This is a genomic window from Dactylosporangium sp. CA-233914, from assembly GCF_050942935.1.
In the GTDB taxonomy this organism is placed as follows: Bacteria; Actinomycetota; Actinomycetes; order Mycobacteriales; family Micromonosporaceae; genus Dactylosporangium.
Genome location: NZ_CP192030.1, coordinates 9571299 through 9628969, shown reverse-complemented (window position 1 = coordinate 9628969; position 57671 = coordinate 9571299). Strand labels below are relative to the sequence as shown.

The following is a 57671-nucleotide window of genomic DNA, read 5'->3' as shown; positions in this document are numbered from 1 at the left end:
TGCCATTGGCCGACGGGGGCGAGGGGACGCTCGACGTGGTGCTGGCAGCCTGGGGCGCACAACGCCGCACCACGTCGGTCCGTCACCCTCTACATGGCCAGGTGGAAGCGAACTGGGCCTTCCTCCCGGCAAGACGGCTCGCGCTGATCGAGTCGGCCCAGGCATGCGGCCTTCATCTCACCAGGCGAACACCGAGCGAAGCGATCGATGCCTCAACGCACGGCGTCGGTGACTTGATACTCGCGGCAGTGGACGTCGGCGCCGAACGGATCATCGTCACCAGTGGCGGGTCAGCGACCACGGACGGGGGCGCCGGAGCGTTAGCCGCGATCGGACCGATCGAGCGACTCCGCGGAGCGCAGATTGAGGTGCTGACAGATACGACTGTCCCATTCGCGGACGCCGCCCGCGTGTTCGGTCCCCAGAAGGGAGCGGACCAGCGCACCGTGGCACATTTGTCCGACCGGCTCGATCGCCTGGCGGAGGAGTACCGCCGGCGGTTCGGGCGCGACCCGCGGGGCGTCGCCCGAACCGGCGCCGCCGGCGGACTGTCAGGTGCACTCTGGGCGGCATACCACGCGCCGTTGCGTTCGGGAGCCGACGCCATGCTCGACCTCGTGTCGTTCGACCAGCTGGTGGCCGAGGCGGATGCGATCGTGGTCGGGGAGGGCGCGTTGGACATTCAGTCGATCGACGGCAAACTCGTTGGCGTGGTCGCGGCCCGCAGCGCGGGCAAACCAGTGATCGCGATCGTGGGCCGGTGTGATCTCAGGAGCACGCTGGCACGACAGCTCGGCATCGATAGCGTCCTTGTCGCAGGCGACGAGAAGGCGCTGCGCGCGGCCGGTGTGCGGGTGGCAGCGGACCTCGCGGCGGGCCGTGGCGAGGATGCTCATCGTAGGTCTGGTGGCGGGCCATCAGCGGGCGATCCAACCGGTGGCGACGACGACGGCGGCGGCCGTCCACAGCAGCAGGGAGGCGACGGTTGTGATCCACCGTAGCCGGGGGCGTGGGGCGCGGGCGGTGGGAAGGTGCGGCCAGCGAAGCACACCGATGATTGCCCCGCCGGCGAACAGCGCCGCGGCGAGCACCCACAGCGGTGACCAGAGGATCTTCCAGGAGCCGACGGTCCAGGCGACACTCAGCAACACGACCGCGCGCCAGGTCATCGAGGCGACCTTCAGCCGGTCGGGCTCGGGCAGCAGCCGCCGCGCCCGGCCGCGGGCGACCACCTCGAGGGTGCGGGCCGCGGCCAGCAGGCACAGCACGGTCAGGGCCGCCATCGGCAGTTGGGCGGTCAGCGATTCGGATCGGGTTGGTCCGTTCCTGCCGAGCAGTTGCAGCCCGATGTACTCGACCGGGGCGGAGGTGTTTGCGAGGACGACGGCGCCGCGCTTGAGTTCCGGGTCGAAACCGACGAAGCTGGAGAACCCTGCGGTGCTGCCGTCATGCCAGGTGATGCCGTCCGTCGTCCGCCACGCGTAACCGATTTGGCTGCCGTCGGGCATGCGCCACCGGGGACGGGTGGCATCCGCTCCCGGGGCGGTTCCGTCGATCGTGGCGGAGAGGAAGCGGGCGAGGTCCGCACTGGTGCTCCAGCCGCCGGCTCCGGTCGGGGCGTACCCTTCGCTGGACCACGTCTTGGTCTCGTGTCCCGAGGTGATGTAGCCGCGGGCGTAGTCGGCCGGCACCTTGGCGGGATCGGTGATCACGACGGTGTCGCGCATGCCCAGTGGGTCGAGGATCCGGCGTTGCAGCAGATCCGGGTAGCTGATCCCGGCCCGGGTGGCAAGCGCCTGCCCGAGAAACGCGAACCCGAGGTTGGAGTAGACGATCTCGCCCTTGCGGGCGGCCGTCGAACCCGCCGCATCGTCCACGACGTCCCGCACGGTCTGGCCGGCGTACGGGTTGCCGCCGAGCACGCTGCCGAGGACGTTTGCGGGGTCGTTGATCGATGGCGGGATGCCGGGGATGCCGGAGCGATGACTGGCGAGTTCTTCCAGCGAGGTCTCCGCGACCGCCGGGTCACGGAAGGTCTGGTCCGGGAAGATCTCACTGACCGTCGTTTGCGGGCTGACCTCGTTCCTGGCGGCCATGTCGGCGAGGATCATGGCGGTCATCGTCTTGGTGACCGAGCCGAACTCGAAATGGGTCCGGTCGTCGACCGGCCTGCCCCCCGAGATGCGGGTCGTGCCGAGCCCAGCCGTCCGGATGGTGCCGTTCTCGATCAACGCGACGGACAGTCCCAGATGCCCGGCGGACGGCCAGGCAGCCGCTCGGACGGCCTGGGCGAGCGCCGCGTCGCCGGTGCTCTCGTCGCCGAGCCGAATGCCGCGCGGCATCACCGGGGTGGCGAGCAGCAGCGCCACCGCGACCGCCGAGACGATCAGGATTCCCCGGGTCCGGCGGTTCGGTGCCGGCTGTCGGGCGTTTGTGGTCCTCATCAGGGTTCCACCTCCGTCCGTCGAAGGTAGGAGTGCCGAGGCCGGGATCGAACCAGACAGACCACCGCGGATCACCCGGCGGGCAACCGGAGCGGACCTGTGGATAACCACAGGATGCGTGGCCTCTCGTACCGGCATGCTTGGGCCTCGTGAACGCCACATCGCGACAGCGTCATGCCACCACGACGCCGGCGGCTGGCATCATGCACGCCGTGGACCGCAAGCGCCTTCTCGCCGCGGTGATCGCCCTGACGGCCGCAGCCGGCACGGTGACCGGCAGCGTGCTCGAAACCGGCGTACCCGTTCCGGTGTCCCAGTGGGTCTTCGCCGCGATCGGGATGCCGCTACCGGCGCTCGGCTGGCTCATCGCGAGTCGCCGGCCGGCCAACCCGTACGGCTGGCTCATGCTCGCGTCGGCTTTCTGTTTCGGTGTCGGCGGACTGGCGGTGGGCTATCTCCTGCAGGTCACCAGGAGCGGAACGCACGCGCCCGGCCTTGGCGTCGCGGTTGCGGGTGCGGCGCTGTACAGCGCGCACTACGGGCTTGTCTGGATCTTCATTCCGCTGCTCTTCCCGGACGGCCGGCTGCCGTCCCCGCGGTGGAGGCCGCTGGCCTGGGCGGGTGGCGCCTGCATTGCCGTCCACGCGCTCGGCGTCGCATTCGTCCCGGGCGTCATTGACGAAGACGTACCGCTGGCGAATCCGCTCGCGCTGCCCGGCGTAGCCGGCGCGGTGGCGGTGGTCGCGGTAACGGTGAGTACGGTGTTGACGCCCGTGATCGCGGTCGGCGCGCTCTGCGGACTGTTCGTCCGCTGGCGCGGGGCGGCACCGGCGGAGCGGCGCCAGATACTCTGGATGACTGCCGGAATCCTCGTCAACCTGTCCGGCTTCATCGTCATCCTGGGCATCGACGGCGCTTACGTGCCGGCCCATCTCGGTTGGCTCGCCGTGCTGTCCGTCCTCGGCGCGGTACCAGCCGCCGTGGGTGTCGCGGTTGTGCGATATCACCTGCTCGACATCCGCGTCGTCGTCCGCAAGTCGCTGGCCTACGGCCTGCTGTGGTCCGCGATAGCGCTGATCTACGTCGCGGTGGCCACCGCGCTCGGAGTCGCCGCCGGCGAGCGGTTGCCGGTCGCGGTGGCGGTGACCCTTGCCGTTGCCGTCACGCTGGTGTTCCAGCCCGTGCGCACGTGGCTGGAGACGCTCGCGGACCGGCTCGTCTTCGGGGTTCGCCCCACGGCGGCCGAACTGCTCGCGGAGACCAGCACGACGCTGAACTCGTTGACCGAGTCGGGCAGCCAGCTGCAGCACCTCGTCCACGTCGCGCAGTCCGCGCTCGGGACGACCTGGGTCGCGGTCGAACTGCAGGACGGCACGCGGGCCGAGGCGGGCGCGGTGGCGGGCCTGCCGGCCCTCACGGTGCCGATCAGTAGTGACGGGAAGGCCGTGGGTCACCTGTCGACCGGCCCCAAGATCGAGGGCAGGATCGCGGATCGGGACCGGAACCTGATCGCGGCCCTGGCGGCCCAGGCCGGCCTTGCCCTACGCAGTTCCCGCCTGGCTGCCCGGCTGGTCAACGCCCAGGAGACCGAGCGCCGGCGAATCGAGCGCAACATCCACGACGGTGTCCAGCAACAGCTGGTCGCGCTGATCGCCGGCCTGGAACTGGCCCGCGCCGCCGGCCCACGCCCCGAGACCCTGATACGGCTTCGAGAGCAGGCGCGGGCGACGCTCGAGGATCTCCGGGAACTGGCTGCGGGAATCCACCCGACCGCGCTGGCCCAGGGCGGTCTGGTCGAGGCGGTGGAAGAGCGGTGCGCCCGGCTGCCCATCGACGTCACGGTCACCGTCGACGGTGCGCTGCGCCAGCGGCGCTTTCCCGACGACATCGAAGGCGCGGCGTACTTTACGATCGGCGAGTCGCTGGCCAATGTGCTCAAGCACGCCGAGGCGACCCGTGCCGAGGTACGGCTGGCGCACCGGGACAGCCGGCTCCTACTCGACGTTTGCGACGATGGGGCAGGATTCGATCCTCGCGCGGCAACTCGGCGCGGCCTCGGCCCGCTCACGGACAGGCTCATCGCGCTCGGCGGGGATCTACGGGTGCGGAGCACGCCAGGAAAGGGGACCCACGTGCATGCCTGGATACCGGTAGATGGCTGATCGCGCCCGCGCCGTGGTCGCCGACGACCACTACCTCGTCCGGGAAGGACTCCGGCAGTTGCTGGAAACCTCCGGCGAGGTCAGCGTCGCCGCCGCGGTCGGCACCGCCGATGAGCTGCTGGACGCGGTGCGCCGGTTCCAGCCGGACGTGATCGTCACCGACATCCGCATGCCCGGTTCGGGATTCCGGGCCGGGCTTGAGGGCATCGACGCGGCACACCGCGTCCGTGCCGAGCACCCGAACACCGGGGTCGTGGTGCTGTCGCAGTACCAGGACGCGCTGTTCGCCTTCGAGCTGTTCCGGCACGGCAGCGAGGGACTCGCCTACGTGCTGAAGGACCGGATCGGAAACCTCGACGACCTGGTCGGCGCGATCCGGGCGGTCGTACAGGGTCGCTCGGTGGTCGACCCCAAGGTCGTCGACGGACTGATTGCCCGCCGTGTCGCCCGTCACCGTAACCCAACTGGCGGGCTCACCTCGCGCGAGCGGGAGGTCCTCGGTGAGATGGCCCTGGGCAAGTCCAACGTCGGTATCGCCCGCTCGCTGCATTTGTCGGTATCGGCCGTCGAGAAGAACGCTCGGCTTTCGCGGTCTATGCAGCTGCGAGTGCCCATGCTCGCTGGACCTGCCGGATTTCTGCGTTGGTGGGTTGAGCTGGGCGGGAGCCCATAAATCGAGCGGCAATGAGGGTGCGTCGTAGCGCGGTGAGCATGTCGGTGAACGACGGGTCGGTTTTCGACAGGTACCAGGGTGCGTGGATGCGGCGGTCGGCGACGATCCCGGATCGGTGACCGTACAGCGCATACCAGAGCACGACGAGGGTGTAGACGTACATCCCGAACGCCCAGGTGCGGTTCACGGCTTCCGCGGTGCGGTTACGGGCCTGTCCGACGCCGAGGGTCTGGCGGGTGTCGAAGAACGTGACCTCGATCGCCCACCGGGCGGCGTAGCGGGCCACCAGATCGGCGGCGGTGACGCTCAGGTCAGTGGTGATCAGGGCCAGCATCGGCCCGGTTTCTCGGTCACGCACGAGGGTCATCCGTACCGGGTGGGGCCCGAACACCCCGTACCAGAGGCAGTCGAGGACCGCGATACGCACGGTGTCGACCCGCCCGTAACGCGTCACGGACACCGTCTGCCACACCGCGGTGGCGGCGGCCTCGCTGGGGGTACCGATCCGGGCGCCTTTCAATCGTGGCCGGCCCCGTTTACCGCTGCGGGCCGGTGCGCGGTGATACACCACCGCGTTGCGGGGCAGCCGGGTCGTCCATGTCACGGTGGCGGGCAGGTCCCGCAGGCCATGGCCGTGGTACGCGGCGTCGGCGACCACGTGGACCCGCCGGCCCGGCGTCCGGGCGGCGATGACGGTGATCATGTAGGCGGCCAACTCCACGGTAGAGGCGGTGCCCTTGCCCTGCCAGCGCCGGCACAACACCGGCAGGCACAACGGCCGGGACAGGAACGAGGGCCGCACGATCACCCCGACGACCACCCAGCGGTGACCGAACGCCAGCTTGTTCCGGGCGGGCGCCGAGCCGTCGTGGATCCATCCGACGCCGTGGACCTTCTTACCCCGACGGCGATGCGCGGTGTCATCGACCGCCAGGTGCAGATCGGCGCCGTCGGCGACGAGGTGGGTCAGGACCAGATCGAACACCGTCAGGCCGATCTGGTCGATGGCCCAACGCGTGGTCGAGAAGAACCGGTGCGCCCGATCATGCGACCAGGACGTGGCCATCCCGGCCCCGGTGAGCATCCCGCAGACCGTACGTTGCCCGGTCTGCGCGACCAACCCGACGACCATCGCGGAGAAGACCCCGAACGTCGGCGCCGTGAAACACCCACCGAAGGCGTCCAACAACCGACGCAACGAGATCGGTAGGCTGACTCCTGGAAGCATCGACGGATCACTTTCGGCAACGACAGTGGTACAAGGACCGTCGATGCTTCCGTCATCTCACCCCAAGATCACGCACTCCCAGGCCACCCGGCGTGTCACACCCACCGCCGACCCCTCATCAAAAACTGCGAAAGTCCAGTGATTCGAATCAATTCCTCGACGCAAAACTCGCTTTCGACCGAAGGGATTCGCATACCCATGTGGAGCATGATCGCCCGCCGCCCGCGGGCCGGCGTCATCGCCGCGCTCGTCGCGGTCGCGGCGTCGCTGCTGTTGGCACAGAACCCGGCCGCGGCCGCCACCGGCTACGGCGGGGACGTCAAGCGGAGCATCGTCATCGGCCGCGCGCAGGACTGGTACGACCGCAACGTGCCGTACAGCCAGAACCTCGACGAGAGCACCTGGGTGTGGGACGAGAACCACGGCCGCAAGTACCGCCCGGACTGCTCAGGCTTCATCTCGATGACCTGGAAGCTGACGAGCAGCCGGAACACCCAGACACTCACGGACGTCTCGCACACCATCAACTGGAACGACCTGCTGCCCGGCGACGCGCTGCTCAAGACCACCGGCAACCTGGCCACGGAGCACGTGCGCCTGTTCGACAAGTGGGTGGACGCGAGCACGCACGCTGACTTCTGGTACTACGAGGAGGGCAGCACGGCCACGGACATGAACCACGTCCGCGTAAACGTCCGAGACATCCGCAACGACGGCTACCACCCGATCCGCTACGACCACATCGTCAAGGGCTGAACCCGGCCGGGCCCGCCACGAACCGGTGGCGGGCCCGGCGCGGCGTCAGGCGTCTTATGACCGAGCCCACTTCTGGTTGTCGCCGCCGTTGCAGGTCCAGATCTCCAGCAGGGTGCCGTTGGCGGTGCCGTGCGCGGTCGCGTCCAGGCACTTGCCGGACCCTACCCCGACCACGGTGCCGTCGGCGTTGACGTTCCACTGCTGGTTCGTCCCGCCGTTGCAGTCGTAAATCTGCACCTTGGCCCCGTCGGCGGTGCTCGCGCCGTCGACGTCGAGACACTTCGTGCCGTACACCTGGAGTTGTTTGGCGGCGGTGAGGACGAACGTCTGGTTGGCGCCGCCGTTGCAGTCCCACAGCGTCAGCTGCGTGCCGTTGGTCTGCGACAGGGCGGGCACGTCGGCGCAGCGACCCGACTCGGCGCCGCGCAGGACGCTGAGCACGGGGCCGGAGTTCGCGGTGATGGCCAGGTTGTCGAATTGGTCGGTCTGGTAGCCCATGACCCCGACGCCGGCCTGACCGCTGCCGTACGAGAAGTCGCTGGCGGTGCCCAGAGTGGTGCCGTCGAGGGCAGCGGTGATCTGGCCGCCGGAGAAGTCGAGCCGCAGGTTGTGCCAGGTGCCGAGCCCGAGCGCCGGCCGGCTGCCCGAGGCGAGCGTCGTGTCCGTGTTCGCGGTGGTGTGCTTGACGATCGACCAGGCGCCAGTGTTCGCGACGCGCAGCTGGTAGGCGGCCTGCCGGTTCTGCGGCCGCAGCTGGGTGCCGGCCCGGCCGAGCAGGGTGACGGTGCCGGCCTGCTGCATGTTCACGTCCAGGCTGACGGTGTAGTTGGTCCAGGCCGGGTCGCCGATCAGGGTATAGGCGTCACTGTCGTCCTGCCAGTTGATCGGCCTCTGCGGGGCGACCTGCTGCAGGCACGTACCGGACCGGCCGGCGGCGCAGGCGCGGGTCTCGAACGAGCCCTGCATGTCCTCGGTGTAGCGGGGCTGCTTGCGCAGTGCGTAGTCGTCGAAGGTGTCGGTGTACGGCAGCGCCAGGCCGTGGCTCGCCGGGCTCGCCGCGGTGCCCTTGCCCTGCCCGGTTGTGGTGGTGACGGTGTAGATGCGGTTCGGCTGCAGGGTCAGGCCGTACGCGCCGCCGGACGGGGTGACGTCCGACTGCCTGTCAAGACCTAGCATGTTCTTCGATGTCTTGGGCGGGCCGGGTACTGGCCCTCCGGGTATCGACGGTGCTAGCCTGAAGCGGCTATCGATTGAAATGTTTCAATCGCTCGCCTCGTGAGGGACACCGCCATGTTCGTTCGCACGCGAGCCAAGCTGTGCCTGGCTGCCGCGATCCTCGCGCTCCCGGCTGCCGTCGTCCTGGCCGCGCCCGCCGCCGCGGCAGCCGCGGCGGTCGCCGTCGCCGACCTTCGCGTGAACAACGCGACCGACCCGCTCGGCATCGACAACGCGCGGCCCAGTCTCAGCTGGCGGCTGTCTTCGTCGGTGAACGGCGAGCGGCAGAGCGCGTACCGGGTGCTCGTCGCCAGCAGCCCGAGCCGGCTCAGCCCCGGCAGCGCGGACGTCTGGGACAGCGGCAAGGTGACCACGGCCGACTCGATCGCCGTGCCGTACGGCGGGCCCGCGCTCCAGCCGGCGCGGGTCTACTACTGGGTCACGCAGGCTTGGGACGCCAACGACCAGCCGTCGGCGTGGAGCGCGGCCGCGCGCTGGGAGACCGGGCTGTTCACGGCCCAGGACTGGAAGGGCGCGCAGTGGATCAGCCCCGACGCCTCCACCACGGCGGCGCCGATGCTGCGGACCTCGTTCACACTGCCGGCGAAGGCGATCGCCTCGGCCCGCGCGTACGTCGACGGGCTCGGCTTCTACGAGCTGCGACTCAACGGTGCCAAGGTCGGCGACCAGGTCCTCGCGCCCGCCAACACGCCCTACGACCAGCGCAACCTGTACAGCACGTACGACGTCACGTCTGCCCTGCGCGCCGGCGGCAACGCGGTCGGGCTATGGCTCGGCGACGGCTACGGCCCGCGGTTCAGCCCGTACGGCTTGCGCTGGTCCGGCCCGAAACAGGCGATCCTGCTCATCGACGTCACGTTCGCCGACGGCACGCACCAGGCGGTCACCACCGACCCGTCGTGGAAGTGGCAGACCGGCCCGATCACGGCCAACGACATCTACGCCGGCGAGTCGTACGACGCGCGGCTCGAGCGGAACGGCTGGGACCAGCCCGGCTTCTCCGACGCCGGATGGCGGGCCGTGCGTACCGTCGCCGCCCCATCGGGTTCCTTGAACGCGGCCGCGCTGCCGCCGATCCGGGTCGTGGCCACGCGGCCGGCCGTGCGCCTCACCCAGCCGCAGCCCGGCGTCTGGGTGTACGACTTCGGCCAGAACATCGCCGGCTGGGCACGCCTGCGTGTGCAGGGGCCGGCCGGGACCACGGTGCGGCTGCGGACCGCCGAGGAGGTGCAGGCCGACGGCATGCTCGACCCGGCGACGAACCGCAGCGCCGCCTCCACCGACACGTACACGCTCGCGGGGACGGGGTCGCTGGAGACGTACGAACCACGGTTCACCTACCACGGCTTCCGATACGTCGAGGTCACCGGCTTCCCGGGCACGCCGGCGGCGGGCAGCCTCGACGCCCGCGTCGTGCATGCCGACGTGCGGTCCACGGGCACGTTCACGTCCTCGGACGCGTTGCTGAACCAGATCTGGCAGAACAACCGCTGGGCGATCCTGAACAACACGATGAGCATCCCGACCGACAACCCGGTCCGCGACGAGCGGACACCGCCGGGGATGGACGTCCAGGCGTACCACGACGCGTCGATCCGCGAGTTCGGGATGGACGGCTTCTACGCCAACTTCCTGGCCGACATGCCGCCGGGCACGGCGCTGCCGAACGACGCCGGCAACGCGCAGCAGCCGGACATGGGCGGCGATCAGGTCGTGCTCGCCTGGGCGCTGTTCGAGCAGTACGGCGACCGCGACACCCTCGCCGCCACGTACCCGGCGATGAAGCGCTTCGTCGACACCAACGCCACCAACGTGCCCGGCTACATCTGGACGACCGGGTTCGGCGACTGGTGCCCGCCGGACCTGGGCCCGAACGCCAACGGCGGCCAGGGCAACCCGAGCGCGGGCGCCTGCCAGAGCGAAGTGTCCATTGTGAACACCGCGCTGTCGTACCGCCAGGCGCAGGCCGTCGCGAAAGCTGCCTCGGCGCTCGGCCAGACCGCCGACGCGACCCGCTACACCCAGCTCGCCGAGAACATCAAGGCGGCGTTCAACGCCCGGTTCCTCAACGCCGACGGCGCGAGCTACGGCAGCGGCCGCCAGACGACGAGCGTGCTGCCGCTCGCGTTCGGGATGGTCCCGGACGCCAACGTGACCGCGGTCGGCGCCCGGCTCGTCGACACGATCCTCAACCGCAACGGCGGGCACCTCGACACCGGCATCTTCGGCACGCGCTTCCTGGTGGACGCCCTCGCCCGGATCGGCCGCGTCGACGTGGCGACGACCGTGCTGGGGCAGACGTCGTACCCCGGGTTCGGCTACGAGATCAGCCGCGGCGCGACGACGCCGTGGGAGCAGTGGACGTACGCCTCCAACATGGAGACGCACGACCACGCCATGTTCGCCGGGATCAACGCCTCGCTCTACACCGAGGTCGCCGGCATCCGGCCGACCGGGCCCGGGTACGCCACGCTCGTCGTCGACCCGAAGGTACCGGCCGGGCTGCAGCGCGCCGCCGCATCGATCGACACCGTTCGGGGCACCGTCGCCAGCTCCTGGACGGTCTCCGGAAAGCAACTCGCGCTCGACGTCACCGTCCCGGTCGGGGCGACGGCGACGGTGCACGTGCCGAACTTCGGGCGCGGCGACGCTACGGTGAGCCCGTCGGCCGGCGCGACCCAGGTGTCGGCCGGCGGGACGGAGACCGTGTACGCGATCGGCTCCGGCAGCTGGCACTTCACCGGTTCCGTGGCCCCGCCGGGGACCTCGGCGTTGCCGGGCGCGTGGCCGCGGTGCGCCGCGGAGACTGGCACGTGCGCGTTCGCCGGTTCGCAGGCGGTGGCGTACGGCGCCGCCGGCCGGTTCGGCTACGCGACGCTCTCGAACGGCACCGCGTGCGGCAACGGCGTGTTCGGCGACCCGGCACCGAACGTCCCCAAGACCTGCTATGTCACCGCTGCGCCGCCGGCCACGGACACGTGGACGCAGTGTGCGACCGAGACCGGCACGTGCGCGTTCGCCGGTGCCGCCACGGTGGCGTACGGCGCGGCGGGCCAGTTCCGCTACGCGACGCTGACCGGCGGGACGGCGTGCACCAACGCGGTGTTCGGCGATCCGGTCTCCGGCACGGCGAAGGCCTGCTACCTCACCGCCCCGCCGCCGGGGACGACGACGTGGACGCCATGCGCCGACGAGACGAAGACGTGCGTGTTCACCGGCACCCGCCAGGTCGCGTTCGGCGCGGCCGGCCGGTACGCGTACCGCCGCGTCACCGACGGCACGCCGTGCACGAACACGGTCTTCGGCGACCCGGCTCCCGGCACCGCGAAGGCCTGCTACGTCCAGTGATCGCGGCGGCCCGAGCGCACCCGGGACCCGCACGGGTCACCGGTGACGTGCGCTCGGGCCGTCGCGACGGTCGATCATCTGGTAGCTCCTGCCGACGCACTGATTCGGCCGATGAGCGGATGCGGGCGGAAGGCCCGAATCGTTCAGAGGGGTTGCGTGGAAGGCTACAGAAGTCTGTGGCCGGCCTCGGTGATGTGAGCCGCTAGCACGGTGTGCGCCCCGTCGGCGGACCAAACCTCAGCGCGTGTGCTTTCTCGCGCGAGGTCCTCCCCGGTCAACGGGACACCTTGGTCCCACTGTGCCGGCCAGCTATGGAAACGGCGCACTTCGACCAACCCTCGCGCTGCCAGCGAGATCAGACCTGGCGCGAGGATGTCTGCGAGTTCCTGCAGTGTTGTCGCCTCGTGCCAGCGAAGCTCCCAGAGTGGCAGCGGCGAGTCCTCCAAGGGGTCCAGGACCAACACCTCGGAGTGGTCCAGCCATTCGTCGGCCAATTCTCCCCCTTCAGATGGATCGCTGCGGGAAGCATCCCACCTCGATGGCTCCCCGGCTCATGCGGCAGGACTGAACGCGGCCAAGCCGAAACAGGCGGCACGTCAGCGAGAGCACCAGTCCAGGATCGGCGGAACGCTGCGGGCGGTGCCGGATTCCGCCAGGTTTCGTACGGCATCGAACGAGTGGAGCGGGGTGAATCGGTACGGTTCCTGATCGTGACGTGGCGCAGGCCATGGTGACGGGGCCGCATGGATTGGTTAGGGTGGCCTGGCCGTGGTGTTCGGGAAGCCGGTGTGAGACCGGTGCGGCCCTCGCCACTGTGATCGGGATGCTGGAGGCCACCGCAAGGTCACTGGGCGTATGCCTGGGAAGGCCGGCCGCCGGCGCACCACCCGTCAGCCAGGAGACCGGCCACGGCACCTGCCCGACCCGTCCACGAGGTGCTGGAAGGTGGTCCCGCTGTGCGGTTCCCCGTGTCCTGGCGCGTTGCCGCGCCGCTGTCCGTTCTGCTCGCCCTGCTCGGCGGCTGTGCCGCGTCCGGTGACGACAAACCGGCCACCACGCCGTCCGTCACGGACGGGCCGGTCACGCTCACCAACTGTGGCACACCGGTCACGATCGCGAAGCCCCCGGCGCGGGCGGTGACGATGAACCAGCCCGCCACCGAGATCATGCTGGCGCTCGGCCTGCAGGACCGGATGATCGGCACCGCCTACCTCGACGACCGGGTCCTGCCCGAGTACGCCGCCGCATACGCGAAGGTGCCGGTGCTGGCCGAGGAGTACCCGTCGAAGGAGAAGCTGCTCGAGACGGAGCCGGACTTCGTCTACGCCTCCTTCGCCGGCGCGTTCGGCGACGAGGGGGTCGGCGACCGCGCCGAGTGGCAGAAGCTGGGCGTGGGCACGTATGTCTCCACCGCCGGCTGTCCGAAAGGCGTGCGACCGGCGAAGCTGACGATGGATGACGTGTTCGCCGAGATCCGTGACATCGCCGCGGTCTTCGGCGTGCGGGAGCGGGCCGAGGCGCTGATCGCCGACCAGCGGGCGCGTATCGCGAAGGCAGCGAGCGCCAAAGGCGGGAAGGTGCTGTGGTGGGACGACGGCAGCGACGCGCCCAGCGTCGGCGCCTGCTGCGGCAGCCCCGCCATGATCATGTCCGCGGCCGGGGTCACCAACGTCTTCGCCGATCTTGACGGCAGCTGGGCCGACACCAGCTGGGAGACCGTCGTCGAGCGCAACCCGGACGTCATCGTGCTCATCGACGCGAGCTGGAACAGGGCCGCTGACAAGCGAGCGTTCCTCGAGAAGAACCCAACGCTCAAAGACCTGCCCGCCGTCAAGGACAAGCGGTACGTCATCCTGGACTTCTCCTCCACCTCGGCGGGCGTGCGGAACGTTCTCGCCGTTGAGGCGTTGGCCCGGGGTCTCGGCGGGGTGAGCAGCTGACCGCCGACACCGCCCGGCCGGCGCAGGCCCCCGCGCGACCGGTCCGGGTGGTGCGCATGGTCGCCGCGGTGGTCACGCTCGTGGCCGGCCTGCTGCTGTCGGTGGGCGCTGCCGTGACGGTCGGGCCGGCGGACCTGTCGCTGGGCACGGTGTGGCTGGTCATCGCCGACCATCTCGGCCTGACGAGCGCCGACGTGCCGCTGCTGCGTGACCACATCGTGTGGCAGCTGCGGCTGCCGAGGGTGCTGGGCGCCGCCGTGGTCGGTGCCGGGCTCGCCGCCTGCGGGGCGGTCATGCAGACCGTCACCCGGAACCCGCTCGCCGACCCGTACCTGTTGGGCGTCTCCTCCGGGGCGTCGCTGGGCGCCGTCACCGTCCTGATCCTTGGCCTCGGCGCAGGTGTCGCGACGCTCACCGGGGGCGCGTTCGCGGGGGCCCTCGCCGCGTTCGCCGTCGTGGTCGCCGCCGCCGGTCGGCGGGCGGTCCTGCGACCGACGCGGGTGGTGCTGGCCGGCGTCGCCGTCGCACAGCTGTGCGCCGCGTTGACCTCGTTCGTGATCATCTGGGCGGCCGATCCGCACGCGACCCAGAGTATTACCTTCTGGCTGTCCGGCTCGCTCGCCCGCGCCGACTGGACCGCGCTCGGTTGGGCGACACCGGTGCTCGCAGCGGTGTTCGCCGTGATCCTGTGGCATGCCCGGGCGCTCAACGCATTCGCGTTCGGCGAGGAGGCCGCCGCCGCCCTCGGCATCGACGTCGGCCGGGTCCGGTGGCTGCTGCTGGTCACCACCGCGCTGCTGACCGCCGTGCTGGTCGCGATCAGCGGCGCGATCGGCTTCGTCGGGCTGATGCTGCCGCACGCCGCGCGATGGTTCACCGGCCCCGACCATCGGCGGCTGCTGCCGGTCGTCGTCCTCGCCGGAGCGATCTTCCTGATCTGGGTGGACACCGCTGCCCGGACCCTGTTCGAACCCCGCGAACTCCCGGTGGGCGTGCTGACCGCCCTGCTCGGGGTGCCCGCGTTCGTGGTACTGGTGCGCCGGCGGGACGGCGACGCCTAATGCTCGAGATCCGCGACGTCTCGTGGTCGGTGCCGGTCGCCCGGCTCCTCGACGGCGTGACCTGCGCGGCGCCGCGCGGCAGCCTGGTCGGCCTGCTCGGCCCCAACGGGTCCGGCAAGACCACCCTGCTACGCGTCGTCGCCGGCCTGATCGCGCCCCGGTCCGGGACCGTGACCGTCGCGGGCGACGACGTCGCCGGGCTGCCGCGGGCCGCCGCGGCAAGACGGATGGCCCTGCTCGCCCAGTACGCCGAGACCGACCTCGACCTGACCGCACTCGACGTCGTGCTACTCGGCCGCACCCCGCACCGTCGCTCCCGCTGGTCCGACAGCGACACCGACCGGGCGGTCGCGGCCGAGGCCCTCAAGCGCGTCGATATGAGCGGATACGCCCACCGCAGGTGGCAGACACTGTCCGGCGGCGAACGCCAACGGGTGCAGCTCGCCCGCGCCCTGGCCCAGGAGCCGGAACTCCTGCTGCTCGACGAGCCCACCAACCACCTCGACATCGGCCACCAGTTGCAGCTGCTGCACCTGGTCCGCCGCAGCGGCATCACCACCCTCGCCGCACTGCACGACCTCAACCTGGCCGCGATGTTCTGCGACCACGTGGTGGTGCTGCACCACGGCCGGGTGGTCGCCTCCGGACCACCCGCCGGAGTGCTGACGCCCGAACTGCTCGCCGACGTCTACGCCGTGGACGCCGACGTCACCATGGACGACGGACGTCCGGTCATCACCTACCGGCCACCAGCATTCTGAACGTCCTGCGTGTGAGGGCACGTCACCGGAGGATCCGCCACCGAATCTGCACACTTCGCACACCCGACGCCCCGGCCGGACTCTCTACGGTCGGGGCATGCGGGTCCTGATGATATTGCCGGCGCTGACCGAGGCGACCAGTCCGCTGTTCCGGCCGATCAAGTACTCCCTGTTCCCGCCGCTGGGCCTGGCCACGCTGGCCGCGTATCTGCCCGGCGGCGACGACGTGCGCGTCGTCGACGAGCACGTCGAGCGCTTCGACCCCGCCGAGGCCGCGCTGCCGGACCTCGTGGTGATCCAGGTGTACATCACCTCGGCGCGCCGCTCCTACGAGCTCGCCGACTGGTACCGTGCCCGCGGCGTGTTCGTGGCCCTCGGCGGCCTGCACGTGACGTCGCTGCCGGACGAGGCGGCCGGCCACGCCGACGCGATCTTTCTCGGTCCCGGGGAGGACACCTGGCCCGCGTTCCTGGCGGACCTGAGGCGTCGGGCGCCGCTCAGGCGGTACACCTCGAAGGAACGGACCCTGGCGAGGCTGCCCCGAATCCGCCGGGACCTGATCCAGCGGCACCGGTACCTCGTGCCCAACTCGATCGTCGTGACGCGCGGCTGCCCGCACCACTGCGACTTCTGCTACAAGGACGCGTTCTTCGAGGGCGGGAAGTCGTTCTACACACAGGCCGTCGACGACGCGCTCGCCGAGATCGAGCGGCTGCCCGGCCGGCACCTGTACTTCCTCGACGACCATCTGTTCGGCAACCGCCGCTTCGCCGCCGAGCTGTTCGAGGGCATGCGGGGGATGGGCCGGGTGTTCCAGGCGGCGTCCACGGTGGACGCCGTGCTGGCGCCGGACCTGCTGGAGGCGGCCGTGGAGGCCGGGCTGCGCAGCCTGTTCGTCGGCTTCGAGTCGGTCAACGCGGCCAACCTCGCCGCGCAACGCAAGCGGCAGAACATCGGGCGGGACTACGCCGCCGTCGCGCGGCGCATCCACGACGCGGGCGCGATGGTGAACGCGAGCTTCGTGTTCGGCATGGACGAGGACGGGCCGGACGTGTTCGACCGGACCGTGGAGTGGGCGGTGTCGCAGGGGATCGAGACCGCGACGTTCCACATCATGACGCCCTACCCCGGGACCGGGCTCTTCCGCCGCATCGAGGCCGAGGGGCGCATCGTCCACCGCGATTGGGACCTGTACGACACCCGGCACGTGGTCTACGAGCCGCGCGGGATGACGGCCCGCCAGCTCGAGGACGGCTACTGGCGCGCCTACCAGGACTTCTACCGGTGGGGCGCGCTGTGGCGGGGCGCGGCCGCCCACGAGCGCCCCGGCGACCGGCTGCGTCACCTGGCGTACGCCGGGGGCTGGAAGAAGTTCGAGCGGGTCTGGGACGCCCTGATCCGCACGCGGCAGGTGCTGCACGCGTTGCCGCTGCTGGAGACGGCGTTGAGCAGCTTCGGCGCCCGTCGCCCGATGCGTTCGCGGCCACGCGAGCGTGCGACGATCGCCGCATGACGACGGCTGTGCCAGGCGCCGGGATCATGGGCGCGGCGGTCGTCCGTAACTGGCTCAAAGTGCGCGCGGCGAAACTCCAGGTCAACGACGGCTCCACCATCACCGTTAGGTGGAAAAATGATGATAAGTCCGAAAAATCCGGTTCCACAGCGCCGGGTTTCGGGGAGTTGCCGGCCCAGCCGCCGATTGCCCGCCGCCGGCTGCTGATCGTGGGCGGGGCCGCCGCGGCGGCGCTCGCCGGCTGCGGCGGCCCGACCCGGCGGTTGCCGCTCCCGGGCGCGGCGTCGCCGTCGGCCGGATCGACGGCCTGGTCGATCCCGGTGTCGCTGCCGGAGCCGTGGGCCACGCCGCCGGTCACCCGGTACGACGCCGGGCTGCGCGCCGCGGTGTCCCGCTACCTGCGGCCGACCCCCGAGCATCCGGCGCATCCGCTGTATCCCGGCGCGGTCGCCTTCGCCGCCGTCGACGGGCGGGTCGCCGCCCACTTCGCCGTCGGCGACGCGGTCCGCTACGCCGCGGACAGGACGGAGCTGCCGGCGGCCGAGCGCGTGCAGGCCCGTCCGGACACCGTCTACGACCTGGCGTCGCTGACCAAGGTGTTCACCGCGGTGCTCGCCCTGCGTCTGGTCGAGCGCGGCCGGCTGGACCTGGACGCCCCCGCCTCGCGATACCTGCCGTCCTTTGCCGGCAAGCGGGGAATCACGGTGCAGATGCTGTTCACCCACACGTCCGGCCTGTCCAAGGACACACCGCTGGCCGGCGGCTCCCCGGCCGACCGGCTGGAGCACGTGCTGCGCGAGCCGCCGGTCGCCGCGCCCGGGTCCGGATTCCTCTACGCCGACCAGAATTTCATCGCCCTCGGGGCGATCGTCGCCGAGCTGACCGGCGAGCGCCTCGACACCCTGGTCCGCACCGAGATCGCCGCACCGCTGGGCATGGCCGACACCGGCTACCTCCCGCCGCGGGAGATGCTGCCCCGCATCGCCGCCACCGAGGGCCCGCTGCGCGGTGCCGTCCACGACCCGGCCGCGGCCGCGTTCGGCGGCGTGTCCGGGCACGCCGGGCTGTTCGGCACGGCCGCCGACCTGGGCCTGTTCGGCCGGGCGCTGTTGTCCGGCGGCGGCCCGCTGCTGCGCCCGGAGACGGTGGAGCGGATGCGCGCCAACGCCAACGCCCGGTTCGGGCCGTCGGCGCAGCACGGGCTGGGCGTCGACGTCGACCAGCCGTGGTACATGGGCCGCCTGGCCGGCCACGGCGCCTTCGGCCACACCGGCTTCACCGGCACGTCGATCGTGCTGGAGCCGCGCCGGAAGGTGGTGCTCGTGCTGCTGACCAACCGGGTGCATCCGGACGCGGCCTGGGGCGGCAACAACGCCGCCCGCAAGGCCGCCGCCGACGTGCTCGCCGGCTGACTCGGCCGAGTACGCATTGCGGATCTCCTGATCGGCGTCGAAGGGAATGGTTGCCTTTCGGTTGCGGTACTCCGGGCGGCGCTCGGCGCGACGATGAAGAGGCCATGGGGGTACTGCGGCGTCTTGCGCGGCTGCTGCCGAGCGGGCATCCGCTGCCGGAGCGTGAGTGGAGCCTGCGCCACCGGGCGATCCTGTGGATCCTCGCGGCGCAGGTCGCCGGGCTGTTCGGCTTCGCCCTGCTGCGGCACCGCTCGGCCGGGTCCGCGCTGCTGGCCGTGATCCCGCTCCTGGTCGCCCTCGCGGCGGCGGCCCAGCCGGTGTTCTCCCGCAACGCGCGGGCGTCGGCGGCGACGTTCGGGCTGATGGGCAGCTCGGCCGTGCTCGTGCAGCTCGGCGACGGCATGACCGAGATGCACTTCCACTTCTTCGTCATGCTCGTGGTGATCACATTTTATCAGGAATGGCGGGCGTTCCTGCTGGCCGCCGGATTTGTGCTGGTCGAGCACGCGGTCGTCGGCGTCCTGTGGCCGCAGACGGTCTACAGCCACTCCGACGCCTGGCACCACCCGCTGCGCTGGGCGGTGATCCATGCGGTGTTCATCGCCGGTGCGGCCGCCGCGGCGATCGTGAACTGGAGCTTCGCGGATCGCGCCCAGGACGCCGAGCGGCGCATCGCGGCCCGGCTGGAGTACGAGGCCGGGCACGACCCGCTCACCGGCGCGCTGAACCGCCGCGAGTTCGACCGGAAGCTCGCCGCCGCCGGCCCGGGCGCCCACGCGCTGGTCTGCCTCGACCTGGACCGGTTCAAGATTGTCAACGACAGCTGCGGCCACGCCGCCGGCGACACGCTGCTGTGCCAGGTCACCGACCTGATGCGGGAGCGGCTGCAGGCGGACGACGTGCTGGCCCGGGTCGGCGGCGACGAGTTCGTCGTCCTGCTGCGCCACTGCACCGTCGAGCACGCGGCCGGGGTCGCCGAGGGCATCCGCAAGGCGGTCGCCGGCTACCGCTTCCTGTACCAGGGCCGGGTCTTCTCGCTCGGCGTCAGCGCGGGCGTCGCGGCGCTGGCCGACGGCGACGACCCGCAGAACGCGCTGCTCGCCGCGGACGCCGCCTGTTACGCCGCCAAGCACCGCGGCCGCAACCGGGTGCACGTGGTCTCCGACGGCGACGTCCAGCTCGACCGGCAGCGCGACCAGGCACACTGGGCCGAGCGGCTGATGAACGCGATCAACCGCGACGAGCTGGTGCTGTACTACCAGCCGATCGTGCCCACGGGCGGCCCCGGCACCGGCGAGGGCGCGTTCGGCGAGTTGCTGGTGCGCATGCGCGGCGAGGACGGCGAGCTCATCGGCCCGGGCGTGTTCCTGCCGGCGGCCGAGCGGTACAACCTGATGGCCTCGATCGACCGCTGGGTCATCGGCGCCGCGTTCACCCGCCTCGGCCAGCGCTATCGCGCCGGTGCCCCGGCCGGCGAGACCTTCTCGATCAACCTCTCCGGCGGCTCGCTGGGCGAACCCCGGCTGCTGGCCTTCATCCGCGACCAGCTCGCGCTGCACCGCATCCCGCCCGGCACCGTGTGCTTCGAGGTGACCGAGACCGTCGCGGTCGGCGACGTCGGCCTGGCGGTCGCGTTCATCGCCGAGCTGCGGGCGCTGGGCTGCCGCTTCGCCCTGGACGACTTCGGCAGCGGGCTGTCGGGCTTCACCTACCTCAAGCAGTTCCCGGTGGACTTCTTGAAGATCGACGGTACCTTCGTGCGCGGTATCGTCGCCGACCCGGTGGACCGGGCCATGGTCGAGGCCGTCAACCGCATCGGCCACGAGATGGGGCTGCGCACGATCGCCGAGTTCGTCGAGGATGCCGTGGTGCTCGACGCGCTGCGGTCGATCGGCGTCGATTTCGCGCAGGGGTACGGCACCGGCATCCCGGTCCCGTTCGACGACTGGCTCGCCGTCACGAGCCGCCCCCGGTCGCTGCTGCCCGCCGCCCATCCCTAGCCGCATGGCGGCGCAGCCACAGGTTGCGCCGCCCGCCGCGCGCGTGGGCGCTGATGATCGGTTCCGCGCCGGCCGACGCCTGGTCAGCCTTCGGTCTAGCGGCGATGGAGCCGGCTCAACCGCGCCTTGACGAGTTCGAACGCAAAGTCGATGGTGGGTCTGGCCGCGGTCCGGCGGCGCCGGTTCCGGCCGAGCCGGCGCATTGGTTTCCGTCGCTGTTCTGTGCTGCCGGCCCTCCGGCCCGCCCCATCATCTTCGCGCCCGCCCGAGCTGCATGTGGAGGTGCCGCAGCCGGGTAGGCCGCTGACAAAGGAGTACGAGATGAACGACAACATCCGTGCGTGGAAGGACCCCGCCTACCGGGCGACGCTCGGGGCCGCCGAGCGGGCCGCCATGCTCGACAACCCGGTGGGCGCGGTCGCCGACCCCGAGCCGGACCTGGCCCCGATCTTCGGTGGGGGCGACCGTCCCTTCACGTTCCGCACCTGCTTCACCTGCGACTGGGCCTGCGGCCCGAACACGAGGAACATCGCGTGCACCACGTGGCCGTTCTGCTGAACAAAAGCGCTGATCGGCAGTCAACCGGGGTGGGTGTCGTGCGGACGATACCCACCCCGGGGACGGAAGGCGGAACATGTTCGAGCACATTCTCAATGCGCCGACCTGGTGGCATGGCCTGACCCGCGCCGAACGGGCGGACGCCCCGTTGACCCTCACCGACGAAGAACGTGATCATGGCCGCCGACGGTGGGCGGCCTGGCGCGACGGCCACATCCTGGGGAACAAGGACATACGGCTGGATCGATGGGAGCGCCTTGGGTTGACCGGGGAGCAGGTAGTCGAACTGCTCGCCGAACCGGCCGAGTCGCTGGCCGCGCGGCTCCCCGGCCGGCCACCCTGGCTGGACGTGATCGCCGAGGCCTGGCAGTCGTTCGGGTCGGCCCGTCTCGAGGACTTCCTGACCGATGACCCGCGAACCGGCGCCGGCCACCACGGCCGCGGTCCCGGCAACCGCGTCGCGAACGAGGCATTCCTGCACCTGATCACGCCGTTGCTGGCCTGGACGCGGCAGGAGTTGCGCGCCCGGATGGCCGAGGTGTCGGCCCGGCACGGGCGCGAGTACTGCCCACCGCTGGACCACCCGCTGCTGCGGCCACCGACGGCCCGGCTCATCCACATGATCATTTTTGTCATGATCCTGGAGGTGAACGTCGCCCGGGTGGAGGGGCGGCTCACCGGCGAGACGCCGGGCCAGCGCATGGCCTCGTTCCTCGATCAGATCCGCGAGCCGGAGTCCGCGCTGCGCATCCTCGCCGAGTACCCTGTGCTCGGCCGTGAGCTCGCCATCTGCGTGTCGATCGCGATACAGGCCCGGACCGAGCTCGTCGACCGGCTCCTCACCGACCTGCCCGCCCTGCGGGCGGCGTTCGGCGGCCGTTGGCGAGGGCTGGCCGACGTCGCCGAGTTCGAGCTCGGCGGCGCGGACACCCACCGCGGCGGCCGGGCCGAGGTGACCATCACCTTCACCGACGGGCGCAAGGTGGTCTACAAGCCGCGCAGCCTTCGCGTGGAGGTCCACTTCAACCAGGCCGTCGACTGGCTCAACGTCAAGGGCCTGCGCCATCCGCTCCGGACGCTGATCGTGATCGACAGGGGCGACTACGGCTGGGAGGAGCATGTCGCCGCCGCATCGTGCGAGGACCGGGAGCAGGTGGACCGCTTCTTCTGGCGGCACGGCGCGTACCTCGCGGTCTTCCACGCGATGTGCGGCTCGGGCATGCATCCGGACAACGTCGTCGCGGCGGGCGAGCATCCGGTCGTCGCCGACCTCGAGGCGATCTTCCAGGTGCGCCCCCGAGGGACCGCGCAGCGGCCGCCGCCACTGGCCATCGGCGAGGCGCCACGATGGCTCAGGGAGTCGGTCCTGCGGATCGGCCTGCTGCCGGACCGGATCATCACCTCAGATCGGGACGGCGTCCACGACGCCGAGGTCAGCGGGCTGGCCGGCGGCGGGCAGCTCTCCCCGGGCCAGGTGCCGATGCCGGTAGGAGGCGGCACCGACGAGGTGCACATCGTGCGCGACCGGCGCGAGATGCCCGAGTCGAACAACCGGGCGAGGCTGAACGGCAGTCCGGTCGATCCGCTGGCCCGCACCGGCATCCTCGCGGCCGGCTTCGAGGCGTGCTACCGGATCATCCTGACCAACCGCGGCGAGCTCCTCGCCCCGGATGGCCCGATCGCCCAGTTCCGCGCCGACGAGGTGCGCTTCATCCCGCGCCCGACCAGCACGTACGCCCGGCTGCAGACCGAGTCGTACCATCCCGACCTGCTCCGCGACTCGCTCGACCGCGAGATCTTCTTCGAGGTGCTCTCATCCGGGCTCGCCGGCCTTCCGGATCGCGACCTGGTGCTGGCCAGCGAGCAACGCCAGCTCGCCGATCAGGACATCCCGTCGTTTCACACCACCCCCGGCTCGGTGGACCTGTACGACGGATACGGCCTGATCGCGCGCGATTTCTTGGAGATGAGCGGGCTGGACGCGGTCCGGGCGAGGATCGGTGCGATGTCCGAGCGGGACCTGCTGCGGCAGCTCTGGTGCATCCGCGCCGCCATGTCCGGGCTGGCCGTGGGCACTCCCGTCCCCGGGCGGGTTGAGCCCACGCCGCTGCCCGCGGCGCCGATCGACACCGAGCTCGCGGTTCGGGCGGCACGGTCGGTCGCCGACCGGCTGCTCGACGCCGCCCTGGTCGCCGGGGGCGAGGCGCCGTCCTGGCTGTCGGTGAACCTCCTCGGGGACCGCTTCTGGACGGTCGGGCCCGCTGGGCTCGACGTGCACAGCGGACTGCCGGGTGTGGCGCTGTTCCTCGCGCAGCTCGGTGCGGTCACCGGGGACGCGAGGTACCGTCGACCGGCTGAACGGATCGCCCAGCAACTCGTCGAGGTGACAGCGCGGCTCGCCGACCGCCGGGACCTCGCCGACACCCTGCCGATCGGCGGGTACACCGAGCTCGGGGGGCTGGTCTACACGCTGGGCCGGCTCGCCGTGGTGTGGCGCGAGCCGGCGCTCGCGGACGCCGCCCGGGCGGCCGCCGCGATGTGCCGGGACCGTTTCGCCGAGGACAAGGCCCTCGACGTCATCGGCGGTACCGCCGGAGCGGCGCTCGCGATCCTCGCCCTGCACCACGCCCATCCCGATGAGAGCACCTTCGATGCCATCAAGGCCGCCGGGGCCGTCATCGCCGATCGGGCGATCGAGGTGCCGGGCGGAATTGGATGGCGGGCGGAGTTCGAGGACGCGCCGGCGCTGCTGGGGTTCTCGCACGGGGCCAGTGGGATCGGGTATGCGCTGGCTCGGATTTCCGAGGTTACCGGGGATGGCCGGCTGGTGGACCTGTGTGGGCGGGCGCTGGGCTTCGAGCGGTACCACCTGTCGCCGGAGCGGCGCAACTGGCCTGATCTGCGGACGGTCAACGCGTCCGGCGGTTTCATGAACGCCTGGTGTCACGGCGCGGGCGGTATCGGCCTGGCCCGTGCCGCGATGCTGCGGCTACCCGGCCTGTCGGGGTGGCATGACCTGATCCGCGAGGATCTGCGGATCGCGACCGGCCGGGTCCGTGACGATCTGGTGAGCGAGGCACGCTACACCGGCACGGGCAACGACTCGCTCTGCCACGGCGATCTCGGCCTGGTCGAGACGCTGCTGGCGGCCGGGCCGGCACTCGGCGAACCAGACACCGCCGACCTGGCCCGCCGCTGCGCCCGGGCCATCGCCGAACGAGTACTGGACGGCACACCCCGGCCCGGCGTCCCACAACACGTCAGCACACCAGGCCTGCTGATGGGACTCGCCGGCATCGGCTACGGACTACTCCGGACAGCGATACCGGACCGGGTCCCGAACGTCCTGCTGCTGGACGCAGCACCCGCCTGAGCAGCCGTACCGCCTCCCGCGACGATCCGGGCACCACCGCCAAGGTGCCCGGATCGCCCGCCTATCGCGCAGGGTAGGCCGTCGACGAGGTGCCAGCTGTACTGGCCCTTTTCCGACGGCCCAACTTCGCCCTGTGGACGGCTTTCCCGTCCTCCCTGGCCGGTCGTGACTCCGACTACTACGGGGCCTCCGTCGCCGTAGGGCTCGCGCCCAGTAGGCGATCCCGCGTTCGTCTTCGGCATACGTGACAGCGCGACGTAGGCGTCCCACTCATCTCCTTGAATGCCCTCATTGGGCATCGCCTGCGGCCAGGGGGTTGCACCGACGTACAGGCCGCAGCGCCGGTTTCAGGCGTCTTTCCGGCGGACGTTTCGTTGCGTCGAGCGGAGATTGGGCTTCAGGCAATCCAGCTTTCGCCACATCGCGCGGGTCCCCCAGCGCGCCGCTCCGTAGGCGCTGGTTCTCCGGGTTGTCGCAGTACCAGCGCCGCTGAGGTGATCACCGATAAGCCACCGGTCCTCGCCGCGGTGCCTCACACCCGAATCCCGCAAGAGCCCCTATCGCGGGAGAACCAGACGTGGTCGATGCTCCGGGGCAGACCACGCCGCACGGTCGACGTCGGTCTCTCGATCGTGCCCGGCCGGCGCGAGCAGCAGGACATCGGGCACCTGGTCCGGTATCGCTGTCCGGAGTAGTCCGTAGCCGATGCCGGCGAGTCCCATCAGCAGGCCTGGTGTGCTGACGTGTTGTGGGACGCCGGGCCGGGGTGTGCCGTCCAGTACTCGTTCGGCGATGGCCCGGGCGCAGCGGCGGGCCAGGTCGGCGGTGTCTGGTTCGCCGAGTGCCGGCCCGGCCGCCAGCAGCGTCTCGACCAGGCCGAGATCGCCGTGGCAGAGCGAGTCGTTGCCCGTGCCGGTGTAGCGTGCCTCGCTCACCAGATCGTCACGGACCCGGCCGGTCGCGATCCGCAGATCCTCGCGGATCAGGTCATGCCACCCGGACAGGCCGGGTAGCCGCAGCATCGCGGCACGGGCCAGGCCGATACCGCCCGCGCCGTGACACCAGGCGTTCATGAAACCGCCGGACGCGTTGACCGTCCGCAGATCAGGCCAGTTGCGCCGCTCCGGCGACAGGTGGTACCGCTCGAAGCCCAGCGCCCGCCCACACAGGTCCACCAGCCGGCCATCCCCGGTAACCTCGGAAATCCGAGCCAGCGCATACCCGATCCCACTGGCCCCGTGCGAGAACCCCAGCAGCGCCGGCGCGTCCTCGAACTCCGCCCGCCATCCAATTCCGCCCGGCACCTCGATCGCCCGATCGGCGATGACGGCCCCGGCGGCCTTGATGGCATCGAAGGTGCTCTCATCGGGATGGGCGTGGTGCAGGGCGAGGATCGCGAGCGCCGCTCCGGCGGTACCGCTGATCACATCAAGCACCTCGTCCGCGGCGAAGCGGTCCCGGCACATCGCCGCGGCTTGCCGAGCCGCATCGATGAGCGCAGGCTCACCCAGCACGTCCGCGAGCTGGCTCAGCACGTAGACAAGGCCACCGAGCTCGCTGAACCCGCCGATGGCCAGCCCGGCACCGCGCCCATCGACGGCGGCGAGCTTTCCGGTCACGTCGGCGAGTTGCTGAGCAAGCTGATCGGCGGGCCGGCGGAACCGGACGTCGCCGGTGACCGCGCCGAGGTGGGCAAGGAACAGCGCCACACCGGAGATTCCCGTGTAGAGGTCGAGGCCGGCGTGCCCAACCTTCCAGAAGCGGTCGCCGATGAAGTTCACCGACAGCCACGACGGTGCCTCGTCGCCGACACTGAGCGCGGCATCCAGCAGCAGGCCGGCGACCGACCTGGCCGCCCGGATCGCCAGATCCGCGTCGATCGGCGCGTCGGGCAGCGGCCTGGGTTCGATGGTTTCGGAGTTGGGTGTCCCGACCGTGAGCCCGGACATCGAAGCGCGGATGCACCAGAGCTGCCGCAGCAGGTCCCGCTCGGACATCGCACCGATCCTCGTCCGGACCGCGTCCAGCCCGCTCGTCTGCAGGAAGTCGCGCGCGACCACGCCGCGGCCGTCGTGGAGGTCCGTCGAGCCGGGGGTGGTATGGAAAGCCGGGATGTCCTGGTCGGCAAGCTGACGCTGCTCACTCGCGAGCAGGGCATCTCGGTCCGGCAGGCCGACGAATCCGGACGAGAGCACCTCGAAGAAGATTTCGCGGTCGAGGGCGTCGCGCAGGAGGTCCGGATGCCACGACTCCATCTGGATCCGGCTGTACGTCATGGTGGGGCGCGGGATGAAACGCACCTCGTCGTCGCGAAACCGCGTGATCGGGCCCTCCTCGGCCAGCAGGTCCCGGCGCCGTGCCGCGATGATCCGGTAGCACTCCGTGAACCCGTTGACGAGGGTGCCGGTGTGGGCCAGGGCGTGGACCGGGCGGCCGTTCAGGTGTACGCGATTCTGCGTCTCCTGCATCTCGCGCCGGTCCCGCACCACGCGCACCTCGTCGGTACCACTGCCGACGTAGGTGAGCAGGCGGCCGGGCGAGAGCTGGCCGCCTCCGCCGGCGAGTCCGCTGACCTCCGCGTCGTAGACGCCCTCCTCGTCGATGGTGATGATCCGCTCGGGCAGGAGGCCGATGCGCAGCACCGAGTCGCGCACCACCTGCGGAGCCTCGCCGAGGACGAAGGGGGCCGACTGGTCACCGGTCGCCCGGGGCGGCACCTGGAAGATGGCCTCCAGGTCCACCACGATCGGGTGCTCGCCCGCCGCGATGACGTTCTCCAAGTGCATGTCGGAGCCGCAGAGCGCGTAGAAGAGCGCGAGGTAGGCGCCCTGCCGCCAGAAGAACCGGGCCACCTGCTCTTCGTCCGCACACGACGCGGCGGCGACATGCTCCACCCAGCCGTACTCGCCGCGGTCCAGGACTCGCAACGGCCGAAGCGGATGGCGCAGGCCGCTCGCGTTGAGCCAGTCGAGGAGTTCGTTGAAGTGGACCTCCACGCGGAGGCTGCGTGGCTTGTAGACGAGCTTGCGGCCATCGGTGAAGGTGAGGATCGCAACCGTATGGCCGCCGCGGTGGGTGTCCCCGGCACCGAATTGGACGTCGGCGAGGCAGTCGAGTCCGTGCCATGACCCGTCGAAGGTCTCACGGAGCACGGCGAGGTCGGTGAGCAGGCGCTCGACGAACTCGGCGCGGATGTCCACCGCGGTGCGCACACAGGTGACCAGCTCCCGGGCGAGCACGGAGTACTCGGCGAGCATGCCCAGCGCCGTCTGCGGTGTGCGGATCTGCTCGACGAAGGCGGCCATCCGTTCGCTCGGCGTTGCGCCGCCCAGCCGGCCCTCCAGCCGGGCGACGTTCACCTCCAGGATCATCATCGAGGTGATCATGCTCAGAAGGCGATCCAGCGGTGGTTGGAACAGGGCGTTGTCCGGTGGAAGACTCTCGTCACCGGGCCCGTGGCGGGCGGCCAGTTCGGCCATCCGGCGAGCGAACTCCTGCCCGCCCCAGGCCAGCAGCGGCGCGATGAGGTTGAGGAATTCCACGTTCGCGGCCTGACCGTCCGGCGCCGGGTGGTCATGGCCGTCGTGGGTACAGCCCGACCCGGGACCATGGATCCCCAGGTCTTCCAGCCGCACCGACCCGAAGCGCCGCCAGGCGTCCGTGATCACGTCCAGCCAGGCCGGGCGGTCGGGGAGCCGGGCGGCGACCGACTCGGGCGGTTCGCCCAGCAGATCGATGATCCGCTCCTCGGTGAGGCCCAGTCGTTCCCACCGGTCCAGTTGTATGTCCGTGCCGCGCAGAATGTGCCCGCCACGCCAGGCTTCCCGGCGGCGCCGGCCGTAGTCGCGCTGTTCTTCGGTCATGGACGGTGTGCCGGCGGCCCGTTCGGATCGGGTCAGGCCACGCCACCAGTCCGGTGCATGGAGATGCTGCTCGAACATGTTTCCGCCTTGTCTTCGAACCGGATGTGGTTCAGCGATCCGTTCCCGGCCCTCCGGCCCGGAGCGAACGCCCTCAGCGCGACGCCACCCCGGGCCTTCGGGTATGTCACTTCGTCAGCACTCGCACGTCCAGCACGTGTAGCAAGTCCAGTTCGGGATGTGGTTGCACGTGAAGCAGGTGCGGAAGGTGATCGGCGCGGTGCCGCAGCAGCCGATGGTCGCCGTGGATGACGAATCCGCGCCGCGGGTCGCGTCCATGACGACATCGGGAAGCTCGACCACGCCGACCGGATGGGTCGGCAGCAGCGCGAGCTCGTCCTCGTCGAGCGCGGCCCGCAGGACCGGGTCTTTCCATACCCGAGCGGTGTAGCTCACAGCATCCCTCCAAACGAACGGAACCAACAAAATGCCTTCCTCGCCGACGCCCGATGTTGCCGCGATGAGGGGAAACAGCGACGGGAATCGATTGGTCGGCTCGGCCGTGAACCGGAGCCAATCGGACGGCGGCGATATCAGGCTCGGCGCGGCCGCGCGAATGTGTCAACATCCGCGGCAAGTGCCTTTACTGCGGCTCTACCACGGCCGAACCGCGGGTCGACCACGGAAAGAATGAGAATTGACCGCCCTTTGCCAGGCTGTCCCTGCTCGGCCGAAACAGCGACGGACCGGCATGGGGAAGGAGGTGTATCAGAATGCTTGACCAGACAGATCACGGCGATCTGCTCGACGATCCGATCGGCGAGATGGACCTGACGGACCTGGATTTCCAGGGTGGCACCGCCGGCACCATTTGCATCGGAACGGTTGTTGTCTCGTTGTTCTTCTGCTCACGGAACACCCTCTGCGGCACATGCGGCATCGATTCCCGGGGCTGCTGCTGACGGCCGTGACCGACGGTCAACGTATCTGACCGCCGGAACCGGGTGGGCGGCGATGCAGCAGCGTCGCCGCCCACCCGGGCTTCGTTTCAAGCCGACCGGACCTAAGGAGTGACCTGATGGCGACGCCCGACATCGCGACGAAAGGCCGCAAGACCGGGGCGGACGATGTACTGGACAGCCCGGCCTGGTGGGGCGCGCTCACGCGAGCGGAGCGCACACGTGCACCGGTGCCGAGGACCGAAGCCGCCGGTGAACGCGGGTCCCGTCGGCTCGCCGCCTGGCTCGGCGGCCGGGCCGTCACTGGCGGCTTGACGCCGGACCTCTCCCGGTGGCACGAGCCGGGCCTCGGCGAGGACGACCTGAGGATGCTGCTCGGCGAGGCACCGGACAGTATTCGCGCGCGCCTGCCGCTGCCCGCCGAGTGGATGCAGAGCCTCGCGCGGGCCTGGTCGGCCGGTCCGTCCGAGCGCTGCCAGACGCGCTCGCCGGATGAACAGCACGCGGCTCACCTCGGGCCGTCCGCCGGCCTGTTGGCCCTGGTCCATCCGCTGACATCGTGGTACCGGCGGCGGTTGCAGCGCGAGCTGAACCGGCTTGTCCGCGAGTTCGGGCACCACGACGAGGTCCCGGAAAGCCATCCATTGCTGCGGACCAACGACGAAGTGCTGTTGCAGATGACGGCGCGCGTGCTCATCCAGCACCTCAATCGGGCGAGCCGAGCCGGCGCGCTGGCCGGCGACACCCCGGCATCGCGGTTCGCCGACTTTGTCCGGCAGTTGCGCGAGCCGGCCTATGCGATGCGGATTTTGTCGGCTCATCCGACGCTCGCCCGCCAGCTCGTCGAAGAGCTCGAGCGGTGGGTGACCGTCCGCCGCGAGTTGGCCGCGCGGCTGCTTTCGGACCTGCCGGCGTTACGCGGGGAGTTCGGCCTGGCCGCCGCATCGTTGAACGACGTGGTGGGACTACACGCCGGGGCCGGCGATACGCATCGCGGCGGGCGTAGCGTGGCAATTCTGACGTTCGACGGCGGTGGCCGGGTGGTCTACAAGCCGCGGGGCCTTGCTGTCGAGTCACACTTCTACGCACTTGTCGACTGGCTCAACGCAAAGGGGCTGGCCCATCCCCTGCGGCGACTGGCCGTGCTGGACCGTGGCGAATACGGCTGGGTCGAATTCGTTGCCGCGGACAGCTGCGCCGACGACAGGGCGGTGCGCCGCTTCTACTGGCGTCAGGGTGCCTATCTCGGCCTGCTTTACCTGTTGCGGGGCTCTGACATACATCTGGAGAATGTGATCGCGGCCGGTGAGTTTCCCGTGATCGTCGACCTGGAGGCCCTGTTCCAGCAGACGCCACCGACGGTGCGGGATCGGCCGGTTCCGGTGCCCAGGGAGGCGCCTGCGCTGGCCGACGAGTCCGTGCTCGCGGTGGGCTTGCTTCCGCGTCGGGCACTCAGTCTGGACAGCGACACCGTGCTCGCCACCGACATGTCCGGAATGGCCGGCCGCGAAGGGGAGCTCACGCCGATCAAGGTGCCGCATTGGCAGAACTCGGGTACCGATCAGATGCGGCTGATCCGTTCCCGCATCGAGATGCCGGGCGCCCAGAACCTGCCCAAGGTGAACGATGTGGCGGTGGATCCGGCCGCGTACGGCGCGGACCTGATCTCCGGATTCGAGTCGTGCTACCGGCTGCTGCTCGCGAATCGCGATGAACTGGCCGCCACCGACGGGCCGATCGCCGCGTTCGCCGCGGACGAGATTCGGGTCATCGTCCTGCCGACCATGACGTACGCCAGGGTCCTGCAGGAGTCGTGGCACCCGGCGGTGCTGGCCGACGCCCTGGACCGGGAATGCCTCTTCGAGATCCTCGCCACCCTCCACCCGGATCTGCGGGCCAACCTGCTCGTCGCGACCAGCGAGATCCAGCAGCTCGCGGGCGGCGACATCCCCATGTTCCGGACCCGGCCCGACTCCCGCGATTTGTACGACGATCGAGGCGTGGTCGCGCGGGACTACTTCACCCGCTCCGGACTGGACCTCGTTCGCGACCGGATCGTCGCGCTCGGCGCGGCCGACCTGCGCCGGCAGCGCTGGACGGTTTCCGCGTCGCTGGCCGCGCTGCAGATCGACGGTGTCCGCCGCGATGCCCGGCCCCTCGGCCGGGATCTGCCGAACGTGGAGATCGACCGCCCGCTTGCCGTGCGCGCCGCCGTCCGCATCGGCGACCAACTGCTGCGGACCGTCGTGAGCAGCGCGCCGGACCGGCCGATGTGGCTGACGCTCGCCCTCGTCGGTGACCGCTACTGGAGTGTGGTCCCGACCGCGTTCGACGGCTTCGGTGGCTTGTCCGGCATCGCCGTCTTCCTCGGCCACCTCGGTGAACGCTCCGGCCAGCCGCGGTTCCGCTCGGCGGCCGAGTCGATCGCGGCGATGCTCGCCGAGCACATCGACGACCTGCTGGGCTGGTCCGAAGCGGACCGGAACATGCTGCGGGTCAGCGGCTACGGCGAGCTGGGCGCATACGTCTACGCCCTGACCCACCTGGGTGTCCTGTGGCGCTCCGAGCCGCTGCTGGCCCAGGCGCACCGGCTCGTTCCGGAGCTGACCCGGCGCTTCGCCGACGAGCGCTTCCTGGACGTGGTGTCGGGGACGGCGGGCGCGGCGCTCGCGCTGCGCGCCTTGCACTGCGTCGATCGCAGCGAGCAGACCTTGGCGAGCCTGTGTGCCGCCGGGGATCGCCTGCTCGCCACGGCCACTCCGGTCGAGTCGGGGCTCGCCTGGCCGCCGCCGCTGGCCGCCCGGTCGCCGCTGCTGGGCTTCTCGCACGGGGTGGCCGGCATCGCCTACGCGCTGGCCGAGATCGCGCGCGCGACGGGCGAACGCCGCTTCCTCGAGGCAGCCGAGAAGGCCGTGCGGTACGAGCATCGCCGGTATGACGCGAGTGCGGGCAACTGGCCCGATCACCGCACCGACACGCCGGAGGGCGTGTTCATGAACGCGTGGTGTCACGGCGCGGCCGGCATCGGGCTCGCCCGGGCGGGAATGCTTCGGTCCCTCGACATCCGCGAGGTGCGGGCCGACCTCGACGCGGCGGTCGCCGCCGTGCGGCGCGATCTCCTGCGGGAAGCCGGTATCACCGGCATCGGGAACGACAGCCTGTGCCACGGCGATCTCGGGCTCGCCGAGACCCTGCTCAGTGCCGGCCTGGCCACCGGTGACAACACGCTGGTCAGTCTCGCCCGCCGAGTCGCGCGAGCGGTGGCCCACGACGTGCTGTCCGGCCAGGAGCGCTGCGGGGTCCCGCAGGGACTGCACGTGCCGGGGTTGCTCATGGGCAGCGCCGGCATCGGCTACGAACTGCTGCGGGCCGCCGATCCGCAAGCCACGCCGAATGTCCTGCTGCTCGAGCCGCCGACGGCCGTGTCGCCGTCCGCGGGCACTGCGCCCGCAGCGTCCGCCGATCGTGTCGCCGCCGAGGAGGTACCGTGCCCCGCGTACCAGTGATCGTGCAGATGAGCAGCACCGAGTGCGGCCCAGCGTGCCTGGCCATGGTGCTCAGCGGTCTGGGGCGGGCCACGTCGGTCCGGCAGTTGCGAGCCGACTTCGGGGTCGGGCGCGACGGCACCAGCGCGCGCCGGATCGCCGAGGTGGCGCAGGAGTACGGGCTGGCGGCGCGGGGACTACGGGTGGACCGCACCGGATTGTCCGGCGTCCGCCTCCCGGCGATCGCGCACTGGGGCGAGGACCATTTCACCGTGTTGGAGAAGGTCGGGTCGCGCCGGATACGGATGGTCGATCCAGGGTGTGGGCGGCGATGGCTCACCCGCGAGGAGTTCTTCGCGGACTTCTCCGGCACGGTGCTGGAGTTCACGCCGCAGGAGGCGATGCAGCGGCGCAGCCGCCAGCTGCGCGAGAATCCCGTCCTGAGCTTCCTGCGTGACCTGGTTCGCCTCGCCCCGGCCCTCGTCGTGATGGCCATCGTGCTTTCGGCCGTGGTGCAGGTACTCGGGCTCGCCTCCGCGTTCGCCACCAAGTACGGCGTGGACGTCCTCGTCGGGCAGGGCGCGGACACGCTCGCCCTGTTCGCCGTCGGTCTCGGCGGATACGTTCTGGCGCAGACGCTCGCGACACTCGGCCGGGGGCTGGTACTGCTGGTGCTGCAACGGCGCCTCGACCGGGCACTGGGCGAGCGCTTCATGACCCACCTGTTGCGGCTGCCGTACAGCTACTTCCAGACCCGGGGCGCGGGCGACCTGATGGGCCGGCTGAGCAGCAACATGGCGGTCCGTGAGATGCTCACCTCGCAGCTGGTCACGATCGTGCTGGACACCCTGTTCGTTGTCGTCTACACCGCGCTGCTGGTGGCGGTCAGCCCGGCGTACGCGGCCGTGGTGGCAGTCCTCGCGGCCGCCCAGTTCGGCATCGTGGCGTCCACCATCCGGCTGGTGCACGAACGCGCGCAGCGCGAGCTGGCGGCGGCCGCGAAGTCGCAGAGCAGCGCGATCGACGCGCTGGCCGGGGCGGAGTTCCTGAAGAGCTCCGGGCTGTCGGCCTGGGCGCTGCGACGGTGGGTCGACCGCTTCGCCGAGTCGGTGCGCGCGGGGTATCAGCGACGGCGACTGGACCTGATCAACGAGTCGGCGATGGGCATGTTTCAGGTTGCGGCACCGTTGGCGCTGCTCGTCTTCGGCATCGTGCAGGTGGTCGGGGGCAGGATGTCGCTCGGCACGATGCTCGGCCTCAACGTCATCGCCGGCCTGCTGCTGACGCCGGTCGGGCAGGTGATGGGCGCACTGCGCTACCTGCAGACGATCGGCTCGCACCTGGAGCGCATCTACGACGTGCTGAACGAGGAGCCCGAGCCGGTCCGGCCACGCGCCGCGCAGCCGGCCGAGCTGCGGGGCGAGGTCGAGCTGCGCGGCGTCGACTTTCGCTACGACCTGGGAGCGCCGCTCGTACTCAAGGACATCAACCTGCGGGTCGCCCCCGGCACGAAAGTCGCCATCGTGGGGTCCACGGGCTCCGGGAAGACGACCCTCGTACGGCTGTTCACCGGACTGCTCCGGCCGACGGCCGGGACGGTGCTCGTCGACGGACGGCCGCTCGAGGACTACGACCTGGAACCGTTACGCCAGAGATTCGGCGTCGTCACGCAGTTTCCGTACATCTTCGGCGGCTCGATCCGGGAGAACCTGACGCTCGGCCGGGCCGGGGTGAGCGATGACGAGCTGCGCGAAGCGCTCCGCAAGGCGCAATTCCTGCCGGATCTGGAGCGCATGCCGCTGGGCCTCAGCACCAGCGTGGGGGAGGGCGGCGGCGCGCTGTCCGGCGGTCAGCGGCAGCGCCTGGCCATCGCTCGGGCATTGCTGGCCAGGACCAACGTGCTCCTGCTCGACGAGGCCACGAGCCACCTCGACACGCTCACCGAAGCGGCGATCGCCGCCGAGCTCTCGGCACTGGGCTGCACCCGGATCGTCATCGCGCACCGGATCAGCACCGTCATCGACGCCGAGCAGATCGTCGTGCTGCACCGCGGCGAGATCATCGAGCACGGCGGTCATGAGGAACTCATGGCGCTCGGCGGCCGATACGCCGCGCTGGCGCACCGGCAGGCGGGGCAGCTGCTGCAGCGGCAGTCGGCCGCGGCCGGCTGACGCCCCGCGATGTTGTACCGATCCGCATCGTTCAGACAGGAGACACGATGAACACGATCACCGAGGCCTGGAAGAACCCCGTCTTCCGAGCCACCCTCAGCGACACCGAACTCGCCGCGCTCCCGGCAAGCCCGGCCGGCACGGCCGACCTGTCCGTCGAGCAGCTCGACGGCACGGCGGGCGGCACCGCCATGAGCGTGTGGTGCGCGACCGTCGTCATCTGCTTGACGCTCACCCTCGCCCGGCAATGCACGGCCGCGGGGCTGTGTGTGTAGGAATCCGCGCCGCTGGTCGGCGAAAGGGTTTTCGCAAGGTTTCGCGATGGAGCACTGACGATCCTCAGTGGTGAGCGGCAGCCGGCTGAGGAGGGCAATGGCGTGAACACGAGTGCGGAGCGTTATCGGATTCTCGGCTCCATCGAGGTGCGCACCGGCGAGAGCTGGGTGGACGTGCCGCCGGCCAAATGGCGGGCCCTCCTGGCCGTGCTCCTCATCAACGCCAACCACATTGTCCCGGTCGACGAGCTCGAGCATCAACTGTGGCCGCAGTGCCCACCGCCGGCCGCCCGCAAGTTGGTACAGCACTACGTGAGCCGGGTGCGCCGCCTGATCGGCGATCCGCGTGGGCATGCGCTGCGCACCCGGCCACGCGGCTACGAACTCACGGTCGGCCGCGGCGAGCTGGACGCGGATCGATTTATGGAGCTGTCGGCCACCGGCCACCGAGCGCTCGTCGCCGGCGAGCACGTGGCCGCGGCCCGCCACTTCCTGGAGGCACTGTCGTGCTGGCGGGGCGGCGCCGCGCTGGCCAATGTCGGTGGCGTGCCGGCGGTCGAGATCGAGCGCTTCCGCCTGAACGAACACCGGTTGACCACGGTGGAGACTTGGCTGCGCGCCGAACTGGCCGGGGGCACGCCCGAGGCGGTGATTGCGGAACTCCAGGCACTGGTCGCGGCCCATCCCCTGCGAGAGCGAATGCGCGAGCTGCTCATGATCGCCCTGTACCTGGCTGGTCGCCGGTGCGATGCCTTGGCGGCGTGCCGGGACCTACGAGCCATCCTTCGGGAGGAGCATGGCCTCGACCCGGACGACTCGGTGTGCCGGCTGGAGCAGAAGATCCTCCGGGGCGAGCCGGTCGATCTCATGGTTCGCGGCCGGTTGCCGTCCCCGCCGGTGCCGGCCGCGCGTCCGCAGTGATCCGGCGCTGTACCGAATCGGCATCCGGGTGGCCGAGCTCACGAAAGATGGCCAGGGATTCTCGCCAGGAGCGGTCGGCGGCCGCGGCGTCACCGGCGGCGCCCTGCGCGTCGCCGAGGTGGGCGAGCGTGTCGGCCTCGTGGTAGCGGTCGCCGGTGTGGCGATGCAGTCGCAGAGCCCGTCGCAAGTAGCGAGTGCCCTGCTCATGGTCGCGCAGGTGCACGTGGGCGTAACCGAGGCTGTCCAACGTGTTGGCCATGCCGGAACGGTCACCCACCGCCTCGTGCAACACGAGCGCACGCTCGCAGTAGGCGATCGCCCGACAGAAGTGACCCAGCTGCGCGTGGTACCAGCCGAGTGCGTTGAGCGCGTCCGCCTCGCCGGCCCGATGGTCGGCGGCCCGGTACAGAGCGATGGCGCGATCGGTATGGCGAATGGCCGCCCAGTAGCCGCCCTGCCGGGCCAGCGAGCGGGCCAGGCCGCGGCGGGTATGGGCTTGGCCGACGCGATCGCCGAGTGACGTGTACAGCTCCAGGGCGTGGCGAAGATGGCTGTGCGCGTCATCGTGGCGGCCCTGGCGGGTGTAGGAGCGCGCGAGCCCGCGGTGGGCATCCGCCAGCGCCGGCCGGTCGCCCAGCCGCCGGGCGGCCCGCAGCGCGATCTGGTGGATGGCGAGCACGTCACGGGAATGCCCCCGAGGGTCGAGGAACCTCGCCGCGACCGTGGCAAGCCGGCAGGCGTGAACGTCGAACCCGGTGGCCGATGCTTGTTCGACCGCGGCCACCAGCACGGCGCGCTCCGCGGCGAACCAGGCCAGCGCCCGGTCGGCGTCGAGGTGCTCCTCGGGTGTGACCGCGACGTCCGGCGGGTCCAGAGCGATCGGGTCCGACTGGGGATACAGCGCCATCGCGGCGGCATGCGCCGCGTGCACGTAATGCTCCAGCGTGCGGCCGATCGCCGCCCGGCGCTCGCGTTCGGGCTCGACCCGGTGCACAAGCTCGGCCGCGTAGCTGCGCAGCAGGTCGTGGAAGGTGTACCGGCCGGGCAGGTGCTCGGTGATCAGATGGGCCCGGGCCACCTCGGACAGCAGCGACTGGGCCTCGCCCGCCGGGACGCCGGCCAGGCTGGCCGCGGCCGCGGCGGCGATGTCGGGCCCGGGGTGCTGCCCCAGCAGCCGGAACAGTCGTGCCGCAGCGTCGGAGAGCGTCCGGTATGACGAGGAGAACACCCGGCGCAGGTCGCTGGCCGCGTCCTCCCCGGAAAACGCGTCCAGCGAGCCCCGCGTGTCCTGCAGCTCGCTCGCCAACGCCGACAGCCGGAACGTGGGATGCGTGCTGGCTCGCGCGGCTGCGATGGCCAGCGCGAGAGGCAGCCCGGCACACCTCGCGATGATCTCGTCCACCGCACGCGGCTCGGCGGCCGTGCGGGCCGAGCCGAGCCGGTTGACCAGCAGCTGCCGCGCATCCGGCGCCGGGATCGCGTCGAGCACGAGCGGGACGGCCCCCTCGACCGCCGCCAGCCCGGTAAGGTGGTTCCGGCTCGTCACGATCACCATGCAGCCCGGCGAACCGGGCAGCAGCGGGCGGACCTGATCGGCGTCCCGGGCGTTGTCCAGGACGAGCAACATGCGCCGCCCGGCGACGAAGCTGCGGTAGAGCGCGGTCTGGGCCGCCGGCTGGGCCGGGATCCGTTCCGCCGGCACCTCGAGCGCGTCCAGTAACAGGTGTACCGCTTGATGCGGTTGCATCGGTGCGGCCGACGGATCGAACCCTCGCAGGTTGACATAGAGCTGGCCATCGGGAAACTGGGCTCGGTTGCGGTGCCCCCAGTGGACCGCAAGGGTCGTCTTGCCGACCCCCGCCGCCCCGGACACGACGGCGATCACGACCGCGGTGGCCTGCGCACCGGCGGCGGCCGCCAGGCGCCCGAGCCGGGCGAGCTGTTCGGCCCGGCCGGCGAACCCGGGCAGATCCAGGGGGAGCAGCGCCGGCGCGCCGCCACGCGGCGGCACGATCCGAGCCGGCCGTCCGGACGGCGCACCCTGCAGGATCGCCCGATGGACTTCCCGCAGCTGCGGTCCGGGCTCCACACCAACCGCCTCGATCAGCCGGTCGTGGGCCCGGGCATAGCACTCGAGCGCGCTCGCGGTCCGCCCGGCGGCATGCAGCGCCCGCATCAACACCGCCGTCAGCGGCTCGACCAGCGGATGCTGCTGCACCATTTCGGTGAGCGGTTCGATCATGACAGCGGGATCGCCGGCCTGGAGCTCGGCCTGGGCCCAGGCGATGACAGTCTCCAGGTGCTGCTGCTGCCAGCCGTCGCGCATCCGTGCGATCCATTCTCCTTTCAGCCCGGCCAGTGGCTCACCGCCCCAGAGCGCGAGCGCATCGCGCAGCAGTTTGGCCCGCTCACCGTCGGCGTGGTCCGGCGCCCGGCTCCGGTCCACCAGCCGCCGGTACCGGTGCACGTCAATCCGGTCGGGATCGACGTCCAGCACGTATCCGCCGGGCCGGCGCACGATCGGCGCCGGGTCGTCACCGTGCTCCGCAACCTGGATCAGCACTCTCCGGGCCCGCGCGATATGCGCGTACAGGCCGTCGCGGGCCCGTTTCGGCGGCGTCGGGCCCCACACGCGATCGATCAGGGCGTCATGGCTGACCATCCGGCCCGAGTCAACCAGCAACGCGGCCAGCACGAGACGCACGTGCGGCTGACCGGCCTCCACGCGCCGTCCGGCCGCCCATACCTCGAACGGACCCAGCAATCGAAACTCCAGCACGACAGGATTCCCCTGACCTGAATCGCAGTAACGGACCTTCTTGCCTAGAAATAGCCGTCCATCGATTTAACAGGTGGCGCGTCTCGTCCCCGCGCGCTCATCCCCGTGGTTGGCGATGGTGCTTGCTGCCGAGCCTGTAGGCAATCACCCCGCTCCGGCAAGGCGCTCCTTGTCCGGGACAGCTCGCCGGCTGTCCGTCCTGGTCGGGCGGGCCGGGCGGGGCCTGCGGGAGTCCGGTCCGGACAGCCCGGCGATCGCGCACGACGGCGAGCGGAACATCGGCTACCATCGACGCGCATGCGGGGGATTGACGAAGGGCATTCACAACTCGACCACGTCGCCAACCCATCCGAATTCGTCGGGTTGATGCGGCAACTCAAAGACCAGTCTGGATGCACATTCCGGGAGCTCGAAGCGCGGGCCGCGAGCCGCGGGGAGCTCCTGCCGCGCAGCACCATCGCCGATACCCTCCGGCGTAGCACGTTGCCCCGCGCCGACCTGGTCGCGCCATTCGTGCGGGCGTGCGGCGGTGGACAGCCGACTGTGGACGCCTGGCTCGCGGTCTGGCATCGGCTCGCGGCCGAGCCCTCCACGCCGCCCCAGGCCGACCAGGATGCGGATCCGCCCGTCGGGTCGAGTGGCCCGGCGGTGCCGCCGCCGGCGCGAGCTGTCCGCGTCCGGTCATGGCGGATCCCGGCGGCCGCCCTGGCGGTCGTCGCCGCCGTATCAGTCGCGGCCGTCGCCGGTGTGTGGATCTCGGATGGCAGGCAGCGCCGATCGGACTATCCGGCGATCTCCGCCGGCGGCTCCGCGCCGGCGAAGGTGGGCGGCCAGTCCGTGGCGTTGCCGGCGGGATGGGCGCGCATCCATCCGGTTCGTACCCCTGATCTCTGCGTCACCGAGGGAGTGGATCGCACCGGGCGATACGGCAGCGCGGTGGCCGCTCAGCGCCCGTGTGCCGAGGCCGAGCCGCCGAAGACCATCCTGGAGCCGGTCCGCGACGACCTCTACTTCATCAAGTGGGATCATCCAGCGCAGGGCGTCGGATGCCTGACCGTGATCGTCGACGGAGTGGGCCGCGATCTCCTGGAGCCCAGGAACGACTGCCAGGCCGGCCGGCCGAGCCAGCTGTTCCGCGTCGAGCCGGCGGGGACGACGACGCCCGTCCGGTATCGGCTGCGGCCCACCCACGCGGACCTGTGCCTCGGCATCAAGGACGATGACCGGGCGGCTGGGGCCGAGGTGGTCGAGGAGCCCTGCACCGGCGCGGCGGACCAGGAGTTCCTCATCGAGTTGCCGTCCGCCAACACGCAGTCGTAGCGATCGCGCGACCGGCCCGCATCTTCGTCACCCAGGAGTACAACCCCTCCACCACCGGGGTGCTCGACGACGAGTGGTCGGCACGCGAGAGAAATCATCGCGGCCGACCACTCGCCGGGCCAGAGAACCCCAAGGTCGACGTGTGCGCGTTGTCAGGACAGCAGGACGCGAACCTCGAACCGGCCGTCGTGCGGGATCCGCAGCACGTGCACGCGCCGGCGGCCGTCGCGCAGGTACGTGCGCGAGGAGGTGTTGAGCGTCGCTTGGCGAGGGGTGCCCCAGCGGAAGGTGATGGTGGCGCCGTTGCGGTGCAGCACGAGGCCGTCGGCGTTCGCGCTGGTGGTCTGCCCGTACGGGGCCGGTGTGCCGTCGGTGAACGCCACCTTGTCATCGGGCTGCAGTACCAGTGGAATCTGCTCGGTGGCAGCCGAGGTCACCTGCACCGACCGGGTCAGCTCGCCGCGCGCCACAGTCAGCTCGGTCTTGATCCGGCCGTCCGGGATCTGGTAGCGGACGCGTACCGGGGCCGAGCCGGGGGAGCGCGGCCCGCCGGTCCATGCCCGATCGCCGATGAAGTATTCGGCGGCCAGGTTGCTGCGACCGTCCGGGCTGCCGTTCGGCAGCACGGTCGACCAGCATCCGGTGTCGGTCTGCTGGGCGTGCACGATCGTGCCGGCCCTGGGGTGCCAGAGGAATCCGGTGCCGCTGCGCACCATGCTGGTGGGCCGGGTGCCGAAGAAGCCGCCGAAGTACAGGCCGGGGCGGCGGACGTACAGGTAGTCCTGGTCGACCACGCTGTCGCGGCGCAGCTCGGCGAATTCCGGCAAGCGCAGGTACGGCAGCGCCCTGATGGCCCGCCGCTTCTCGTCATCGCTCGGCAGACGCTCGCCGTACGGTGTGTGCGCGATGATCCGCGGTGAGGTGTTCTGCTTCGCGAGCGTCGGCGCCGGTCCCGGCTCGGCCGCCCAGGCGGCACGGCTGGCGGCGCGGTCCTCCCGCGAGGTGAAGAACGCGCCCAGGTTCGGGATCGCCGGCACGAACATCGAGCCGAGGTTGGTGCGGTCCGGGTCCGGCACGACGTCGTCGTAGTACGCGACACTGGTGCGGGCCGACACCGCGTAGTAGGTCAGCCAGCCCGAGCCGTCCGGCTCGCGCAGCAGGTTGTAGCTGAACCAGTCGGTGAACCGCCGTGCCATCGACAGGATGGTGCGGCTGCCGGTGCGCAGGTAGATCTCGGCGATCTCGGGAAGCATCACCTCGAAGTTGTAGTTGATGTCGCAGCCGTGCGGCTCGTAGAAGAAGCCGGCCGGGCTCTGGCCGTGCTCGGCGAAGTACTCGATACGCTCCAGCAGCCGGCTCTGCAGGTTCGCATCGGGCGTGAGGTGCAGCGCGACCGTGGATCCGGCGAGGCCGGCGGCTACCTGATTGGCCCATTCGATCGGTGTACGCCAAATTTCGTTGTCCGGGTCGAGCAGCCACTGCATTCCGCGCCGCAGCCCCTGCTCGATCGCCGGCCGGCGTTGCGGCAGGGCATCCGCGCGGCGCAGGTTCTCCAGCGTCTTGGCAAGATAGCCGAGGCCGAATCCGGTCGCCGCGAGTGAGTGCTCGGTGCGGCTGTACTCCGGCCACGCGCCGTCGGAGTGTTGCAGGCTCAGGTAATGCTGCAGCGCGGCGTCGAGCCGGCCGGCCAGCGCGGCGTCCCCGCGATAGGGGTTCCAGGGCCGGCGGTTGGCATGGAACCAGCTCAGGGTGAAACCATGCTCCTGTACACGGGCGTTGAACCAGGACGACGGCTCGCGCCACCAGCCGCCGCGCATGAAGCCGTACGTGGCGGGGTCGGTGGCCTCGATGTCGTTGACCATCGCCGGCAGGGTCGCCAGGTAGCTGGCGAAGCGCTGTTCGATCGGGGCGAACAGGGTGCGGTCCGGTGCGCCCGGCGGGAGTGGCGCAAGGAGGGGCAGGCCGTTCGCCACGACCTCAGCGGAGGCGTGAGTGGGCAATGCGGCGAGAGCAGCGGCGCTGGCTGCGACGGACAGCAGCGCCCGGCGACTGAGCGCTGCTGCGGGAATGGGGTGATTGACCATTGTGGACTCCCAGGCTTGCGGGTCGGCGAACCGCGCGCATATACGCATCGTGACGCCGGCCACGGGCAGGCGTGGCGGCGGCGATGGCCGAGTTTTGCCGCTGCGCTTCCCATGAGTCAAGGTGCTAATACGAATTATCTATCGGCGGACCGTCATCACGGCGAACGCTGACGGCCAGCGGCGTCATCGGCGGGGACCGACACCGCGAGGCCGGGAGGGTCGCCACCCAGCCTGGGCGGTCGCGCCGGACCACCGCACATGAAAGGAGAACGATGAGCCCGCGTCCGGCGAGGTGGTGGTATGCGGTACCGCCCGTGCTGCTGCTGGTGTTCCTGTGCTGTGGAGGCCTCGTCGCGGGCCGGACGACCGTGTCGGGTGAGCGTGAGGCGCGCCCGGTCGCGGGGCCCGGCGATTCGGTCCACTTCGTGCTCGAGCCCGGCGTCACGTTCACCGTGTACCAGAAGGCGCCGGCCCGGGAGGCGGGATCCAACTGCGATCTGGCGCCCGACGGCGGCGACGCGGAGGGGCTCGGTGCGGGCAGTGGCACCCACTACACCGAGGCGTTGCGGCACCGGCCGGAGCGGGTCCGGGCCGGCGGCGCCACGTTCAACTACGGCATGCAGGTGTCCGACCGGAAGCAGGTCGGCTTGACGATCTCCTGCAAGGGCGGGCCGATCCTGGTGGAGCGGGGATTCGAGCGAGCGTGGATCAACATCGCGGTGACCGCCCTGGCGGCGGTGCTCGCTCTGGCCGGCCTGGTAGTGATAGCGATCCTGCGCCGGTCGCCCGCCCGGCTCGGCCGGTGACGGTGAGGCGTTGGTGCCAGGCCGCAGCCGATCTGTCGCGCGCCGAGCGAACCCGGCATGCTTCGACTCGGAGGTCGTGCGCGGCTGAAGCTCCGTCGCGGCGGTCAGGATGGCTGGCGGGAGCCGTGAATCTGGATGAGCCCGTCGACACCGCGGAGGAAGGTCTCGCAGATCAGGGCTGGGTCGAACAGGCAGCCGGCCGCCATGGCGCCGTCGCGGAGCATGACGAAATGCTGGGCGGCCGGCTCAGCCTTGGTCTCCTCGATGCTCGTCATCAGGGTCTTGATCGTGTCCAGGAACCACTGCCTATGGGCGAGGACGGCTTGATACACGGGATGGGCGGGGCCGGGATACTCGGCCACGGCGTTCAGGAAGGCGCATCCGCGAAAGCCGGGGGATCGGATGCCCTCAGCGATCGACGCCGCAACGGCTCGGACAGTGTCGGTCGCCGAGGTGCCCGCGGCGATGGCCGTGTCCACCTGGCTGCGGATGCCTTGGTCGGCGCTCTGTAGATAGGCGAGGACAAGGTCTTCCTTGCCGGGGAAGTGCCGATAGAAGGTGGCCCGGGTCACCTTTGCCTCGGCGATGATCCGGTCGACGCCGACCGAGTGGATTCCCTCCGCGTAGAAAATCCTCGTCGCCGTGTTGAGGAGCCGTAGCCGTGCCTCGGACGGCCGGGTCTCGGCTTCGCTGAGCGCCATGAACTCATAGTAGCGATAGAACGTTCCGTCTTGACAGGTCGAGGCGGGGTCGTCATCGTTAGGGAGACAGAACGTTCGTTCTCTAGGGGTGGTGCTCCGGCCGCGGCACCCGCTGGCCGCAGCTTCGGTTGTAACCACCGAAAGGATCGCTATGACCACCGTTGCCGCACCCGGCATCTCGACGACGGCGGCAGCCCTGCGGCGGCTGTACTTCGTCCGCTTCGCGTTCGCTCTCGTCTGGGCCCTCGTGATGTTCCCGCTCGCCAAGCACCTCAATCCGCTCACCGGCACGCTGCTGGTGATGTACCCGCTGTTCGACGTGGTCGCCGCGGTCATCGACGCCCGCGCGTCGCGGGCCACCGGGTCGCCGGTCCTGCTGTACGTGAATGTCGCGGTCAGCGCGCTCGCCGCGATCGGTCTGGCCTTCGCCGCCGCGTCCGGCATTCCGGCGGTCCTGCGGGTGTGGGGTGCGTGGGCGGTCGTGGCCGGGCTGGTTCAGCTGATCGTGGCTGTTCCCCGCCGCCGGATGGGCGGCCAGTGGCCGATGATCATCAGTGGTGGCATCTCCGTACTCGCCGGCGGGTCGTTCATCGCCGCCGCGTCCGCGGACAACCCGGTGCTGACCAACGCGGTCGGCTACGCCGTCCCCGGCGCGATCTTCTTCCTCATCGCGGCCATCCGTCTGGGCCGCGCGGCGAAGGGCAACTGACATGGAGAACACCACGTACGACGTCATCGTCATCGGTGCGGGGCCGGTCGGGGAGAACGTCGCCGACCGGGTCGTGCAGGGCGGTCTGACCGCCGCCATCGTCGAGGCCGACGAACTCCTGGTCGCGATCGGCCGTACACCGAACACGCGGGACATCGGCCTCGACAAGATCGGCTTGAAGGTCGGCGGCTGGCTCACGGTCGACGACACCCTGCGGGTCGTCGGCGAGGACGGTGTGCTGGTCGGCGACGGGTGGCTGTACGCGGCCGGCGACGTCAACCGGCGTGTGCTGCTGACCCACCAGGGCAAGTACCAGGCTCGCGCGGTGGGCGACGTCATCGTGGCGCGGGCCAAGGGCGAAACGGTCGACGACCGTCCGTGGGGCCGGCACGTCGCCACGGCCGACGAGCGTGCCGTGCCGCAGGTCGTCTTCACCGACCCGGAGGTCGCGTCGGTGGGGCTGACCGCGGCTGCTGCCGAGGCCGCCGGAATGCGGATCCGGGTCGTGGAGCACGACCTGGCGGCCGTGGCGGGATCCGCTCTGCATGCCGAGGGATATCAGGGGCAGGCCCGGATGGTCGTCGACGAGGACCGCAGGGTGATCGTCGGCTTCACCCTCGTCGGCCCGGACGTCGCGGAGCTGCTGCACGCCGCGACGATCGCCATCGTCGGCGAGGTTCCGCTGGGCCGGCTGTGGCACGCCGTTCCGGCGTTCCCGACCGTTGGCGAAGTCTGGCTGCGCCTGCTGGAGGCGTACGGCCGCTGACGGTGAGCCGCGTACCCCTCGCTCCGTCGCGGTTCGGAACGAGGCGTGTGGCTGGCGCCCGTCACCGACGTGCGGAGCGCAGATGAGGCCGCCGCCGGGACTTCTGGAGTGTCGCCGAGGTGACACAGTTTCCCAAGCCGGCCTTGGGTGCGGGCCAAGTCGCTTCCAAGTCGCGGCCCGCAAGCTGCTTCCTGTCCGGCCCGGCGTACTCGTCGGCGAACGAGATTTCCAGACAGGGAGTGGGAACATGATGAGGTCCAGGGCGCTGCTCGGCGCCGCCGGTACTGTCGTCGCGGTCGGTGCGGCGCTGGCCTTCGGCGCGGCGCCGAGCTACGCGGTCGGCGGTCTCCAGCCGGGTATCGCGTACGGCTGGGGCGCCAACACCTTCGGCCAGACCGGTGCCGGTATGGCGGCGTCGCAGTACAACAGTCCACAGCAGACGGTCCTGCCGGAGAACGTCGTGCAACTGCAGAGCGGCGGTCGGGCCAGCTACGCCCGGCTGGCCGACGGGCGGTTGCTGTCCTGGGGGTACAACCTCAACTCCGCCCTCGGCAACGGCTCGACGATCGCGAGCACCCGCTCCCCGGCGCCGGTGCTGGGCATCGGCGGCACGGGCGCGCTCACCGATGTCGTCGACGTCGCGGTACACATGGAAAGCGCGATCGCGGCGGTGCTGGCCGACGGCACGGTGGTCGCCTGGGGCTCGAACACGAACCGGCAGCTCGGCGACGGCTCGACGGCTAGCGTCCGGGCGTATCCGGAGCGGGTGCTGACCGCGCCGGGCACCCCACTGACCGGTGCGGTGGACGTCGAGTCGGGCACCGAGGTGACGTATGCGTTGATGGCCGACGGCACCGTCACCGCGTGGGGGGCGGTGAAGTGCGACGGCACGCTGGCGGGCGCGACGCAGTTCGCGACGCCGGTGGCTGGGCTCACCGACATCCGGCAGATCGCGGTCGCCGGCGCGGTGGCCCTGTTCCGGCGCGCTGACGGCGCGGTGCTCTCCTGCGGCGGCGACGGGCGGGCACTCGGCCGGCCGTACGGCCCGCTGAACTCGCCGACCTCGCCGTACGTGCCGGTCCAGGTCACCGACCTCGGCCCGGGCAGCGACGTGGTGGACATCTCGATCAGCTCGGCGGCGACCGCGCTGACCGGGGACGGCCGGGTGTACCTGTGGGGCGAGAACACGCAGTACCAGCTCACCCCGCTCGGCGTGCCGGGTGGCCTCACGGTGCCGACCGAGCTGGTCCGGCCGGCCGGTGAACCGAAGATCGTCGATGTCGAGAACGACAACTCGCCGGTCACGTACGCGGTGCGGGCCGACGGCTCGATGCTGGTCTGGGGGTGCAACCAGTTCGGCATGGCCGGGATCGGCACGAGCACCATGCTGGTGAACCCGACCGTGGTCACCGTGCCGGGTCGCTCCATCATCAGCGTCGCCGCGGCGAACTGGGACGTCCTGGCGGTCACCGTACCGGCGGTGTGACCGGCACGCGCACGCGCAACACATCGCCTCGCCCGGGCCCGTCGGCCCGGGCGAGGTGGTCGTGTTTCGTCCACTATGGAGTGAGTGTGGCCACCGCCTGCCGCAGCGCCGGGTCGGGTGGGGACTGGACCGCGGGCGGGCGGCCGCGCACGGCGTCCCAGGCGGCTTTCCAGGCGGCGGCGGCGTCTCTGGCCGTGTTGTACCAGATCGTCACCGTCCGGCAGCCCTCGCAGCCGGACGGCACGCCCCAGGCGTCGACGCCGACGCGGCGGCAGAGGGTGACGGCGCGGTACAGGTGGATGTCCTGGCTCACCAGGAGCGCCCGGTTGATGCCGTAGACGTCGTGGGCGCGCTTGCAAGTGTCGTACGTGTCGAGGCCATAGGGGTCCACCACGATCCTGGAGCCGTCCACGCCGTGCCGGCCCAGGTACTCGCTCATCACCCGCACCTCGTTGCCCGAGCCGCCGTGCGCGTCGCCGGAGATCAGCAGCGCCTTCACCTTGCCGGAGGTGACCAGGGTGGCGGCCGTGTCGAGCCGGTTGCGCAGGAACGTCATCGGCTCCTGGCCGCCGGGGGCGAGCTGGGCGCCGAACACGATCGCGACGTCGGCGGCGGGAGCCTCAGCCGTCGGGACGACGCGGCCCGAGGCCGACGCTCGAATCCACACGGTGGGGGCGAGGGCGATGGCCACGATGACGACGGCGGCGAGTGCTGTGCGCCATAGGGCCCGACGGCTCAGACGGTACCAACGCCGGCCTTTGGGTTTTTGTTCTTCCTGCACCGGGGGTGAGGTGGGCATGCGGGCAGCATCGCACGCCCCGGCAAGGCGGCGATTGATCGGGCGACATGGCCGTCCTACGAGACCGCGCCGGACTGGGTGAGCAGGTTGGTGTACCAGCTGTCCGACGGGTGATTCGTCGCCGGGTAGTTGGCCGGCGGGTTCGTCGCGTAGCTCGCGCTGTCGAAGTCCCAGCCGCGAACGATGTGCCCGCCCTGCCGGGCCGCGGTGATGAAGGTTCTGTTGCTCGCGGTCGAGGCGTAGAACAGCGCGCCTTCCTGCAGGATGGCGGCGTCGCCGGACTGGTACTCGTCGAACGCGGTCTGGTCGTAGCGGATGCGGTCCGAGCCGACCAGGCCGGTCGAGTACAGCAGCGTCTGGGCGGGTGCGGCGCCGTCGGTGCCGGTCCGCACCGAGACTCGTGCGCTCCCGGCTGTCGAGGTCGCCGTGTCGAACAGGGCGTCCGAGGTCTTGCCGTTGGCGCTCCACGAAACCGTCATCGCGCCGGGGTTGAGTGTGCCGGTCCAGTTCCAGTTTTGGCTGTTCGACTGGCTGCGGTGGACTTCCCGCACGGTGGTGCCGCCGTTGGTGAACCGGATCGTCGGCAGGACCCCGTTGTCGTACTGGCGGCTGGGCGACCAGGTGATCTCGCCGTCCGCGCCGATCGTCCCGACGTGGTACCAGAGTGTGTCCGCGGTCTGTGACTTGTGCACCTCGACCAGCTGGCCGTTGTCGTTGAGCGCGACCGCCGGGGTGGTCCCGGAGTCGTAACGGCCGTGACGCAGCCACGTGATCCGGCCGTCGGTGCCGTAGGTGCCGGTCCAGTACCACAGTGAGCCGGACCCCGAGTCGTGCACCTCCACGACCTGGCCGTGCGCGTTGACCGCGACCGAGGGGTGGTACCCGGCATCGCGGCGGTACTCGGCGCGGGTGCCGGCGTGGCCGGAGAGCAGGGTCAGGACCCGGCCGCGAAGCGAGCCGACCGTACCCAGCGAGCCCGGCACGTCCTTGGCCATCAGCAGCCGCGACCCGAACGCATCGCGCAACTCCTGGTTGAGCGCGGTCAGGTTGCCGGCCGCGAACGACGGGTTGTCGGTCAGGTCGTCCTTGAGGTCGAGCATCACCACCAGTGGCGCGTGCGTCGGGTGCGCCGCGGACCACGCCGAGACGGTCTGCAGCCAGTCGCGCAGCAGGTTGGAGGCCGGGTTGCCGGTGTGGTCGACCGCGTCGCCGGGGGAGTTGTGCCCGATCGAGTAGTCGTGGTTGGCCGCGTACCCGTTGTCGTGGACGTCGAGCTCGATGAAGCGCACGCCGCTGTCGAGCTGGCCGGTGATCGAACCTCTGCTACCGCCCGAGTAGCTGTTGTGGGTGGCCCGGAAGACCGCCGACGCGAAAGGCAGACTGTCGCCCGGTGTGGAGGCCAGGCTCGCGGCCGGCACGGCCAGTGCTGCGGCGCAGGCGATGCCGAGCGCGACCACCGCCGCGGACGACCGCCGTCCGCGCGTGCGACGTAGTGCTGTCATGAAGGCCTCCAACTCGCGAGCGCGCCGCCCGGCACGTCGGCCTTTATCTATGTCATGCACTCGACGTCGGGCTCAATGTGCGCGCGGTGAACGTTCGCGGTCGGAAACTCAAATGTATCGATTGCGGCTCGGGCGGCTCAGGAGGCGCGGCGCAGCCGGGCTGTTGCGATCCGCGCCTGCTTCGGCGGGAACCGATGCGCTCGCGCTGGCGCGGCCGGCCGGCTGTGGCCAGCCGGCGTGTACAGCGGCTGCGTTGCGCTGCGCGCTGGAAGCTCGGTCTATCCGGCAGGGGCGAACCGGTTTCGGCGCCGGGTAGCGCGCCTGGTGCGGACCAGGCGGGTGATCGTGACGGTGAGGACCGCTGCCCCGGCAAGGGCCAGGGCGGTCGATCCGATGGCGGCGCCCACGCCTGGGGGGCGAAAGGCCTGGCTCGGGGCCCAGGGGTACGTGACGGCAGAGACGGTCACGTCCTCCTCGTCGACGCCGTCGATGGTCACTGGCCGCGGTGAACCGCCGTCGTAAGGGGTGAAGTCGCCCCAGCAGGTCGGGCCGTGACGGGGTAGACCGGTGCCGCAGTCCGTCGTGGTGACGCTGCCGCCAACGCCTATGCCCGGCACGAACGCGAGCAGCCACAGTATGCCGAGCGCCAGCAGGACCGGACCAACGATGAAGCCCGCGAAGATTGCGGCGCGTTGACGCATGGATGCCACGGTAAGTCCCGCGGGCGACCCGGCGCTGGGGTCAGGCGCACGCCCGCCTGGTCGGCGTGCTCAGATACCGTAGGTTATCGTGATGAAAGTCTGGGCCCAGCGAGGCCTGCACGCGCTGTGGCGGGCCGAGACCTGGTTCAGCCTCTGCTGCCTGGTCATTCTCGGGTTCGCAATGTTCGGGCTGAGATCCGGGCATGCAGAGTCACACAACGCACTGTCACTCTATGTAGCCATCCTCTCCGTGGTCCTGCTGCTGACGCTGCGGCGGGCCGCATTGGCGGTGTGGATTGTGGCCTGGTGCGGGATGGCGGCGCTGGCCGCCGTGCATGAGTGGTCGGCCGTCACCGCGGCCGCCCTCCAGTTGGCGCTGACCAACCTGTTCCTGCGGCGCGGCGGCCGCGTCCCGTACGTGGCCGCCGTTCTGACCTTCGCCGACCTGTGGCTCGTGCTGATGGTGCACGAAAGGACCCCCATCTTCGGCACGGCCACCGTCACCTTCGCCGTCTGGACGCTCGGCGCGGCCGGCGCGGGCGTGGCGGTCCGCTCACGGCAGCAGTACATCGGCGCGATCGAGGAGCGTGCCCGGTGGGCGGTGGAGACCCGGGAGGCCGAGGCGCAGCGGCGGGTGGCCGAGGAACGGCTGCGCATCGCCCGCGACCTGCACGACGTGGTCGGCCACCACGCCGCCGTGATCCGCATGCACACCGGTCTGGCCCGCCGCCTGATCCGCAGCGACCCCGACCGGGCCGAGACCGCGTTACGCGAGGCGGAGTCGGCGACCAAGACGGTGCTGCGGGAGATGGCCGGGCTGCTGCGGGTACTGCGCGAGTCCGACCAGGACGAGGCAGCCCCCGCACCCGGCCTCGCCGACCTCGATCCGCTGGTCGCCACCCTGCGCAGCGGCGGAATGGACCTGGCCGTCGACCGCGACGGCGACAGTTCGCGGGTGCCACCGCTGATCGGTTTGACCGCGTACCGGGTGGCGCAGGAGTTGCTCACCAACGCACGCCGGCACGGCCGCGGCCCGGTCACCCTGTCCTGCCGGATCGCCCCCGAGATGCTCACCGTCCGGGTAACGAATCGGGTCGCGGAGGCGCCGGATCAGCAGCCCACTCCCGGCTACGGCCTGCTTGGCATCCAGGAGCGGGTCCGGGCCGCCGGCGGGCGCCTGAGCGTGTCCCGGGACGATGCGACCTTCACCGCGGCCGTTGAACTGCCGCTGACCGTGGATGACGAGATCGAAGGATTCGACATGGCAGTGGTGCGGCGATGACCGACGGTGTCCGGGTGCTCATCGCCGATGACCAGGCCCTGATCCGCGCCGGGCTGGCCGGCATCCTCGGGTCCGAGCCGGGCATCACGGTAGCGGGTGAGGCCGCCGACGGCACGGCCGCCGTCCAGGCCGTACGCGCCGGTGGTGTCGATGTGGTCCTGATGGACCTGCGTATGCCTGGTATGGACGGCATCGAGGCGACCCGGCAGATCACCGCCGACCCGGGCGCCTCGAGCGGTGTCGCTGTCCTGGTGCTGACCACGTTCGAAACAGACGTGAACGTGCTCGACGCGGTGGCCGCCGGCGCCCGCGGCTACCTGGGCAAGGACGCCGACCCGGAAACCGTCGTCGACGCCATCCGGCTCGTCGCCCGCGGCCAGTCCCTGCTTTCCCCCAAGGCCATGGCCGCCCTCGCCAGCCGGGCGACCACCGCGGCCGTTCCCCCCGCGCGGCCGGCAGTGGCGCTCGACGCCCTCACGGACCGGGAACGGGAGATCGTCATCCTGGTCGCGACCGGGCTCACCAACGACGACATCGCCGGCCGGCTCACCATCTCGCCGCTGACGGTGAAGACCCACGTGAACCGGGCGATGACCAAACTCGGCGCCCGGGACCGGGCCGCGCTGATCGTCGCCGTGTACGACAGCGGCGCGCTCGGCATACCGCGGCCGTAGTATCCGCCCGCGGTGTACCGCCTCGGCCGTACGCCAGGTTTCTGCTGCTGGACGACGACGCGGCCGTAGGCATTCCGCCATCGTTGGGGACGTTCCGGCCTGTTCGCGGTGCCACAAGGTGCCGCGACCGGGTCGTCTCATCGTGCGCAGGAGGTTGCACCAACGTGGCTCGTTTCCTTTACCGGCTCGGCGTCGCCAGCGCGCGCCGCCGCGGGGTGGTCTTCCTGGTCTGGACGCTCCTGGCGGTGGTCGTCGGCGCCGGCGCTGCCACCGGCTTCAAGTTCAGCGACGGCGCGTTCTCGATGCCCGGCTCGGAGTCCAGCCGCGCCCTCGAGCGGATGGACAACTACTTCCCGGGCGCCGGCTCCGGCAACAAAGACACCGGCAGCGGCAGCCTGCAACTGGTCCTCGCCACTCGCGACAACTCCGCCATCACCAGCGGCACCAACCAGAAGCTGGTGGCGGCCGCGCTGGCGCAGGCGACGAAGGTCGACCACGTCGCCTCGGTCAGCAACCCGTTCGACGCCAAGCAGCCGTACGTGTCCGCGGACAAGACCACCGCGGTCGCGACGCTCGCCTTCACCGGGCTGGACAACGACAACTCCAAGACCACGTACGACCAGGTGCTCGCCGTCGCCCAGCAGGCCCGCGACCAGGGCCTCGACGCCGAGGTCGGCGGATCCGTCGAAGTCATGGGCGCCGAGGTCGGCGGCCCCAGCGAGATCGTCGGCGTCATCCTGTCCTTCGTCATCCTGATGATCACGTACGGATCGCTGGTCGCTGCCGGCGCCAACATCCTCGTCGCGCTGATCGGCGTGATCATCGGCGTGGTCGGCGTCCTGGCGTTCTCCGCCTTCCACCCGATCGGCAGCACCACCCCGACCCTGGCGGTCATGATCGGCCTGGCCGTCGGCATCGACTACAGCCTGTTCATCCTCGCCCGCACCCGGCACGAGCTGCGCGAAGGCCGCACCCTGCAAGAAGCCATCGGCCGTGCCACCGGTACCGCGGGATCCGCCGTCGTGTTCGCCGGCACCACCGTGATCATCGCCCTGGCCGGGCTGTCGGTCGTACGCATCGGGTTCCTCACCGAGATGGGCCTGGCGGCCGCCGCGACCGTCGCCGTCGCCGTGCTCATGGCCCTCACCCTGGTGCCCGCCCTCACCCGGTCGATGGGCAGCCGGATCCTGCCGCGCCGGGAGCGGCGCGGCGCACCGCCCGCGGCCGCACAGTCGAACCGCTTCACCTTCCTCGAGCGCTGGATCCGCCTGGTCGTACGCCGCCCCGCCCTGACCGCCGTCGCCGTGGCCGCCGTCCTGCTCGCCCTGTCCACTCCCGTCCTGAACATGAACACCGCCCTGACCACACCCGGCGGCGAGGACCCCGGCAGCACCCAGCGTGCCGCCTACAACCTGGTCGCCGACAAGTTCGGGGCCGGCTCCCAAGGCCCGCTGATCGTCCTGCTCGAAGGCCGAGGCGCCGGAGCCAAAGCCGCCGAGGTCGCTGGCGTGCTGAGCAAACTCGACGACGTCACCGCCGTGCACCCGGCCGGCGCCACCACCGGCGGCGACGCCGCCCTGATCCAGGTCATCCCGTCCGGCGGCCCGATCGACGCCAGCACCTACGATCTCGTCCGGGCGATCCGCGACCGAGCCGGCGACTTCGCCGGACTGGAGGTGTCGGTCACCGGGCAGACCGCCATCGACATCGACCTCAACCACGCACTGCGCAAGGCGTTGATCATCTACCTGGTGCTGGTCGTCGGCCTGTCCCTGCTGCTGCTGATCATCCTGTTCCGGTCGCTGCTGGTACCGCTGATGGCCACCCTCGGCTTCCTGCTGTCACTGGGCACCGCGCTCGGTGTAACCGTCGCCGTGTTCCAGTGGGGCTGGCTCAACGCCTTGTTCGCCGCGCCGGCCGGCAACCCGCTGCTGAGCTTCATGCCGATCTTGATCGTCGGCATCCTCTTCGGCCTCGCCATGGACTACCAGGTGTTCCTGGTCTCCCGCATCCACGAGGCGCACCGCAAGGGCCTCAATCCGACCGAGGCCATTCTTGACGGCTTCGGACGTACCGCTGTCGTCGTGGCCGCCGCCGCGCTCATCATGAGCTCGGTATTCGGCTCGTTCGCACTCAGCCCCATGTCGATCATCGCCTCCATCGGACTGGCGCTGACCGCCGGCGTGCTCGCCGACGCCTTCGTGGTCCGCATGATCCTCGTACCCGCCCTGCTGGCGCTGCTCGGCGAGGCCGCCTGGTGGATGCCGCGCTGGCTCGACCGGATTCTGCCCCACCTCGACGCCGAAGGAAGTGCCCTGGAGACCGCGCCGCCGGCGCAGCAGCGTCCGCTGGAGCCGATCGGTCACCTGTAAGACCATTGCGGCGGTGGGGTGCAGGCGCGCCCCACCGCCCCAGTACCGCGTGGGTCACGCACTTATATCGACGGTCTTGGCGCGTTTGCCCTACCGCGGCATACCCTGAGTCTGCATTGACCGGATTCTGATAGGGCGGGGTGCCATGCACAAAGCCGTCACCACGGAGGCCTCCGGCTTCCGTCTGCTCGTCGTATCCCCGGACGCGGAAACGCGTGGCGCGCTCGCGGCCCGGCTGAGCGTGGCCGGCTACACCGTCACGTCGACCGCGACCGGCGCCGGCGCGACAAGGCTGCTGACCGAGCGCCGGATCGACCTCGTCGTCATCGACGTCGCGATCCCCGACCTGCAGAAACTCGCCCAGGAACGCCCCACCTTCCCCTATCGCCCCCTGGTGCTGTGCATGGCCTCGTCCGAAGCACTCCAAGCGCTGATCCCCGAGGTCGGCACCACCGTCGAGGACTACGTCACCAAACCGTGCCGCACCCTCGAGCTGCTGGCCCGCGTACAAGTGCTGCTACGTGGGCGGTCGCCCGCATCGGCGTCCGTGCTGCGCTACAGCGACCTGGTACTGGACGAAGGCGCCTGCCGCGTGTGGCGGAGCAACCGGGCACTGCAGCTGACCGCGGCTGAGTACCGGCTGCTGCGCCACCTGCTGCTCAACACCGACATGGTGCTGTCGAAAGAACAACTCGCCTGGCACATCTGGGACGGCACTCGCGGCGCCAACGCGATCGAACGACTGGTATCGCGCCTGCGCCAGAAGGTGGATGAGCAGGCGCCCACCCTGATCCACACCCGGCGTGGATTCGGGTACTGGCTCGGCCGGCCGGCCACTGCCGGTATGTGAACTGATTCACGTCAGCGTCCTGTCAGGTTTCCGCAGCGGTCTCGTCAGGCCGATCTGCTTGCATGGGTCTCGCAGCGAGCGGAGAGAGGCCGCACCCGGCGGCTCTCGCCCGGGCACAAGGTTCTCGACGGCCCCGGCGCCGTCGCCCACGGTCCCGAGCCGCTGCCGGTCACCTGATGAAAGGACCCTCGCATGCGAATCGAGTTCGACGAGCCCAAATGCGTCGCAGCCGGGCAATGTGTGATGGCCGCCCCTGACGTCTTCGACCAGCGCGAGGACGATGGCGTCGCCATCGTCCTCGACCACAACCCTGGGCCGGAACACCACGATGAGGTGCGCGACGCCGCGGCGATCTGCCCGGCCGCCGCCATTCACCTGGTCGGGCAGTGAACCGAGTAGTCGTCGTCGGAGCCTCGGCCGCCGGCCTCACGGCCGCCGAGACCCTGCGCCGGGAGGGCTACGCGGGCACGATCACCCTGATCGGTGCGGAGGCCGACGCCCCGTACGACCGTCCGCCGTTGTCCAAGCAGATCCTGTCGTCGCGGTGGGAGGTCGACCGCCTCGCGCTACGCACGGCGGACCAATTGGCCGCCCTCGACCTCGACCTGCGGCTGGGCGTGCTCGCCACCGCCTTGGACCTCGCTTCACGTACGCTGCTGCTGCAGAGCGGTGATCGGCTCCGTTACGACGGCCTGATCGTCGCCACCGGCGTACGCCCGCGGCGGCTACCCGGGCAGGGCGCCCACGTCCTGCGGACCGCCGCCGATGCGGTGAACCTGCGCAGACGGCTTGTACCCGGTACCCGCCTGGTGGTGGTCGGCGCCGGGTTTCTCGGCTCCGAAGCCGCCGCCGTGGCCCGGGAACTGAGCTGTGACGTGACCATGCTCGAACCGGCACCCGTCCCGCTCGCCCACGCCGTCGGCGCCGACATCGGACGTGTCCTGTCGCTTGCCCACGTGGAGCACGGCGTCGACCTGCGTACGGGGGTGACGGTGTCGGCGGTCGCTGACGGCGGCGTACGCCTCGCGGACGGCACCCTCGTGCCCGCGGACGCGGTGCTGGTCGCCATCGGATCGCTGCCCAATACCGAATGGCTCGAGGGTAGTGGCCTCACGATCGATGATGGTGTGGTCTGCGACGAGTACAGCGCCGCGGCGCCCGGCGTGTACGCCGCCGGTGACGTCGCTCGCTGGCACAACCCCCTGTTCGGCCGGGCGATGCGCATCGAACACCGCACCAACGCCGCCGAGCAGGGTATGGCGGCCGCCCGCAACCTGCTCAATCCCAGCGCCCGCAGACCGTTCGCGCCCGTGCCCTACTTCTGGTCCGACCAGTACGACATGAAGATCCACGCGTACGGCCACCTGTACGGCCATGACGCCGTCCAGGTCGTCGACGGCGACCTGACCACGCGACGTTTCATCGCCGCGTACCACAAAGCGGACCGCCTCGTCGGCGTCCTGGCCGTGGGCATGCCCCCGAAGACGATCCGGCCCTGGCGGCAGACGATAGCCGCCGGCGCCCGCTCCCACTGATCGTGTACTCAATTCCGGAAGGAACCCGATGTCGCTCGGCTTTCGCGGTCTATGCAGCTGCGAGTGCCCATGCTCGCTGGACCTGCCGGATTTCTGCGTTGGTGGGTTGAGCTGGGCGGGAGCCCATAAATCGAGCGGCAATGAGGGTGCGTCGTAGCGCGGTGAGCATGTCGGTGAACGACGGGTCGGTTTTCGACAGGTACCAGGGTGCGTGGATGCGGCGGTCGGCGACGATCCCGGATCGGTGACCGTACAGCGCATACCAGAGCACGACGAGGGTGTAGACGTACATCCCGAACGCCCAGGTGCGGTTCACGGCTTCCGCGGTGCGGTTACGGGCCTGTCCGACGCCGAGGGTCTGGCGGGTGTCGAAGAACGTGACCTCGATCGCCCACCGGGCGGCGTAGCGGGCCACCAGATCGGCGGCGGTGACGCTCAGGTCAGTGGTGATCAGGGCCAGCATCGGCCCGGTTTCTCGGTCACGCACGAGGGTCATCCGTACCGGGTGGGGCCCGAACACCCCGTACCAGAGGCAGTCGAGGACCGCGATACGCACGGTGTCGACCCGCCCGTAACGCGTCACGGACACCGTCTGCCACACCGCGGTGGCGGCGGCCTCGCTGGGGGTACCGATCCGGGCGCCTTTCAATCGTGGCCGGCCCCGTTTACCGCTGCGGGCCGGTGCGCGGTGATACACCACCGCGTTGCGGGGCAGCCGGGTCGTCCATGTCACGGTGGCGGGCAGGTCCCGCAGGCCATGGCCGTGGTACGCGGCGTCGGCGACCACGTGGACCCGCCGGCCCGGCGTCCGGGCGGCGATGACGGTGATCATGTAGGCGGCCAACTCCACGGTAGAGGCGGTGCCCTTGCCCTGCCAGCGCCGGCACAACACCGGCAGGCACAACGGCCGGGACAGGAACGAGGGCCGCACGATCACCCCGACGACCACCCAGCGGTGACCGAACGCCAGCTTGTTCCGGGCGGGCGCCGAGCCGTCGTGGATCCATCCGACGCCGTGGACCTTCTTACCCCGACGGCGATGCGCGGTGTCATCGACCGCCAGGTGCAGATCGGCGCCGTCGGCGACGAGGTGGGTCAGGACCAGATCGAACACCGTCAGGCCGATCTGGTCGATGGTCCAACGCGTGGTCGAGAAGAACCGGTGCGCC

Annotated in this window: 41 protein-coding genes and 1 riboswitch (2 of these 42 cut by a window edge); of the genes, 29 read left to right on the top strand and 12 right to left on the bottom strand. The window is 70.7% G+C overall.

Features of this window, described 5'->3' with window-relative positions; translation table 11 throughout:
• Positions 1-1001, top strand: the 3' portion of a protein-coding gene (locus ACQPY0_RS42685) for a glycerate kinase (RefSeq protein ID WP_432974318.1). The gene continues 109 nt to the left of window position 1, outside the view; 1001 of the gene's 1110 nt are visible here — the last part of the coding sequence; its start codon lies off the left edge, out of view; its stop codon occupies positions 999-1001.
• Here the strand turns inward: ACQPY0_RS42685 and ACQPY0_RS42680 are convergent.
• Complete coding sequence (locus ACQPY0_RS42680; protein WP_432974316.1) at positions 918-2444, bottom strand: serine hydrolase domain-containing protein; 1527 nt, start codon at positions 2442-2444, stop codon at positions 918-920. The two genes, ACQPY0_RS42685 and ACQPY0_RS42680, sit on opposite strands and share 84 nt — an antisense overlap.
• Positions 2445-2656: 212 nt before the next feature.
• On the opposite strand from ACQPY0_RS42680, the gene ACQPY0_RS42675 reads away from it, so the two are divergent.
• On the top strand, positions 2657-4606 hold the full coding sequence (locus ACQPY0_RS42675; RefSeq protein WP_432974314.1) for a sensor histidine kinase: 1950 nt from the start codon (positions 2657-2659) through the stop codon (positions 4604-4606).
• The gene (locus ACQPY0_RS42670) at positions 4599-5279 is read left to right on the top strand and encodes a response regulator (protein WP_432974312.1); all 681 of its coding nucleotides are present in this window, start codon (positions 4599-4601) and stop codon (positions 5277-5279) included. Before ACQPY0_RS42675 ends, ACQPY0_RS42670 begins: the two co-directional genes overlap by 8 nt.
• Here the strand turns inward: ACQPY0_RS42670 and ACQPY0_RS42665 are convergent.
• Positions 5200-6477 carry an IS701 family transposase gene (locus ACQPY0_RS42665; RefSeq protein WP_432974310.1) on the bottom strand — a complete coding sequence of 426 codons (1278 nt, stop codon included), beginning with the start codon at positions 6475-6477 and terminating at the stop codon, positions 5200-5202. The genes ACQPY0_RS42670 and ACQPY0_RS42665 overlap by 80 nt on opposite strands.
• Positions 6478-6705: 228 nt before the next feature.
• Between ACQPY0_RS42665 and ACQPY0_RS42660 the strand changes: the two genes are divergently transcribed.
• Positions 6706-7263 (top strand): hypothetical protein, encoded by a 558-nt coding sequence (locus ACQPY0_RS42660; protein ID WP_432974308.1) that lies wholly within the window; start codon positions 6706-6708, stop codon positions 7261-7263.
• Positions 7264-7317: 54 nt separating this feature from the next.
• Here ACQPY0_RS42660 and ACQPY0_RS42655 read toward each other — a convergent pair whose 3' ends face one another.
• Positions 7318-8439, bottom strand: coding sequence for an RICIN domain-containing protein (locus ACQPY0_RS42655; protein ID WP_432974306.1), 1122 nt, complete (start codon positions 8437-8439; stop codon positions 7318-7320).
• Positions 8440-8553: 114 nt separating this feature from the next.
• Between ACQPY0_RS42655 and ACQPY0_RS42650 the strand changes: the two genes are divergently transcribed.
• The 9 genes from ACQPY0_RS42650 to ACQPY0_RS42610 all read left to right on the top strand — a co-directional run bounded on the left by ACQPY0_RS42650 (position 8554) and on the right by ACQPY0_RS42610 (position 24465).
• Complete coding sequence (locus ACQPY0_RS42650) at positions 8554-11847, top strand: family 78 glycoside hydrolase catalytic domain (protein WP_432974304.1); 3294 nt, start codon at positions 8554-8556, stop codon at positions 11845-11847.
• 752 nt (positions 11848-12599) lie between these two features.
• Positions 12600-12772, top strand: a riboswitch (cobalamin riboswitch).
• Between the two features lie 31 nt (positions 12773-12803).
• A complete protein-coding gene (locus tag ACQPY0_RS42645; RefSeq protein WP_432974302.1) occupies positions 12804-13787 on the top strand; it encodes an ABC transporter substrate-binding protein in 984 nt (327 codons plus the stop codon).
• Positions 13788-13843: 56 nt separating this feature from the next.
• Entirely contained in the window at positions 13844-14848 is a 1005-nt protein-coding gene (locus ACQPY0_RS42640) for a FecCD family ABC transporter permease (protein WP_432974300.1), read from the top strand.
• Complete coding sequence (locus ACQPY0_RS42635; protein WP_432974298.1) at positions 14848-15609, top strand: ABC transporter ATP-binding protein; 762 nt, start codon at positions 14848-14850, stop codon at positions 15607-15609. Before ACQPY0_RS42640 ends, ACQPY0_RS42635 begins: the two co-directional genes overlap by 1 nt.
• A gap of 97 nt (positions 15610-15706) precedes the next feature.
• Entirely contained in the window at positions 15707-17122 is a 1416-nt protein-coding gene (locus ACQPY0_RS42630) for a B12-binding domain-containing radical SAM protein (protein ID WP_432974296.1), read from the top strand.
• Positions 17119-18534, top strand: coding sequence for a serine hydrolase domain-containing protein (locus tag ACQPY0_RS42625; RefSeq protein WP_432974294.1), 1416 nt, complete (start codon positions 17119-17121; stop codon positions 18532-18534). The genes ACQPY0_RS42630 and ACQPY0_RS42625 overlap by 4 nt, the downstream gene beginning before the upstream one ends.
• 104 nt (positions 18535-18638) lie before the next feature.
• A complete protein-coding gene (locus tag ACQPY0_RS42620; RefSeq protein WP_432974292.1) occupies positions 18639-20534 on the top strand; it encodes a putative bifunctional diguanylate cyclase/phosphodiesterase in 1896 nt (631 codons plus the stop codon).
• A 321-nt stretch (positions 20535-20855) separates the two neighbouring features.
• Complete coding sequence (locus tag ACQPY0_RS42615; RefSeq protein ID WP_432974290.1) at positions 20856-21092, top strand: mersacidin/lichenicidin family type 2 lantibiotic; 237 nt, start codon at positions 20856-20858, stop codon at positions 21090-21092.
• Between the two features lie 76 nt (positions 21093-21168).
• The gene (locus ACQPY0_RS42610) at positions 21169-24465 is read left to right on the top strand and encodes a type 2 lanthipeptide synthetase LanM family protein (protein ID WP_432974288.1); all 3297 of its coding nucleotides are present in this window, start codon (positions 21169-21171) and stop codon (positions 24463-24465) included.
• Between the two features lie 557 nt (positions 24466-25022).
• Here the strand turns inward: ACQPY0_RS42610 and ACQPY0_RS42605 are convergent.
• Both ACQPY0_RS42605 and ACQPY0_RS42600 read right to left on the bottom strand, forming a co-directional pair.
• A complete protein-coding gene (locus tag ACQPY0_RS42605) occupies positions 25023-28406 on the bottom strand; it encodes a type 2 lanthipeptide synthetase LanM family protein (RefSeq protein WP_432974286.1) in 3384 nt (1127 codons plus the stop codon).
• A 114-nt stretch (positions 28407-28520) separates the two neighbouring features.
• Complete coding sequence (locus ACQPY0_RS42600; RefSeq protein WP_432974284.1) at positions 28521-28781, bottom strand: mersacidin/lichenicidin family type 2 lantibiotic; 261 nt, start codon at positions 28779-28781, stop codon at positions 28521-28523.
• A 317-nt stretch (positions 28782-29098) separates the two neighbouring features.
• Between ACQPY0_RS42600 and ACQPY0_RS42595 the strand changes: the two genes are divergently transcribed.
• From ACQPY0_RS42595 to ACQPY0_RS42575, 5 genes are all read left to right on the top strand, one after another.
• Positions 29099-29287 (top strand): hypothetical protein, encoded by a 189-nt coding sequence (locus ACQPY0_RS42595; protein WP_432974282.1) that lies wholly within the window; start codon positions 29099-29101, stop codon positions 29285-29287.
• Between the two features lie 116 nt (positions 29288-29403).
• The gene (locus ACQPY0_RS42590) at positions 29404-32790 is read left to right on the top strand and encodes a type 2 lanthipeptide synthetase LanM family protein (protein WP_432974280.1); all 3387 of its coding nucleotides are present in this window, start codon (positions 29404-29406) and stop codon (positions 32788-32790) included.
• Entirely contained in the window at positions 32772-34940 is a 2169-nt protein-coding gene (locus ACQPY0_RS42585; RefSeq protein ID WP_432974278.1) for a peptidase domain-containing ABC transporter, read from the top strand. Before ACQPY0_RS42590 ends, ACQPY0_RS42585 begins: the two co-directional genes overlap by 19 nt.
• A 47-nt stretch (positions 34941-34987) precedes the next feature.
• Positions 34988-35215, top strand: coding sequence for a mersacidin/lichenicidin family type 2 lantibiotic (locus tag ACQPY0_RS42580; RefSeq protein ID WP_432974276.1), 228 nt, complete (start codon positions 34988-34990; stop codon positions 35213-35215).
• A gap of 102 nt (positions 35216-35317) precedes the next feature.
• Positions 35318-36136 carry an AfsR/SARP family transcriptional regulator gene (locus ACQPY0_RS42575; protein ID WP_432974274.1) on the top strand — a complete coding sequence of 273 codons (819 nt, stop codon included), beginning with the start codon at positions 35318-35320 and terminating at the stop codon, positions 36134-36136.
• Here ACQPY0_RS42575 and ACQPY0_RS42570 read toward each other — a convergent pair.
• Positions 36081-38915, bottom strand: a complete 2835-nt coding sequence (locus ACQPY0_RS42570) for a BTAD domain-containing putative transcriptional regulator (RefSeq protein WP_432974272.1) — start codon at positions 38913-38915, stop codon at positions 36081-36083. The genes ACQPY0_RS42575 and ACQPY0_RS42570 overlap by 56 nt on opposite strands.
• 543 nt (positions 38916-39458) lie before the next feature.
• Here ACQPY0_RS42570 and ACQPY0_RS42565 point away from each other — a divergent pair.
• Positions 39459-40235, top strand: coding sequence for an RICIN domain-containing protein (locus tag ACQPY0_RS42565; protein ID WP_432974270.1), 777 nt, complete (start codon positions 39459-39461; stop codon positions 40233-40235).
• A gap of 152 nt (positions 40236-40387) precedes the next feature.
• Here the strand turns inward: ACQPY0_RS42565 and ACQPY0_RS42560 are convergent, their stop codons facing one another.
• Complete coding sequence (locus ACQPY0_RS42560) at positions 40388-42382, bottom strand: hypothetical protein (RefSeq protein WP_432974268.1); 1995 nt, start codon at positions 42380-42382, stop codon at positions 40388-40390.
• A 209-nt stretch (positions 42383-42591) separates the two neighbouring features.
• Here ACQPY0_RS42560 and ACQPY0_RS42555 point away from each other — a divergent pair, with 209 nt between their 5' ends.
• Complete coding sequence (locus ACQPY0_RS42555; RefSeq protein WP_432974266.1) at positions 42592-43125, top strand: hypothetical protein; 534 nt, start codon at positions 42592-42594, stop codon at positions 43123-43125.
• Between the two features lie 104 nt (positions 43126-43229).
• On the opposite strand, the gene ACQPY0_RS42550 is transcribed toward ACQPY0_RS42555, so the two are convergent.
• The gene (locus tag ACQPY0_RS42550) at positions 43230-43985 is read right to left on the bottom strand and encodes a TetR/AcrR family transcriptional regulator (protein WP_432974264.1); all 756 of its coding nucleotides are present in this window, start codon (positions 43983-43985) and stop codon (positions 43230-43232) included.
• On the opposite strand from ACQPY0_RS42550, the gene ACQPY0_RS42545 reads away from it, so the two are divergent.
• From ACQPY0_RS42545 to ACQPY0_RS42535, 3 genes are all read left to right on the top strand, one after another.
• Complete coding sequence (locus tag ACQPY0_RS42545) at positions 43978-44535, top strand: hypothetical protein (protein ID WP_432974262.1); 558 nt, start codon at positions 43978-43980, stop codon at positions 44533-44535. The genes ACQPY0_RS42550 and ACQPY0_RS42545 overlap by 8 nt on opposite strands.
• Position 44536: 1 nt before the next feature.
• Complete coding sequence (locus ACQPY0_RS42540) at positions 44537-45301, top strand: FAD-dependent oxidoreductase (RefSeq protein ID WP_432974260.1); 765 nt, start codon at positions 44537-44539, stop codon at positions 45299-45301.
• Positions 45302-45548: 247 nt separating this feature from the next.
• Positions 45549-46787 carry an RCC1 domain-containing protein gene (locus ACQPY0_RS42535; protein ID WP_432974258.1) on the top strand — a complete coding sequence of 413 codons (1239 nt, stop codon included), beginning with the start codon at positions 45549-45551 and terminating at the stop codon, positions 46785-46787.
• A gap of 73 nt (positions 46788-46860) precedes the next feature.
• Here ACQPY0_RS42535 and ACQPY0_RS42530 read toward each other — a convergent pair whose 3' ends face one another.
• From ACQPY0_RS42530 to ACQPY0_RS42520, 3 genes are all read right to left on the bottom strand, one after another.
• On the bottom strand, positions 46861-47586 hold the full coding sequence (locus tag ACQPY0_RS42530) for a SanA/YdcF family protein (RefSeq protein ID WP_432974256.1): 726 nt from the start codon (positions 47584-47586) through the stop codon (positions 46861-46863).
• A gap of 56 nt (positions 47587-47642) precedes the next feature.
• Positions 47643-49088, bottom strand: coding sequence for a Ca2+-dependent phosphoinositide-specific phospholipase C (locus ACQPY0_RS42525; RefSeq protein WP_432974254.1), 1446 nt, complete (start codon positions 49086-49088; stop codon positions 47643-47645).
• 278 nt (positions 49089-49366) lie between these two features.
• Positions 49367-49789: a hypothetical protein gene (locus ACQPY0_RS42520; protein ID WP_432974252.1), complete on the bottom strand. Its 423-nt coding sequence runs from the start codon at positions 49787-49789 to the stop codon at positions 49367-49369.
• Positions 49790-49880: 91 nt separating this feature from the next.
• Between ACQPY0_RS42520 and ACQPY0_RS42515 the strand changes: the two genes are divergently transcribed.
• The 6 genes from ACQPY0_RS42515 to ACQPY0_RS42490 all read left to right on the top strand — a co-directional run bounded on the left by ACQPY0_RS42515 (position 49881) and on the right by ACQPY0_RS42490 (position 56502).
• The gene (locus tag ACQPY0_RS42515; protein WP_432974250.1) at positions 49881-51071 is read left to right on the top strand and encodes a sensor histidine kinase; all 1191 of its coding nucleotides are present in this window, start codon (positions 49881-49883) and stop codon (positions 51069-51071) included.
• Positions 51068-51745 (top strand): response regulator, encoded by a 678-nt coding sequence (locus ACQPY0_RS42510; RefSeq protein WP_432974248.1) that lies wholly within the window; start codon positions 51068-51070, stop codon positions 51743-51745. Before ACQPY0_RS42515 ends, ACQPY0_RS42510 begins: the two co-directional genes overlap by 4 nt.
• 164 nt (positions 51746-51909) lie before the next feature.
• Positions 51910-54117, top strand: coding sequence for an MMPL family transporter (locus tag ACQPY0_RS42505; protein ID WP_432974246.1), 2208 nt, complete (start codon positions 51910-51912; stop codon positions 54115-54117).
• 145 nt (positions 54118-54262) lie between these two features.
• The gene (locus tag ACQPY0_RS42500) at positions 54263-54967 is read left to right on the top strand and encodes a response regulator transcription factor (protein ID WP_432974244.1); all 705 of its coding nucleotides are present in this window, start codon (positions 54263-54265) and stop codon (positions 54965-54967) included.
• Between the two features lie 192 nt (positions 54968-55159).
• On the top strand, positions 55160-55357 hold the full coding sequence (locus ACQPY0_RS42495) for a ferredoxin (RefSeq protein ID WP_432974242.1): 198 nt from the start codon (positions 55160-55162) through the stop codon (positions 55355-55357).
• Positions 55354-56502, top strand: coding sequence for an NAD(P)/FAD-dependent oxidoreductase (locus tag ACQPY0_RS42490; RefSeq protein ID WP_432974240.1), 1149 nt, complete (start codon positions 55354-55356; stop codon positions 56500-56502). Before ACQPY0_RS42495 ends, ACQPY0_RS42490 begins: the two co-directional genes overlap by 4 nt.
• Positions 56503-56551: 49 nt before the next feature.
• On the opposite strand, the gene ACQPY0_RS42485 is transcribed toward ACQPY0_RS42490, so the two are convergent.
• A protein-coding gene (locus ACQPY0_RS42485; protein ID WP_432974238.1) for an IS701 family transposase crosses the window boundary here: on the bottom strand, positions 56552-57671 show its 3' portion. Its footprint extends 158 nt past the window's final position; only the last 1120 of its 1278 coding nucleotides appear in the window; the start codon falls outside the window, past its right edge; its stop codon occupies positions 56552-56554.

What these genes read in the sequence shown, in the direction of transcription:
- ACQPY0_RS42510 (WP_432974248.1), top strand. Translation starts at nt 51,068, where the DNA reads ATGACCGACGGTGTCCGGGTGCTCATCGCCGATGACCAGGCCCTGATC.
- ACQPY0_RS42545 (WP_432974262.1), top strand. Translation starts at nt 43,978, where the DNA reads ATGACCACCGTTGCCGCACCCGGCATCTCGACGACGGCGGCAGCCCTG.
- ACQPY0_RS42650 (WP_432974304.1), top strand. Translation starts at nt 8,554, where the DNA reads ATGTTCGTTCGCACGCGAGCCAAGCTGTGCCTGGCTGCCGCGATCCTC.
- ACQPY0_RS42625 (WP_432974294.1), top strand. Translation starts at nt 17,119, where the DNA reads ATGACGACGGCTGTGCCAGGCGCCGGGATCATGGGCGCGGCGGTCGTC.
- ACQPY0_RS42540 (WP_432974260.1), top strand. Translation starts at nt 44,537, where the DNA reads ATGGAGAACACCACGTACGACGTCATCGTCATCGGTGCGGGGCCGGTC.
- ACQPY0_RS42660 (WP_432974308.1), top strand. Translation starts at nt 6,706, where the DNA reads ATGTGGAGCATGATCGCCCGCCGCCCGCGGGCCGGCGTCATCGCCGCG.
- ACQPY0_RS42670 (WP_432974312.1), top strand. Translation starts at nt 4,599, where the DNA reads ATGGCTGATCGCGCCCGCGCCGTGGTCGCCGACGACCACTACCTCGTC.
- ACQPY0_RS42535 (WP_432974258.1), top strand. Translation starts at nt 45,549, where the DNA reads ATGATGAGGTCCAGGGCGCTGCTCGGCGCCGCCGGTACTGTCGTCGCG.
- ACQPY0_RS42680 (WP_432974316.1), bottom strand. Translation starts at nt 2,444, where the DNA reads ATGAGGACCACAAACGCCCGACAGCCGGCACCGAACCGCCGGACCCGG.
- ACQPY0_RS42605 (WP_432974286.1), bottom strand. Translation starts at nt 28,406, where the DNA reads ATGTTCGAGCAGCATCTCCATGCACCGGACTGGTGGCGTGGCCTGACC.
- ACQPY0_RS42595 (WP_432974282.1), top strand. Translation starts at nt 29,099, where the DNA reads ATGCTTGACCAGACAGATCACGGCGATCTGCTCGACGATCCGATCGGC.
- ACQPY0_RS42590 (WP_432974280.1), top strand. Translation starts at nt 29,404, where the DNA reads ATGGCGACGCCCGACATCGCGACGAAAGGCCGCAAGACCGGGGCGGAC.
- ACQPY0_RS42640 (WP_432974300.1), top strand. Translation starts at nt 13,844, where the DNA reads ATGGTCGCCGCGGTGGTCACGCTCGTGGCCGGCCTGCTGCTGTCGGTG.
- ACQPY0_RS42555 (WP_432974266.1), top strand. Translation starts at nt 42,592, where the DNA reads ATGAGCCCGCGTCCGGCGAGGTGGTGGTATGCGGTACCGCCCGTGCTG.
- ACQPY0_RS42615 (WP_432974290.1), top strand. Translation starts at nt 20,856, where the DNA reads ATGAACGACAACATCCGTGCGTGGAAGGACCCCGCCTACCGGGCGACG.
- ACQPY0_RS42580 (WP_432974276.1), top strand. Translation starts at nt 34,988, where the DNA reads ATGAACACGATCACCGAGGCCTGGAAGAACCCCGTCTTCCGAGCCACC.
- ACQPY0_RS42515 (WP_432974250.1), top strand. Translation starts at nt 49,881, where the DNA reads ATGAAAGTCTGGGCCCAGCGAGGCCTGCACGCGCTGTGGCGGGCCGAG.
- ACQPY0_RS42520 (WP_432974252.1), bottom strand. Translation starts at nt 49,789, where the DNA reads ATGCGTCAACGCGCCGCAATCTTCGCGGGCTTCATCGTTGGTCCGGTC.
- ACQPY0_RS42635 (WP_432974298.1), top strand. Translation starts at nt 14,848, where the DNA reads ATGCTCGAGATCCGCGACGTCTCGTGGTCGGTGCCGGTCGCCCGGCTC.
- ACQPY0_RS42630 (WP_432974296.1), top strand. Translation starts at nt 15,707, where the DNA reads ATGCGGGTCCTGATGATATTGCCGGCGCTGACCGAGGCGACCAGTCCG.
- ACQPY0_RS42655 (WP_432974306.1), bottom strand. Translation starts at nt 8,439, where the DNA reads ATGCTAGGTCTTGACAGGCAGTCGGACGTCACCCCGTCCGGCGGCGCG.
- ACQPY0_RS42530 (WP_432974256.1), bottom strand. Translation starts at nt 47,586, where the DNA reads ATGCCCACCTCACCCCCGGTGCAGGAAGAACAAAAACCCAAAGGCCGG.
- ACQPY0_RS42610 (WP_432974288.1), top strand. Translation starts at nt 21,169, where the DNA reads ATGTTCGAGCACATTCTCAATGCGCCGACCTGGTGGCATGGCCTGACC.
- ACQPY0_RS42495 (WP_432974242.1), top strand. Translation starts at nt 55,160, where the DNA reads ATGCGAATCGAGTTCGACGAGCCCAAATGCGTCGCAGCCGGGCAATGT.
- ACQPY0_RS42620 (WP_432974292.1), top strand. Translation starts at nt 18,639, where the DNA reads ATGGGGGTACTGCGGCGTCTTGCGCGGCTGCTGCCGAGCGGGCATCCG.
- ACQPY0_RS42525 (WP_432974254.1), bottom strand. Translation starts at nt 49,088, where the DNA reads ATGACAGCACTACGTCGCACGCGCGGACGGCGGTCGTCCGCGGCGGTG.
- ACQPY0_RS42500 (WP_432974244.1), top strand. Translation starts at nt 54,263, where the DNA reads ATGCACAAAGCCGTCACCACGGAGGCCTCCGGCTTCCGTCTGCTCGTC.